This window comes from Candidatus Polarisedimenticolia bacterium (assembly GCA_036001465.1).
Classification (GTDB): domain Bacteria; phylum Acidobacteriota; class Polarisedimenticolia; order Gp22-AA2; family Gp22-AA2; genus Gp22-AA3.
Genome location: DASYUH010000013.1, coordinates 173,015 through 219,906 on the forward strand (window position 1 = coordinate 173,015; position 46,892 = coordinate 219,906).

The following is a 46,892-nucleotide window of genomic DNA, read 5'->3' on the forward strand; positions in this document are numbered from 1 at the left end:
GATCCCGGTGGTGATCAGCGCGATGATCCCGTAGCCCGCCCCGATCGTCATGCCGACGGCCGAGACCACCCAGATCATGGCCGCCGAGGTCAGGCCGATGATTCGCCCGCGCGACTGGATGATCGTCCCGGCGCCGAGGAAACCGATCCCGGTCACGACCTGCGCCGCGATCCGGCCCGGGTCGCTCGGCCGGTCCGCCGCGATCACCATGGCGACTTTCGTCGACAGCCACATGAAGAGCATCGACCCCAGGCAGATGAGGATGTTGGTGCGGAACCCGGCGGGCTTGTCCTTGATCTCGCGCTCGACGCCGATGAGCCCGCCGCACACGATCGCCAGGAGCGCCTTGACGACGAAGTCGATCACCATGGGGCTCGTCAGATCCCAGGACTCGGGCACCATCGTCTCCGTCCTTCCGTTCCTCGAAACACCCCGAGGGTCGACGGTATAATTACATCCTTTCCCAGGGGGATGCAATGAACCGCGCGCTGGCGGATCGGGACGGGAGGAAGGGGGTGACCTCCGCCGGCCTGCTGCTCGCGGGGGCCTGTCTGGGCGCAGCCTTGCTCGCGCTGGTCTCGACGGCCCGCCGACACGGCCACCCGGAGATCGGGCGGGGCCAGTCCGCCGGAGGGGCGGAGGCCCCGGCCGAGGGTCCGCGCGGCCTCTCCCCCTCTCAGGCGCCGCACCTCGACGCAGGCTCGACGTCCCGGACGTCCCAGGACGGCTACGCCGCCATCGCCCGCGCCGTCATGCCTGCGGTCGTGAACATCTCCTCCTACAAGGTCATCCGCACCTACCAGTATTCGCCGTTCCTGGTCGATCCGTTCTTCCGCGATTTCTTCGGCGAGGAGTTCCCCGGCCTCGTGGTTCCCCGCGACCAGCGCGCCATGAGCCTCGGCTCCGGCGTCCTCGTGGACGACCAGGGGACCATCCTGACCAACTACCACGTGGTCGAGCAGGCCCAGGAGGTGAAGGCGGCGCTCGGGGACGGACGGGAGATGCGGGCCAGGATCGTCGGCGCCGATCAGCGCACCGACCTCGCGGTGCTGCGCGTCGAGCGGGACTCCCTGCCCCACGCGGTCATGGGGGACTCGGAGAGGCTCGAGGTGGGGGACATCGTGCTGGCGATCGGCAACCCGTTCGGGCTGGGCGAGACCGTCACCATGGGGATCGTCAGCGCCATCGGGCGCGGCAGCCTCGGCCTGGCCGACTACGAGGACTTCATCCAGACCGACGCGGCGATCAACCCGGGCAACTCGGGCGGGGCGCTGGTGAACACCCGCGGCGAGGTGGTCGGCATCAGCACCGCGATCTACTCGCGCTCCGGCGGGTACCAGGGGATCGGCTTCGCCATTCCCTCCAACATGGCGCGCGACGTGCTCGACAGCATTCTGAAGAACGGCCGCGTCGTGCGCGGCTACGCCGGGATCGCCGTCCAGAACCTCACGCCCGAGATGGCCCGCGCCTTCGATCTCGGCGAGCTTCGCGGCGCCATCGTCGCGTCGCTCGATCCGGACGGCCCGGCCGCCGCGGCGGGCCTTCATCGCGGCGACGTCATCGTCTCGTTCCGCGGCCGGACGGTCGTCACGGACAACGATCTGCGCACGCAGCTGTCGCGCCTCAGGCCGGGCGACCGGGCGGCCCTGGAGTTCGTCCGGGACGGGCGCCGGCGCGAGGCGACGATCGTCCTGTCGGAGCCGCCCGCGGGGCAGCGGGGCCCGGCGCGCCGCCGCTGACCGGCCTCGGCGCTCCGCCGTCGATCGGCCGCGGCGCCACCCGGTCCAGCCAGGCCGCCTCCTCGACCGTCATCGCCACCGCCCCGAACTCCTCTTCGATCGTCCCCTTCAGGACGAACGGCCGCGCCGCCGTGAGCATGCCGCAGAAGCGCTCGTAGGCGCGCGGGAAGAACGTGGTCTCGTAGATCGCCGTGGTGTCCTCGAAGGAGATGAACTCCATCGGCTCGTCCTCCTTCGTGGTCACCACCTTCCCGGTGACGAGCCAGCCGATCGTCGCCACCCTCCTCCCCACGTGCTCCTTGAGCGCCGCGGCCCGCACCGGCCGGATCCCGGCCTGCCGCAAGGCCAGGAGGTGCCCGCGATACAGCGTCAGCGGGTGCCGGCTCACCAGGAAGCCGAGGGCGTCGGCCTCGTCCCTGAGCAGGCGCGCCTCGTCGTACGGCCGCGGATCCGGCAGCGGCCCCAGGTCGGGAGGAAACAGGGAGCGCGCCGCCGAGCGCCGCCCCTCCGTCTTCGCCTCCCACTCCGCCAGCCGCCAGTGCAGCCGCGGCCGGACCGCCAGATCGGGGCCGGCCGCCGCGCCGGACCCGGTCGCGCCTGTCGCCGGCCGCGCGGCCGCGGCACGCTCGGCCCCGAACCCGATGCCGTCGAACGCGCCGGCGCGGATGAGGAGGCGCGCGTCCGACGGATCGATCGGCACGCGCCCGAGGAATTCGTCGAACGAGGCGAACGGTCCGCCCTCCTTGCGCTCGGCGAGGATCGCCTCGAGCGCCTCGTCGCGCAGCCCCTTGATCTGCATCAGGCCGACGCGCACAGTACCCCGCTCCTCCCGGTCCGGCGCCCGCTGCCCCGGCGGCGCGCCCTGCTCCGCCCGCGCGCTCCCGCCGGTGTACGCCCTGGCGCTCTCGTTGATGTCCGGCAGAAGCACCTCGAGCCCCATCCGGCGGCACTCGGAGACGTACGCGAAGGTCGAGTAGTAGCCGCCCCCGTTGCTGATGACCGCCGCCATGAACTCGGCCGGGTGGTGCGCCTTGAGGTAGCACGCCTTGAACGACACGAGGGCGTACGAGGCCGAGTGCGGCTTGCAGAAGGAGTAGCCGGCGAACGACAGGATCATCCGCCAGACCTCTCCGACGACTTCGGGAGGGATGCCGCGCTCCCCCGCCCCCCGGGTGAACTGCTGCCGGTAGTCCTCGACCTTCTTCCCGGCCCACTTCTTCGACAGCACCTTGCGCAGGCCGTCCGCCTCGGCGTCGCTGAAGCCGGCCATGCGGATGGCGGTGCGCGCCACGTCCTCCTGGTAGCACATGATCCCGTAGGTCTCGTGCAGCACCTCGTCGAGGATCGGGTGGAGCGACGTCCAGGCGCCGCCGCGCAGGCGGCGGACGTACTCGCGGATGTAGTCGTTGGCGGCCGGCCGGATGATCGACGAGTGGATGACCAGGTGCTCGAAGTCGCCGCGGCGCGTCTTCTGCTGCAGCTGCCGCATGGCCGGCGACTCGACGTAGAACACCCCCATCGTGTCGCCGTCCCGGATCTTCTCCTGCGTGCGCGGGTCGTCGATCGGGTCGAACGAGCCGGACGGCAGGTCCGGACCGCCGTGCTCCCGGACGGCGGCGCAGGCGTCGCGGATGACCGACAGCGAACGGTTCCCCAGGAGATCGATCTTGACCAGGCCGGCCTCCTCGGCCTGGTCCTTCTCCCACTGGATGACCCGCACCCCCTTCGCCGCCCGCTCCACCGGCACGTGGCGCGACACCCCGTCGGGGGCGATCACGACCCCGCCGCAGTGCACCGACAGGTGGCGCGGGAAGCCCTCGAGCCGCGCCGCCGCCTCCAGGATCTCCGGCCACGGCGGCCGCGCCAGCACCCCTCCCTGTCGCGGGTCGAACTCCGCGCCGCGGAAGAGCGGCGAACGTCGCGTCGCCTCGAGCGCCGTCTCCGCCCCCCAGTAGCGCGACAGGCCCGAGGCGACCCGGGCGATCTCCGCGTCCGGCAGGCCGTAGACCTTCGCCACCTCGCGCACCGCGGCCCGGGCCCGGAAGGTGACGTGGTTGGCGATCATCGCCGTGCGCTCCTCGCCGAGCGTCCTGAACACCCAGTCGAGCAGGTCGTCCCGCTCGTCCCAGCAGAAGTCGACGTCGATGTCGGGCGGGTCGACCCGGCCGCGGTTCAGGAAGCGCTCGAAGTACAGGTCGTGCCGGATCGGCTCGACGTGCGTGATGCCGAGCACGTACGAGACGATCGACGCCGCCGCCGACCCCCTTCCACATGTACGAGGAGAGCGCCTCACGATCTCCTGCACCACCAGGAAGTAGTCGGCGAAATTCTTCTCGCGGATGATCGCCAGCTCGTGATCGAGCCGGGCGCGCACCTGCGGCGTGACCGCGCCGTACCGCCAGCGCGCCCCCTCCTCGCAGCGCGCCTCGAGCAGGGCGAGCGAGTCGCCGGACGCGCCGTCGATCTTCAGGTCCGCGAAGCGCGGGAAGACGAGCGCCCCCCAGGGGGGCGCGTCGAGGACGCACTCCTCCGCGATGCGCGCCGTCGCCGCCACCGCCTCGGGGCAGTGCGGGTAGGCGCGCTCCATCTCGAGGGGCGGCTTGAGCCAGGCCTGCGGCGACGCCAGATCCTCCGGCGGGACGCGGTCGAGCGTGGTGTTGAGGGAGATGGCGCGCAGCAGCCGGTGCAGGTCGAAGCCCCCCGCGTCCACGAAGTGCACGTCGTTGACCGCGACCGGCCCGATGCCGAGCCGCCGCGCGGCGCGCAGCCGGTGGAACGTCCCCTCCGCCGCCGACGGCGCCGACGACGACCCGAGCGCCAGATGCAGATCGCGCGCCCCGCGAGCCTCGAGCGCCGCCTGCAGCAGGGCCAAAGACGGCGACAGGACGACCAGCCCGCGGGTGTCTCCCTTGAGCGCGTCCAGGACCGAGAAGCCGGGGTCGAGATGCCGCCGCGTCAGGATGCGGCAGAGGTTGGCGTACCCCTCCGCCGTCTTCACCAGAAGCGTCGCCCTCTCCCCCGCCTCGCGGCGCCGCGCGTCGGGGGCCGTCACCTCCGCCCCGAGGACGGGCGAGAGCCCGCAGTCGAGGGCGATCTCCCGGAAGCGCACCGCCCCGTACAGCCCGTCCACGTCGGTGCAGGCGATCGCCCGCATGCCGCGCTCCGCCGCGGCGGCGCACAGCGCCTCGAGGCTCGCGGCGCCGCGCATCAGGCTGTAGTGCGAGCGGACTTGAAGATGGACGAAGGCGGGAGGATCGCTCATCGGGGCGGCACCGGCGACCGTGCGCCGCCCTCCGCGGGTGAAACGGCCCGCCCCGCGAACATCCTCCCGGAAAGGATCGCCCGGCCGCCGAAGCGCCCGCGGATCCGATCCATCGCCTCCGCCAGCGGGCCGGCGGCGCCGCCGTCCCGGGCCCTTGCGTCGAACGCCGCCGGGCGGAACAGCTCCAGCTGCCTGGGGGCGCGGGCGATCTCCAGGCAGCGCAGCTCGATCCAGCGCACCCGCACCCGCCGCGCCCGGGCCCGCTCGCAGATCCCCCGCGCCTGCGCGAACAGCGGAAGGTCCGCGGCGACCGGCAGGGGCAGCCGCTCCTCGCGGCGCGCCAGGACGTCGTCGCTGTGGCGCAGCGTGACCCGCAGCCGGCCGGCCCGCGCCTGAAGCCGCCGCAGCCGCGCCCCCGCCCGCTCGCACAGGCCGAAGAGCGCCCGCAGCAGCACCGCCTCGTGGTTCGAGTCCTCGGCGAGCGTCTCCTCCTCCACCACCGCCACCGCCTCCTCGGGCGGGCGCACCGGCGAGGCGTCGATCCCGAGCGCCTGGCCGCGCAGCCGCCCGCCTTGCCGCCCGAACGCGACCAGAAGCTGCGCCGGCGAGAAGCGCAGCAGATCGGCCACCCGTGCGACGTTGAGGTCGGAAAGCCGCTCGCGCGTCTCGCCGTGCGCCGCCGGCAGGAGCCCGACCGGCAAGGGGGCCAGGAACGGCGCCTCCGATCCCGGGAAGACGTCGCACAGCCCGTCCGGCCGGATCACCCGCGCGGCCACGCGGCTCACCAGCTTGCTCGTCGCCAGCCCGACCGTCGGCTTGAGCCGCAGCCGCGCTTCGATCTCGCGGCGGATGCGCACCGCCGCGTCCTGCGCCGCGCCGAACAGGCGCCCCGTGCCGGTGAGATCCAGAAACGTCTGCCCCAACGCAGCCGGCTCGATCAGGGGGGAGAACCCGCCGAGCAGCGAGAGGAGCGCCCCCGTGGCCCGCCGGTAGAGCGCCTCGTTCGGATGCAGGACCGCCACCCCCGGGCAGCGCCGCAGCGCCACGGGCAAGGGCATCCCGGTCCGCACCCCTTCCCGCGCCGCCTCCTGCGACACCACCCAGACCGGCGCTCGCGCCGACCCGGGCGGCGCCACCAGCACCGGCCGCCCGCGCAGATGGGGCTCGATCACCCTCTCGACGGCGATCGGGAAGGCGGCGATGTCGACGTGAAGGACGCTGCGGAGCATGGAGTGGATGCCATGAGACGGCGACGTTACCGGTCGAACTTCCGGATCAGCCCCACCACGATCCCCTGCAGCTGGAGATCATCTTCGCTCACCACCAGCGACGACATGCGCGGGTTGGCGGGGCGCAGCTCGATGCGGGCGCCGCGGCGGTAGTACTGCTTGATGGTCGCCTCGTCGCCGATCAGGGCGACCACGGTCTGGCCGTTCTTGGCATCGCGCTGGCTCTTGACGATGACGATGTCGCCGTCGCGGATCCCCTCGTCCACCATGCTGTCGCCGACCACGCGCAGGGCGAAGTTGTCCTCGCCGCGCAGGAGCATCTCGGGGACCTCGACGGTGTCGGGGTTCTGGATCGCCTCGATCGGGCGGCCGGCGGCCACCCGCCCGAGAAGGGTCAGGATGGTCGTGGCCGGGCCGGGCTCGACCAGCATGAGGGCCCGCTTCTGGTTCCCCCAGGGAGTCTTCAAGAAACCCTTCGTGACCAGGCTCTTGAGGTGCTTCTGGACGGAGTTGTAGGAGCCGAAGCCGAAGTTCCGGCGGATCTCCTCGTAGGACGGGGAGACGCCGTGCGCCTGGATGTATCCCTTGATGAACTCGAAGACGATCTGCTGCCGCTTCGTGAGGGTGCCTGTCTGCACTGCCTGCGCGCGCGCCATCTTCGGACTCCCGGCGGGCGTGGACGCCCGCAATCAAGATGAAGGTCGCGGCCGGGGTCCCTGCCTGGGCGCGCTCCCCCCGGAGACGGTCCCGAAAGAGCGGTCCCCCGGCCGACAAGCAGATTAGGTGTAAATCAGGTGAATGTCAAGAGGGTGGGGGGGCGAAGGCCGGCGGCCCGGGGGGCGGCGCCCCCGGCGCGAAGGCGTCGGGCGGCGGCACCGCCTGGCCGTTCTCGTCCTTCCAGAGCGTGAACGTGTAGAACAGGATCTTGTCGGGATCGAGGCGGGCGTCGGCGATCTGGGTGGCGTCCCCGAGCGGGTAGCGCATGATCAGGTAGCGCATCGCCTCGGCGAACGGGCGGGCGAACTCGATGACGAAGGTCGCGCTCCTCGGCGACTTGATGACGCCGTCGAAGTCGACGGTGGAGGGATCGCTGATCAGATAGACGCCGGGGCGGTCGCCGATCAGGTATCGCAGGGTGTCGACGCGCAGGGTGTGCAGCACGTACACCAGCCGGTCGGGCGGCAGGGCGCGGACGAACATCCCCATGATCGTCTGCGTGGCGCCGAAGTTCTGCATCGCCTGCTCCGACTTCCCGGCGCGCAGGAAATAGTTCGAGAACCCCTGCGCGCCGCTCCAGGCGACCAGGGGCACGATCAAGAGGCCGGCGGCCCAGGCGGTGAGCGGCGGCCGGATGGCGGCCAGATCGAAGACCATCCGGGAGACGAAGAGCGCCGCGACCAGGCACAGCCAGGGGTCGTTCACGAGCAGGCGCGTCAGGCTGGGGCCGGCGACGCCGACGGTCGCGACGAGCGCCAGGACGCAGAGGACGAGAAGCCCGCACGCGGCGTCCCGGCGGCGCAGGGCGCGCCAGGCGGCGTAGACCAGGCCGAGCGCCGACAGCGCCGCCACGACCGTGGTCTCCGGCGCCAGGCCAATCAGGCCGTAGGTCGTGCTCATGCCGTCGCTGATGAAGGCGGCGCTCTGGATGACGGCGTAGCGCCCCGGGACGAAATGGGCCAGCCCGAGCGAGCAGAGGACATTGAGCGGGAAATTCGCCTGGGGCGTGACCAGGGTAGCGTAGGCGCCGCGCGTCAGGAACCCCAGAACGCCGACCGGCGACGAGAGCATCTGCACGACGAGGAGGCCGGCCGCGATGCCGATCGCGGCATACGCCGCCCGCCGCGCCCTCGGATCGCCGGAGCCTCCCGGGGCCCAGCCGAGCGGGCGTCGCAGGAGGGCGAAGGCCACCATGGCCATCGGGATGGCGCGAAACGACGTGTAGCTCCAGAAGCCGAGCCCCAGGGCGAGGCCCCACGCCACGTGGTCGCGCATCCGGCCCGACTCGAAGGCCTTCAGGAAGAAGCCGACCGTGGCGATGGCGAACAGGGGCGCCAGGACGGCCCGCTCCCCCACCCGGCTGTAGAGGATGTGCCAGGGAGAGAACGCGAGAAACGCCGTCGCCAGGAGGGCGACGAACCAGCCGAACCGGTCGCGGGCGAACAGGTAGAGCGCCAGAAGCGTCAGCGCTCCGGCGGCGATGGCGACCGCCCGCAGCGGGATCACCAGATCCATCAGCGGGTCCTGGATCAGCCGCGGCGACAGCCCGAACACCGCCGGCATCGCCCTCAGGAGGTTGAGCTCGATTCCCGCGATCCGGAACGAGAACGCGCCGAGGTAGTGGAACATCGTCTCCCGGCTGAGCCCGCGCGTCGTCAGGCTCCGGGCTCCGAGGACGGCGTCCATGCCGCTTCGGGCGGAGACGTCCTTCACTTCCAGGGCGTTGATCGCCTCGTCGTTGTTCAGTCCCCAGGGGACGAGATCGATGCGGTAGAGGCGCACGTAGAGGCCGGCGAGAAGGATCAGGGCGACCAGGATCCACTCGACGTTCGCCGGCAGGCGGCGGAGAGCGGGGCCCCCCATTTCCGAGGATGGATCGGCCGGAGGGCCCGCGTCGTGACGCCTCCGCGCCAGGGCGACGATCAGGAGCAGGATCGCCAGGCCGAGCAGCGCCGCTCCGGGGGCGAGGCTCCGGTAGAGACCGCGGTTGAGGGAGATGACGTACTGGCCGCCCAGGGCGAGAGCGGCGGCGAGCGGCGCTGCGGCCACTTGCAGCGCCGCGTCGAGTCGCGACGTGAACGACCCGACTCCTGCCTGCGGTGCAGCCATTCTCCGCTCCTCCTTCAGTTGATGTAGCCGAGGGATCTTAGTCGCTCCCGGATTTCATCGTCCAGGACAATCGCCTGGTCGGGGGCGGCCGGCGGGAGGCGCCAGAGAAAAAAGCCGAGGTCGCGGCCGTCGGCCCGCGCCGGCTTCCGGAACGCCGCCTCCTGCGTCGGCTTCCCCTCCAGCTCGAACGGCATGACTTTCGGGTTCATCGCGTTCCCTCCCAGGAAGATGCGATCGAGGGCCGGCCGCCCGTCGATCAACAGATAGAACTCGACCGGCGAATCGTCCGGGGCGACGGTGAACGCCAGGCCGCTGGCTCCGGACTGCCCGGCGTCCGAGAAGTTCAGCGTGTGGTCCGACTCGAGGACGTACTTGCCGCGATCGCGGAACAGCGGCACGATGGTCCGGAAGACGCCGCGCGTCTTGAGCTGCCCCTGGAAGTTGCGCCTGCGGCCGTCGCTGCTCCAGCGCACGTTCCATCCGCCGGACAGGAAATCGACCTGCGAGAAGAGCGCCTGCGCCAGGGCGCGCCTCTCCTCCGGCCGCGCCGTAGCGAGGTCGCGGCGTTCGAGCGGATCCGCCGCGAGGTCGTAGAGCTCGGCGCGGTTCTCGTCCATCGACTGGATGAGCTTCAGCGTCTCGCGGCGCACCGCCTTCAGGTGGGCGTTGAGGCGGATGGTCTCCGAGACCAGCGGGCGATCGGGCGCCGGCCCGGAGCCTCCCGGCCCATCTGGCCGGGCGGGCAAAGGGGGGACCAGGCTCGCGCCCTGCAGCCCCGCGGGGGCCGGCACGCCGGCGAGCTCCGCGATCGTGGGGAAGAGATCGATGCCGCCGACCGGCACCGACACCCGTCGCGCGCCGGCGGGCGGCGCGTCCTCCACCCGGGCGGAATCGGTCCCCCCTCCGGCCGGTGGCGCCGGGCGGCCGATGATCAGCGGCACGTGCACCGCCTCCTCGTAGAGCCTCCGGCCGTGCCCCATCGAGCCGTGGTCCTTGAATTCCTCCCCGTGATCCGCCGTCACGATCACCCAGGAGCGCGGCGCGCGGCCGGCGGCGGCGAGGCCGTCGAGCAGACGGCCGATCTGATCGTCCACGAAGCGGATCTCCCCGTCGTACCGGTCGATCAGGAAGGACCGGTAGTCCTCCGGGATCGTCACCAGCGGATCGAGGTACCTGGAGATCGAATCGTAGCCGGCGTCGTGGGGACCGGCGTAGGCGTTCGGGAAGAGGGCGCGATAGCGCTCGGGAGGATCGTACGGCCAGTGCGGATCGAAATAATGCACGAGGAGCAGCACCGGCCTCCTGCCCTGCCGCTCGAGCCAGGCGAGCGCGGCATCGGTCACCCTGTCCGCGGTCGGCTCCATGCCGGCCTCGAGGCGATAGCCGGGACGCGACAGCCCGAAGTCGTCGAACACCTCGAAGCCCCGCCCGAAGCCGAAGGTCGACGACACGTACACGTGCGCGACGAACCCCCCGGTGGCGTAGCCGGCGCGCTTCAAGGTCTCGGCCAGGATCGGCACGTCCGACGCCAGCCTCATCCCGTCGTTCTCGACCCTGTGGCTGGAGGGGTAGCGCGACGTCATGATCGACATGACCGACGGAAGGGTCCAGGGCGCGGCCGACCAGGCGGCGTCGAAGACCGTCGCCTGCCGCGCCAGGGCGTCCAGGCGGGGCGAGGTGGCGCGCGAATACCCGTAGACCCCCAGGTGGTCGGCGCGCAGCGTGTCGACGACGACGAGGACGATGTCCTCATGCGCGGGATCGAACGGCTTGCCGCAGGCGACGAGGACGACAGGCAGGCACGCCACCGCCAGACGCGCCGCCCTCGTCATGCCCGTCAGCGGGTCGCGGCGGAGAGGTGCTCGTGGACGAGGCGTCCGCCGACGATGGTGGCGACCGGCCAGCCGCGCAGCGTCCAGCCGTGGAAGGGCGTGTTGCGGGATTTCGAGAGGAGCCGGGTGACGTCCACCGTGCGCTCCGCGTCCGGGTCGATGATCGTCACGTCCGCATCGGCTCCGATCGCCAGCGTCCCCTTGCGGAGCCCGAGGATGCGCGCCGGGTTGAGGGACATGAGCTCGACGAAGCGCGCCGGTGCGACGACGCCCGGGCGCACGAAGCGGTCCATGACGAGCGCGACCGAGGTCTCGAGCCCGGCGATCCCGAAGGGGGCTTCGTCGAACTCCACGAGCTTCTCGTCCTGGTGGTGCGGCGCGTGGTCGGAGGCGATGGCGTCGATCGTGCCGTCCCTGAGCCCTTCGATCAGCGCCTGACGGTCCTCCTCGCCGCGCAGCGGGGGGTTCATCTTGGTGTTCGCGTCGAAATCCGAGTCGGCCACCGCCTGGTCGGTCAGGACGAGGTGGTGCGGCGTCACCTCGCAGGTCACCTGGAGGCCGTCGCGCCGGGCCTGCCGCACCTTGTCGAGGCTGCCCCGCGTGCTCAGGTGCGCGATGTGCAGCCGTCCTCCGGTGAGGCCGGCGACGGCGAGATCGGTGCCGACCGCGACCTCCTCGGCCGCCTTCGGAATCCCCTTCAGGCCCAGGACCGTCGAGTAGTACCCTTCGTTCATGACTCCCGAAGCGCTCAGCATCGAGTCTTCGCAGTGGTCGATGAGCGGAATGCCGAAGATCTTCGTGTACTCCATCGCCATGCGCAGCAGGTAGCTGTTCCCCACCGGGCGGCCGTCGTCCGACACGGCCACGGCCCCCGAGCGCACCATGTCGCCGATCTCCGCCAGCTCCTCGCCGCGCCCTCCCTTGCTGACGCAGCCGATGGGATAGACGTTCACCACCCCCCGCCGACGCGCCTCCGCCACGATGTACTCGGTCACCGACAGGGAGTCGTTCCATGGGTCGGTGTTCGGCATGCAGGCGATCGACGTGAAGCCGCCGGCGGCCGCCGCCTTCGTCCCGGTCTCGATCGTCTCCTTGTGCTCTCCGCCCGGCTCTCTGAGGTGCACGTGCATGTCGACGAGGCCGGGGCAGACCCAGCGGGAGCGGGCGTCCACGATCGTCGTTCCGGCCGGCACGCCGCCCTTGGCGTGGCCGGAAGGCCGCCGTTCCGCGACGCGGCCGTCGACCAGGAGCAGGTCCATGATCGCGTCGGTCTGCGTGGCCGGGTCGATCACCCGGCCGCCTTTAACCAGCAATCCCGCCAAGGGTCCCTCCCGCCAGCAGATAGAGGACGGCCATCCGCACGGCCACGCCGTTCGTGACCTGCTCGAGGATGACCGAGTAGGGCCCGTCGGCGACGGCGCTGTCGATCTCGACGCCACGGTTCATCGGGCCCGGATGCATGATGATCACGTCCGGCCGGGCGCGCCGGGCGCGCTCGGCCGTCAGCCCGTAGAGGTTGTAGTACTCGCGCGCCGTGGGGAACGCCCCGCCCTGCTGGCGCTCCCTCTGGATGCGCAGCATCATGATCACGTCGGCTCCCTCGAGCGCCTCGTCGATCCGGAAGGTCACCCGGGCCCCCAGGCGCGACAGCTCGACCGGGGTGAGCGTCGGCGGAGCGCAGACGACGACGTCGGCGCCCATGGTCTTCAAGAGGAAGAGATTGCTCCGCAGGACGCGGCTGTGCATCAGATCGCCGACGATCGCCACGCGCAGCCCCTTGAGCCGCCCCTTCTTCTCCCGGATCGTGAAGGCGTCGAGGAGCGCCTGGGTGGGGTGCTCGTGCCACCCGTCCCCCGCGTTGATGATGTTCGAGCGGCAGTGCCGCGCCAGGAAATGCGGCGCCCCGGAGGCCTGGTGCCGGATGACGATCATGTCCGGGGCCATCGCCTCGAGGTTGCGCGCCGTGTCGAGCAGGGTCTCCCCCTTCGCGAGGCTCGAGCCGGACAGCGAGAAGTTGAGCGTGTCGGCCGACAACCGCTTCTCGGCGATCTCGAACGACGAGCGGGTGCGGGTCGACGGCTCCATGAAGAAGTTGACGACGGTCTTCCCGCGCAGCGTCGGGACCTTCTTCACCGTGCGGGTCGAGACCTCGGCGAAGGAGCGCGCCGTGTCCAGGATGAGCGTGATCTCGTCCGACGTCAGTCCCAGGATGCCCAGCAGGTGGCGGTGCTCGAGGGCGAGAAGCGGCCGATCGGACTCGCGACGGGCGGCCTTCGCCTCGACCCGGGCGGCGGGCGCCCTGTCGGGAGCGTCCGGCCTGGGTGGAACCGGCCGGCGCGCCGCCGGCCGCGTGCCCGAGCCGGCGCGCGCCCCCGGTGCCGCGCCTTTCCGTCCCGTCGCGTGCAGCCTCGGCTCCTCCTGCATGCCGCTCATCGCGCCGCCCGCGCGGGCACCTTGACCGCGGTCCTGCGGCTCTCCTTCTTCTCGGGCCGTTTCACGATCAGGACCTCGTCCCGTCCATCCTCCTCCTTGAGCAGGACCTGGACCATCTCCTCCAGGCTGGTCGGGACGTTCTTGCCGACATAGTCCGCGCGGATCGGCAGCTCGCGATGCCCCCGGTCGACCAGGACCGCCAGCTCGATGCTCTTCGGCCGGCCGAAGTCCATGAGGCCGTCGAGCGCCGCGCGAATCGTCCTCCCGGTGAACAGCACGTCGTCCGCCAGGATGACCCGCCGATCGTCGATCGGGAAATGGATGATGGTCTCCTTGAGGATGGCGGAGGGTCCCACCGAGGTGATGTCGTCGCGATACAGGTTGATGTCGAGGATGCCGAGGGGCAGCTCCTTCCCCTCGATGGCGGCGATCTTCCTCTGCAGCCTCTGGGAGAGAGGGACGCCGCGCGTGCGGATGCCGACCAGGACGAGCCGCCCGACGTCGCGATGGCGCTCGACGATTTCGTGCGCGATCCGGGTCAGGGACCGGTCGATCTTTTCCGCGTCCATGACCCTCTGGCTCTTCGGATCAGTCATGGAGGCATGGGCAAAAAAAATCCCGCGGTTCCGCGGGGTGTCTGGTTTCGCTGACCTGCGCCGCCACTGCCGTCACCTTTCCGGCCTCTCGGGACCGGATTAAAAGCGCCTCGTGTCGATCGGCCCTGAAAGAATAGCCGAGACCACGCGAGGAGTCAACTCAGCGGGCCTTGCCGTAGCTGCCGACCACCGTCACCGGATGGGAAGCGGTGTACGCCTCGCTGAACAGGCCGGTCAGGATGGTGCCGTCGGAGTCCCTCGCCACCGGCAGGCCGAGGGCGTACAGGGCGCTTGGCACGACGTCGGCGAGCGAGCCCTTCCCGAACTGCTGGCCGCGCCGGACGTTCGGCCCGAGCGCGAACAGGAACCCCGAGGGACCGCGATCGTGGACCCCGGACCAGGGACCGCCGCGCGTCATCTCCTTGAGGAACCGCGCGCCCAGTGTCATCGGCTCGATCCCGTGCGTCGAGGTGACGAGAACCAGGGTGTCGCCGGGGCCCTGCGCCAGGGATTCTCCGACGATGGCGTCGATTCTCTGGTAATAGCGCTCGAGGACCGGGCCGAACAGGTCGATGTCCCGTTCGGAGACGTTGCCGAATTCGGCGGGCCGGGCGTAGCGCAGGAAGACGTGCGCCACCCGGTCGAGCCCGGGGAACGAGAACGCGGCGATCCGCCGATCGTCCCCTTCGCGGGCCCGGCGCATCGCGCCAATCACCTCCTCGTCGGCGGCGGCCGCCCGGGCGACCTCGGCCACGAGGGCCCTCGACTCCGCTTCCTGGAGACGCAGGGCCTCCGGGTCGAGGAGATCGGCGAACCACTTCGGGCCGGTCCCCGGCACCGCCCGGGACGCCGTATCGAGGTCGGTGTCCCAGCCGTCGCTGGCCATGGCGAACCCCATGCGACCGCCGATCTCCCACAGCGCCGGCGTGGTCCGGTCGGAGACTCCCAGAAATCGGCGGGCCAGGACCGGGGCCAGGAGGACCTCGAATCCGATCCCGGGCGGGGTCACTTCCAGCCACGGATCGCGGCGCAGGACGCTCACGGCCCGGCTGGAGCGCACGCCATGCCGGTACGGCAGCATGCCGGTGGCCAGAGACGCGCGCGTGACCGGTGCCACGCAGGGCCGGAGCGACACGAGTCGCCCGCTGGCGCCCTCCCGAATGATATGGGAGAAGGCCGGGAGCCTCCCCTGCGCATGCATCGTCAGAATGCTGTCGAGATCGGCCCCATCGAAATTCAACAGGAGGAGCCGGTGTGCGGCGGCATCGCGCCGCGGGGCCGGGGCCGCACCGCCTGGTCCTTGCGAACGGAGCTCGGAGGATGCGCGCGGGATCGGGCCCATGCCCTCCGGGGGCGGGCCGGCGCCCGGCGCGCCGCCGGGCGGCGGCGACAGCGATCCGGTCACGAGCGCCTCCGCGGCGGGCGCCGGGATTCCGCCGGAGGCGGCCATGACCAGGGCAACCACGGCGGTGGCGCCGGCGGCCGCCTGCATCCAGGCGCGGCGCCTGAGACGCGGCACGATCGTGATCGCGGCGGCGACGAGCCAGGCCAGGCTGAGCCACAGGCACGCGCTCGCCAGCCTCTCGGCATCCCGGGGTCCGAGGGCCGCCCGGTTGTCCGAAAGCATGACCCAGCCCGCCGTCAGGATCGCGGCCGTGTTGACGGCGTGAAATCCCACGATGTACCTGAGGCTCAGCCACGGAAGGCGCAGCGGATGGCGGGCGAAAAAGCGCAGCCCGGCGTAGAGAAGCGGCCAGAAGAGACCGGTCGCGATCGCGAACCCGGCGATCACGACGAGGAGGCTGACGCCGGCGCCGCCCCGCAAGGCGGCTCCGGGGTTGCCGAGCGCGAGCAGAAGGGCCACGACGAGACCGCCGTACAGCCCGGCCACGGACGCGTGGACGACCAGCTTCGGGAAGGTCACGCCGGTCGATGGTAGCACAGGCACGCGGGTCCATTCCTCGCGTGGCGCGCGTTGTCCGGCCCGGGGCGTTCTGATATAGTCCGCCCTCGGCATGCCGTCCGATTCCCCGGCCCCGGTGGTCCGCCACGAAGCCCTGAACCGGGATCATTTCCTCCTGACTCTCGAATCGGCCCGAATCGCGCGCGAGGCCCGCGCCGGCCAGTTCGTGATGATCCAGACGCGTGCGGGATCGGATCCCCTCCTGCGCCGCCCGATGAGCATCTACCGCGTTCTCCCCGGGCGCCGCGGGCTGATCCAGATCCTCTACAAGGTCGTGGGGACGGGGACGCGCTACCTGTCGCAGCAGCCGAGAGGGGCCCTCCTCGGGACCCTGGGCCCGCTCGGCAACGGGTTCCGCCTGCCGGAGCCCGGGACCCGCCCGGTCCTGGTGGCCGGAGGGATCGGGATCGCCATCTTCCCTTTTCTGGCGGAGGCGCTCCGGAAGGGGCGCGGCCCGTCGCCGGTGCTCCTGTACGGGGGGCGGTCGAAGCGGGACCTGGTGGCGCTGGACTTCTTCCGCTCGCGGCGGATCCCGGTGCGGCTGGCGACCGAGGACGGGAGCACCGGGACCCGGGGGTTCGTCACCCGGCTCCTCGAGACTCTGCTCGCCGCAAGGAAGGCCGCGGATCACCTGGAGCTGTTCGTCTGCGGCCCGACGCCGATGTTGAAGGCGGTCGGGGCCGTGGCGACCGGGGCGGGGGTCGCCTGCCAGCTCGCCCTCGAGTCCCAGATGCCGTGCGGCATCGGCGTCTGCCTCGGCTGCGTCGTCCCCTGCCCGGGGGATGCACGGGGACCGCTGTTCCGCCGCGTGTGCACCGAGGGGCCCATCTTCCGCGCCTCCGAGGTGGCGCTGTGACCCCGGCGCGCCGATCCGACGGCGCGACCGACCTGCGGGTGCAGCTCGGGCCGCTGCGCCTGAAGAACCCGGTGGTGGCGGCGAGCGGCACCTTCGGCTACGGCGCGGAGTTCCGGCCGTACCTCGATCTGAACGATCTCGGCGGCTTCGTCACCAAGGGGCTCTCCCTTCTGCCGCGCCGCGGCAACGCGCCGCCGCGCACCTGCGAGACCGCGTCCGGCATGCTGAACGCCATCGGCCTGGCCAATGTCGGGGTCGAGGCGTTCCTGGCGGAGAAGCTCCCCGCGCTGCGCGGCTGCGGCACGGCGGTGATCGCCAACGTGTTCGGCGAAACGCAGGACGAGTACGTCGCCGTGGCGCGGCGGCTCAACGGCGCCCCCGGACTCGACGCCATCGAGCTCAATCTCTCCTGCCCCAACACCGAAAAGGGCGGCCTCGCCTTCGGTGTGTCGCCGCCGGTCATCCGCGAGGTCGTCGGGGCGGTGCGCCGCGCCGCGCCCGATCTTCCGCTGATCGTGAAGCTGACCCCCAACATCACCGACGTGGCGGTCGCGGCGACGGCCGCGAAGGAGGGGGGCGCGGACATCCTGTCGCTGGTGAACACCTTCCTCGGCATGGCCATCGATCTGAAGACACGGCGGCCGGTGCTCGACAACGTCGTCGGAGGACTGTCCGGACCCGCCATCAAGCCCCTGGCCCTTTACATGGTGCAGCGCGTGCGCTCCGCGGTCGACCTGCCGATCATGGGCATGGGGGGCATCGCGAACTGCCGGGATGCCCTGGAGTTCATCGTGGCGGGAAGCGCGGCCGTGCAGGTGGGCACTCTGAACTTCGTCGATCCGGGTGCGACGACGCGACTGGTGCGGGAGATCGACGCCTGGTGCCGCGGCGAAGGGGTGCGCGCCGTGCGGGACCTGACCGGGACCCTGAGGCTTCCGGCAGGGACCACGCCCGGACCGGCCGCGGTCTGAGCGATCCGGTCACATCGATGTGGCCGCGGGCTTCTCGGTGGCGCGGCCGACGTCCAGCGCGGCGTCGCCGTAGAGGGTGTTCAGCTCGTCGAAGACCTTCTCACCGTCGGCCAGCCTGTTCCCGGCCTTGTCGAACAGCACCAGAAACGGCAGCTCCTCGATGCCGTGCTGCTCCGCCACCGGCATCGTCCAATCGACGATGTCGACCTTGCGGATCGCGAGCGTCCCCGGGTTCCTCGCCGCCAGCTTCTCGAGCGCCGGGCTGAGCGCGCGGCACGGCGGGCACCACACCGCGTAGAAGTCGAAGACGGTGTACTTCCCCGGGACGGTGTGCCGCTCGAGGTCGACCCGTTCACCGTGGGCGATGATCCGCACATCGGCCTCGCCCGTCGGGGCCCGGTGGAGCGCGTACGCTCCGAGCACCGCCACGACGAGCACCGCCCCGCCGGCCAGGAGCATCACGTTCCGCGCGCCCGCATTCATGCTTCTGGATTATCGGCCTGCCGCCGCGTCGGGTCAAGATCGCGGCGCCGCGCGCGGAGACCTCCCCGGCTCCGAGCGGCGGGCCGGGCGGGCTGCGGCCCGCCACCCGTGACTGGAGAGGCCCCGGGCCCCGCCGACCTTGCAAAGCGGAGCGAGTTCTGCAACCATTTCCGCGATGCCGGCCGCTGACCGACTCATCGTCGCCCTGGATGTGAATTCTCGCGAGAACGCCCTGTCTCTGGTCGCGGCGCTCCGCCCCAAGGTGCAGAGATTCAAGATTGGCGTCGAGCTCTTCACCGCCTGCGGCCCCCCGCTGGTCCGCGAGATCCTGGAGAAGGGCGGCCAGATTTTTCTCGACCTCAAGTTCCACGACATACCGAACACGGTGGCGCGCGCAGCCGTCGCCGCGGCACGGCTGGGGGTCGGCATGTTCACCATCCATCTCTCCGGCGGCGCGATGATGGCGCGGCGCTCGGTGGATGAGCTGGAGGCGCACTGCCAGGTGTACCGCGTGCCGCGCCCCAAGGTGCTGGGGGTCACCGTTCTCACCAGCCTCTCCGCGGAGGACATGGAGCAGCTCGGCATCGGCCGATCCATCGAGGATCAGGTGGTGACTCTGGCCGGCCTCGGCAAGGCCGCCGGGCTCGATGGCATCGTCTGCTCGCCGCGCGAGGCGAGGATCATCCGCGAGTCCTGCGGCCGCGACTTCCTGATCGTCACCCCGGGCATCAGGCTCGAGGGGGGGGACACGGACGACCAGTCGCGCACGCTCACTCCCCGGGCGGCCATCGAGGCCGGCGCCGATTACCTCGTGGTCGGCCGCCCGATCGTCAAATCGGACGATCCCCTCGAGGCGGCGGAGTCGATTCTCCTGCAGATGGACGGGGCATGAGGGCGCGGGGCACCCGGCGAGCGACCGGGGATCCCGGCCCGGCGCGGAGCCTCGCCCCCCCGATCGTCCTCCTGTTCCTCGCCGCGCTCGCGGCCTCGTGGCCGCAGCGCGCGGCCGCTTCCGCCCGCGCGGCGCGCCTGACCAACGAGGACGTGGTCCGGATGCTCATGACTCGCACCCCGGAGAGCGAGGTCCTGGCGACGATCGAGGCGCGCCAGGTCGATTTCGATCTGTCGACCGAGATGATCCAGGAGCTGCGGACGGCGGGCGTCCCCGACCGCGTCCTCGAGGCCATGCGGCGGCGACAGGCGTCGATGCCGCGCGCCGAGCCGGCCCCGCTGCCGCGGCCGGCGTCGGAGCGGACGGGAACCCTGCGCATCGAGTTTGCCGCCGGCGACGAAGGGGACAAGCCCTCGGAGGTGTCGGCGATCGCCCTCAGAAAGCTCCCGAAGGGCCTGGAGCGGCGGGGAGGCGAGGAAGTGGGCGAGATGAGCGACATGGCCCTGGCCATCCTGTGCACGACGGCCGACCACGTCCCGGACCACTGGGACACGCGGAGCCCGCTCCAGGGGGCGCCGCGCCACGAGCTGCTGCAGTTCATCCCCGGCAGCGCCACCGAGAAGGTCAAGGGCCACGAGATCCTGTACCTCGATCGCAAGGCGGCCTACGACGTGGAGCTGGGTGCGGGCAGCCACAACATCGTGGTGGCGGCCGCCGGCAAGCAGTCGGGATCGGGGACCTGGCGCCTGCTCGAATCCGATGGGGCGCGTGTCACGGTGCTCCCCGGCCGCCAGACGCGGATCGTCCTCAGGGCGCGCAGCCGCATCAAGGGCAGCTTCATGATGGGATTCTCCGTCGACAGCGAGTGGCGCATCGTCTCGGTCGACGTCCCCGACGCGGCCGCCGGCCCGGAGGCGCGCCCATGAGCGGCGCGGAACGTCGCGCCGCGCTCAGCCTGGTGCTCGCCGGGGGCGGCATCACGGGCGCCATGTACGAGTTCGGGGCCCTGCAGGCCCTCGACCATTTCTTCTCCGGCTCGTTCTCCGTCAACGACTTCGACATTTTCGTCGGCACGAGCGGCGGAGCCGTGGTCGCGGCGCTGATGGCCAACCGCGTGCCTCCCGGCGACGTCGGCCGGGCGATCATCCACAACACCGAGTCGCCCCTGAACTTCAAGCAGGACGACATCATCGAGATCGACTGGAAGGAGATGAAATCGTCCGTCATGAAGGCGCTCCGGGTCGTGCCGGCGCTCTTCCGCTTCTACCGCCGCAATCCGAAGCTCTTCTCCGTGGCCCGGGCGCTGTACGCCCTGGAAGAGAACATGCCTCCCGGCCTGTACAGCCTCGCCAAGTACCAGGCGTATCTCAGGCGCCTGCTGTCGCGTCCGGAGTGCGTCAACTCCTTCGAGCAGCTGACGCGCGAGCTCTACATCCCGGCGATCCACCTCGACACCGGGGACAAGGTCCTGTTCGGAACGCCCGGGTGGCGCGACGTGCCGATCTCCGACGCCATCGCGGCGTCCTCCGCCCTGCCCCTCTACTTCCAGCCGGTGAGCCTCAAGGGGCTGGATTTCGTGGACGGCGGCGTGGCCGGCGTGGCGCACGTGGACATGCCGATCGAGCGCGGGTCGCGCTTCCTGGTCCTGGTCAATCCCATCATTCCCCTGCACAACGACCCGGAACGGGTGGCGATACCGACCTTCTCCGGCCACTGCTCGCGCATCCGGGACAAGGGGATCACCTTCGTGGTGGACCAGACGCAGCGGATCTCGGCGCGCGAGAAGCTGGCCCTGGGGCTCGAGCGATTCCGCGCCCACCACCCGGAATCCCGCATCTTCCTGATCGAGCCGCCTCCCACCGACTCGTTCATGTTCATGGAGAACATCCTGAACTACGGCTCGCGCGTCGCCATGCTCAACTACGGCTACCGCTCGACCGCCCGCCACCTCCGGGCGCATTTCGACACCTACCGGCAGGCGTTCGCGGCCTACGGCATCGACGTCTCGCTCGAAGGCCTGCAGGAGGACAATCCCTGGGAGCCGGCCCCCTCCCTCCTGGTGCCGCCCGAGGCCCCCGCGGGAGAGGCGATACCGGAGGTGGCCCGGGCGGCCGCGGGCGCCGGGGAGAATTCCGCCGCATGAGCGCGCGCCTGAGCCGGAGAGGGTTCGTCAAGCGGGCGTCGCTCCTTGGCGGCGCCGCGCTGGCCGCGGGCGCGGGCGCGTGCGGCCCGGCGGCGCCCGAGCGGCAGGCGGCCGAATCTTCCGGCGGGTCGGGAGCTCCCGGCGGCCCGGCGACCGGCGTCCCCTCTCCCGGGAATCGGCCCGCGGCCGCGCCGGCCAAGGGGAAGGCGATCCTGATCGGCAGCGAGAATTCACTGGCCGGCATGGAACAGGCCATTCCGCTGCTCAAGCAGGGCTCCGACCCTCTGGGAGCGGTGCTCGCCGCCATCCACGTGGTGGAGGACGATCCGAACGACGTCTCGGTCGGCTATGGGGGCATCCCGAACGAGGACGGCGTCGTCGAGCTCGATGCCTCGGTGATGGAGGGCGCGACGCTCCGGTCCGGATCGGTCGGGGCGCTGCAGTGCATCCGGCATCCCTCGAGCGTCGCCCGGCTGGTGATGGAGCGGAGCGACAGGGTCTTCCTCGTCGGTGAGGGGGCACGGCGCTTCGCGCGCGCCCACGGCATGGTCGAGGAAAACCTGTTGACCGAGCGATCGCGCAAGATCTGGCTCTACTGGAAGGAACGGCTCAGCGGCCACGACGACTGGGTCGACGCCGCCTCCGAGGCCGACGACCCGGACATCCGCTGGTACATCGACAAGTACGGCGACGAGGACTTCCGGCCGCAGGGGACCGTGCACATCAGCGCCCTGGCGCCGCAGGGGACGCTGGTCTCGTGCACCAGCACCTGCGGCCTGTTCTTCAAGATTCCCGGCCGACTGGGGGATACGCCCGTCGTGGGCGCCGGCATCTACACCGACGACCGCGCCGGGTCATGCGGCGCGACCGGCCGGGGCGAGGCGACCATCGCCACGTGCGGCTCGCACACGGTCGTCGAGTTCATGCGCCAGGGCCTGTCGCCGGTGGAGAGCGGCCTGCGTGCCCTGAAGCGGATCGCCGAGGCCGAGAAGAACCCCCGCCACCTGTTCCCCGACGGCCGGCCGCGGTTCCAGGTCAAGTTCTTCTGCATGAATCCGCGCGGCGAGACCGCGGGGATCGCCATGTGGGCCGGCCCCCGCTATGCCGTCTGCAACGGGGCCCGCGCCGCCCTCAGGGACTGCGTCTCCCTGTTCGGCAAGCCCCCCCAGCCGCTGTAGGCCCCGGCCCGCCCGCGGGGACCGTCTGACCGTGCGCCGGCCCCCGGCTTGCCCGCCGAGGGCCGGGACATTAGATTTTCGAGCGGCCTCGAGGCCTGTCGTGCGGAGGGTGCCCCTGGAAAACATCGGAGATCTGGAGCTGCTCATCGCTTCGCACAACTCGATCGTGGCGATCGAGAGCGCCGAAGAGGAGCGCGTGCGCACCCTGGTCGCGGAGGCGGCGGTGCGCCAGGAGCTGCCGTTCTTCGAGTGGAAGGTGACCACCGGCCTCCTGCGGATGGGTACGGCGGATCCGATCGATGAGACGGAGAAGCCGGCCCTGGCGCTGAAGGCGGCGGCCGGGATGCGGACCGAGGCGGTCTACCTCTTCTACGATCTGCACAAGTACTTCGAGGACCCGGCGATCCTGCGGGCCCTCCGAGACATCGGCGAGGCCTTCGCGGCCGACCGGCGAACCCTCGTCCTGTGCGCCCCGGCCCTCGACATCCCGGACGACCTGAAGGCCTGCTCCGCGCGGATCCGCCTCGAGTTGCCGGACGTGGAGGCGCTCCGCGAGCTGACCGTGCGCACGCTGCGCGGGCTGGGAGCGCCGCAGCGGATCAAGATCGACCTGTCCCTCCCCGAGATCGGCCAGTTGATCGACTCGCTGCGCGGTCTGACCCTCCAGGAGGCGCAGCGGGTCCTGATGGCCGCGGCGCTGGACGACCTGCGCCTCGACAAGAAGGATTTCAGGCACATCCTGGAGCGCAAGAAGAGCCTGATCGCCGGCGACGGAGTGCTCGATCTCGAGGCCCAGGACGCCACCCTGCTTCAGATAGGCGGCCTCGATCATCTCAAAGCCTGGCTGAAGAGGCGCGCCGCCGGGTTCTCACCCGAAGCGCAGAAGCACGGCCTCGAGGCGCCCAAGGGGATCCTCCTGATCGGCGTCCAGGGGTGCGGCAAGAGCCTCTGCGCCAGGGCGGTGGCCAGCGAGTGGGGACTGCCTCTGCTGCGGCTCGAGGCGGGGGCTCTCTACGACAAGTTCGTCGGCGAGTCCGAAAGAAAGCTCCGTGCCGCCCTGGCGACGGCCGAGGCGATGGCGCCGTGCGTCCTCTGGATCGACGAGATCGAGAAGGGCTTCTCCGGACGGACCGGCGCGGAGTCCGACGGCGGCCTGTCGCGACGGATCTTCGGCACGTTCGTCTCGTGGCTGCAGGACCGCAGGCGACCGGTGTGCGTGACCGCCACCGCCAATGACATTCAGGCGCTCCCGCCCGAGCTGCTGCGCAAGGGGCGCTTCGACGAGATCTTCTTCGTCGACCTGCCGGGCGATGCAGCCCGCCGCTCCATCGTCGCGGTGCACCTGGCCAAGCGGAGCCTGGAACCGAAGGAGTTCGGCCTGGCGGAGCTGGCCGCCGCCAGCGAGGGGTTCAGCGGCGCGGAGATCGAAGCCGCGATCGTCTCGGCCCTGTACTCCGCCTTCAGCGACCGGCAATCCGTGTCGACGGCCCACGTCCTCGCGGAGATCCGCAAGGCGGTCCCCCTGTCCCGCACCTGCCGCGAGGCGATCGACGCGTTGCGCGAGTGGGCCAGGGGGCGCACCGTTCCGGCCGCGAGCGACCCGGTCCGGCCCGCGACCAGCGCCGCCTGATCCCCGCCGTCAGCCCGAGCCCCGGCTCCCCGCCAGGCGTGCCAGCCAGGTGAGAACGGACAGCCCCAGCCCGCCCCAGACGCAGGCGGCCATGAGCCGTTGCTTGATGCCGCCTGCGAGGTCGCGCCCCGCCACCGCCTCGGTCCCCGTCCAGGCGGCGGCCACCGCGAGGCCGGACAGCACAAGCCACCCGGCGGCATGCATCGCCAGGCTCTCCCTCCAGAGGCCACGGGCAAACAGGCATGTGGCGCGGGTGAGGCCGCAGGTCAGGCACGGCAGGCCGGTGACGCGGTGCCAGAGGCAGAGGTCGATGGGCAGCGGTCGATCCGGAGGCAGCACGAACGTGCCGGCGAGGCACGCACCGGCGGCCAGCGCGACGACGAGGCGATCGCTCCGCAGCGGCGGCACGACTACGCCGGCGCCTGGGACGCCTGTCTCTTCTTCGCCTGCAGGAACCGGTAGGCCAGGCCGAGGGCGGTCATGTTGACGGCCAGGGCGACGAACACCCCGACGCAGAAGACCAGAAGGCCCAGCAGGCACACCAGCAGGCAGGCGAGGGCCAGGAGGAAGAGGCGCCAGCGGTACCCCTCCGTCAGCCGGGAGCTCTCCCGCATCGCCTCCCAGAAGCCGAGCGGCGTCTCGCCGATCACCGGGAGGGTGAACATCCACATGATCGCCAGGATGATCCCTGGAACGACGAGACACACGATACCCAGCACGATCAGGATCGAGGAGACGAGATGCGCCAGGAAGGCGTCGCCGAAGCGATCGAATCCCTGAAACATTCTTCCCACGTCTGGCTTGCGGCCGTCGATCGTCCCGAGGACCTCCCGCCAGATGCCGACCATGAGGGCCCCGCCGATGATGAACTGTGCGCAGGCGCCGAGGTACGGCACCAGGCCGCAAATGGCCCAATAGATCAAGAACATGGCGGACAGCGGCAGCCAGTGCGGCTTGACGACGTCCCAGCCCCTGCCGATGAACTCCCACACGCGGAATTCCGCCGGCAGGGGCACGACGACCGACGGCGGGCCCTGGGCGGGCTGGCCCGGCGGCCCGGCGGCGCCGGTGTCGCGCGGCGGGAAGACATCGGCGAGCTCGGGCATCTTGCCGGCGTAGATCGTGCCGCCGCTCGACTTGCGGATGTGCGTGGCATGGACGACGCGCCCCTCCTTCGCCCATTGCCTGAGGGTCTCGAGATCGGCGGGGCCGTACTCCTTCCCGTCGGCCGCGACGACCCAGTACTGGTCCTGGCCGCTCACTCGAAGCGCAGCGGCAATATCTTGGAGACGCCCGGCTCTTCCATGGTGACTCCGTAAAGGAGGTCTGCCGCCTCCATGCTCTTGCGGTTGTGGGTGATCAGGATGAACTGCGTGTCGGTCCGTAATTCTTGAAGCAGCCTGGTGAACCGCTCGACGTTCGCCTCGTCGAGGGGGGCATCCACTTCGTCGAGGATGCAGAACGGCGACGGCCGGTAGCGGAAGAGCGAGACCAGAAGGGCGACCGCGGTCAGGGCCTTCTCGCCGCCCGACAGAAGGGCGATCTTCTGCAGCCTCTTGCCCGGGGGCTGCGCCACGACCTCGACCCCCGCCTCGAGAACGTCCTCTTCGTCCTCCGACAGGCGCAGCTCGGCCTTGCCGCCGCCGAACAGGGTCGTGAAGCAGACCTGGAAGTGCCCCTGGATCGCCTCGAAGGCGTCCTTGAACCGATCGCGCGCCTCGCGGTTGATGGTCCTGATGGTCTCGCGCAGGGAGGCGATCGCCTGCTCCAGGTCGGCCTTCTGCGCCGTGAGAAAGGCGAACCGCTCCTCGAGGTCCGTCTGCTGCTCGACGGCCATCAGGTTGACCGGGCCGCTCGTTTCGATCTCGGTCCGGATGCGCTGCACCTCGGCCTCGCGCTCTTCGAGCGGCACGCCGTCGTCCTGAGGCGGCGGCGCCAGGCGGAGCGCTTCGACCGTCGTCGCCAGCTCGTCGCGGCAGGAGCGCTCGAGGTGCTCGCGATCGGCGTCGATCCGCGCCAGGTGCAGCTCGCGCTCCTGCTGCCTCTCGCGCACGGTCCCGTGCGCGGCGCGCCCCTCCTTGACCGCCTGCTCGCGGGCGTGCACGAGGCTCCGCTCGTACGCCAGCCCGGCGTGCGCCGACTCGTCGCGCGCCGTCGCCCCCGCCCGGGCGGTCAGGGCGGCCTGGCACTGCGTCTCGAGGGCCCCCTCCTGCTCCCGGATCTGCGCGGAACGGAGGCGCCACTCGTCGCGCTCCGCCGCGCGCCGCGCGAGCGTCGCCTGCAGGTCGCGCAGGCTCTCCTCCAGGCCCTCTCTCTCGCGCAGGCCGGCGCCGAGCCTGGCCTCGCCGGCCAGATGAGCCGCGCGCGCCTCGGCCGATTCCCGGCGCGCCCGATCGAGGTCGGCGCGGGACGCCGCCAGCGTGGCGGCGGCCGCCTGGATGGCCTCTTCCGTGGCCCGGCGGGTGGCCTCCGAAGCCTCGAGGACGGCGGCGAGGCGTTCCGCCTCCGAGCCGCCGGACTGCAGCTCGCGCTCCAGGCGGGCCTGCTCCCCCAGCAGCAACGGCAGCGTCCGGTCGATGCGGTCGAGCTCGGCGCGCGCCTGCTGCATTCTCAGGTCGTTCTCGAAGGCGGCCCTCGAGCCCTCCTGCACGCAGGCGGCCGCGGCCTCCAGACGGAGCGCCGCGCCGGCACGTTCCTCCCTCAGGCCGATGAGGTCGGCCTCGGCCGTCGCGCGTGCCGCCTCCACCCCGGAGATCTGGCGGGCGATGTCCTCCCGTTCGGCCCGTCGCGCCAGGAGCCAGTGCTGCAGCGCCCGTCCGTCTCCACCCGTGATCGCCCCGTCCAGCCGGACGATGTCCCCCTGGGGCGTCACGTAGGCGAACGCCGGGTGGGACCGCCTCAAGTCGAGCGCCCTGTCCAGGTCTTCGACCAGGAGCGTCCGGGAGAGGATGCGGGCGATCGGCCCGGGCGGGGCGCCCGCGATGCGGTCGGCGAGGCGGCCGATCACTCCGGGCTGGCGCGCGGCCTCCCCGGGTCCGCCCGTCTCCTCCGCGGAGGACGGCCCCACCTCCTCCGCCACGAACGAGACGCGCCCGCGGGCGCTGGTCCTCAGGTATCCGATGCCGCGCGCCGCCGCGTCGTCGCCGTCGACCACCACCCCCTCGAGCAGATCTCCGAGCGTCGCCTCGATGGCCTTCTCGAGCCCGCGAGGCACGTCGAGGCGATCCCCCACGACGCCGCGCGCCGCGACGCCGCCCGCTCCGCCCAGGAGGTCGCCGACGCCCTCCGAGAATCCGGCGCGCTGCCTTTCGAGCTCGTCCAGGGCGGCCAGGCGCTCCGCCATGACGGCGGCGCGTCCCTTCAGCTCCTCCGCCCGTCCCTCGGCCGCGGCGAGCCGTGCGGCCGCCTCGCGATCGGTCCCCAGGCTCGCGTCATGCGCCGAGGCGGCGGCGCGAGCCCGATCGGAGCCCGCCTCGCTCTCGCGCTCGAGCGTCGCGACCTGGGCGTCCAGCCGCTGGCGGGCGGCGCGCAGGTCGCCGGTCTCGCGTCCGGCCTTTTCGAGGGAGGCGCGCGCCAGGCGCGCCTGCTCCTCGAGCATCGCCCGGCGGCGCGTGGCGGCGGCCATGGTTTCGATCTCTCCGAGGAGGCGCGCCCGCGCAGCCTCCAGCCCCGCCTCGAGCGACACGATGTGTCTGGCGCGCTCGCCGTCATCCGCGTCGTCCGCCTGGTTCGCCGCCGTGCCCTGCCTCTGCGACGACTCCAGGGCGGCCAGCTCGGCCACGACCGCGGCGAGCCTCGCCTCCCTCTCGGACAGCCTGGTCGCAAGGGACGTCAGCTCCCCTTCGACTTCGGCGAGCCGCGCTTCGAGTTCCCGCCCCTGCTCCCTCCCCGATCGGACGCGCTCCTGGATGCGGTCGATCTCCAGGTCGAAGGCGTGGATCTCCTCGCGCCGACGGCGGGCCGAGGCCTCCCCCTCCTCCAGCTGCAGCCGCAGGCGCTCGAGATCGGCTTCGCCGGCGGCCAGCCCCGAGGCCACCGCCGCCTCTTCGGCGCGCAGCGCCTCGATCGCCGCCGCGGTGGCGTCCCGATCCGCGTCGAGCGCGACCAGGCGGCGCTGAGCCAGGTCCAGGCGTTTCGCGCGCAGGCTCTCGACCAGTCGTTGATAGCGCCGGGCCTTTCCCGCCTGCCGGCGCAGGGTCTGGATCTGCTTCTCGACCTCCACGACGATGTCGTTGATCCGCAGCAGGTTCGCGTGGGCCGCCTCCAGCTTCACCTCCGCCTGACGCCGCTTTCCCTTGTACCCCAGGATTCCCGCGGCCTCCTCGAACATGGCGCGCCGGTCCTTCGGCCGCGCCGCCAGGACCTGGTCGATCTTCCCCTGCTCGATGGTCGAGTACAGCCGCGAGCCGATGTCGGTCTTGGCGAGCAGGTCCATGATGTCCTTCAGCCGGCAGCGGGCTCCGTTCAGGATGTACTCGCTCTCCCCCGAGCGGTAGATGCGGCGCGTGACCACCACGTCTTCCGGAATCTCTTCGATGCCGGTGACCAGGAGCCCGGCCGGCCCGCCCTCCCCTTTGGTCGCAACCGGGATCGGGACCTGGAAGTCGGCGGCGGCCGGCGGGGCCGCCGCGGGCCCCGACGCAGCCACGGGCTCCGGAACCGGAATGGAATCCGGCGCCCGCACGGGATCGGCGTCGTGCCCATTGCCGGCCGCGTGACCGTTGCCACCGCCTCGCCCGTTGGTGCGCCCGTTTCCGTTGCCGCGCGAGCGGTCGTTTCCTGCCAGGAGGATGTTCTTGAAATGGAGGGAGACCTCCGCCATGCCGAGAGGCCGGCGCCCCTCGCTGCCGTTGAAGATCACGTCCTCCATCCGGTCGCTGCGCAGGGAGCTGGCGCGCTGCTCTCCGAGCACCCAGGAGATCGCGTCGCCGATATTGCTCTTGCCGCAACCGTTTGGCCCGACCACGGCGGTGATGCCGTCCGGGAAGTCGAACCGCGTGCGGCCGTAGAACGATTTGAAGCCGAGGATTTCCATCCGGTCGAGCTTGAGGATCCGGGCCATCAGTCTCCTGCTGCGGACTGGCGAGGAGGAGCCAGCAAGGTGGGAATCTTAGCACAGGGGCCTGGGCGGAGCCCGGAAATCTCCCAGATGTTGGGGCTCATTCGTCCGCACGCACAGGATATGGGGAGCGGGAAGCTTGCAACCGGGGGGCCCCGGGCTTCAGTACTCCCTGACCAGCACGAAATCGGGCAGGGCCATCAGGGCATCGCGCGCCGCGCAGGGGGGGAACGGTTTCAGGGCGGCCTGGGCCCTCCGGGCATAGGAGGTCGCGAGATCGCGCGTCATCTCGAGCGTGCGGCCCCGGTGCAGGAGATCGATGACGTCGTCGCGCGACACCGTCCGGAAGTCGCGCTCCTCGAGGACCGTGTGCACCATCGCCCGGACCGCCGGCTCCCCTTTCTGCAGCAGGTAGATGAGCGGCAGCGTGAGCTTCCCCTCCCGCAGGTCGGAGGCGACCGGCTTTCCCAGCACGCTCTCCTTCGCGGTGAAATCGAGCAGGTCGTCGACGATCTGGAAGGCCATTCCTAGGTTCATGCCGTAGTCCGCCAGCGCCTGGACGTGCTCCGCGGGCGCCCCGGAGAGGACTCCGGCCACGCGTCCGCAGCCGGAAAACAGGCAGGCGGTCTTGCGGCGGATGATCTCCAGGTGCTCGTCCTCGGTCACGTTGATGTCCGAGCGGCGCCGATCGGCGATCAGCTCCCCCTCGATCATCTTCAGAGTGATCTCCGCCAGGATCTTGATGATCCGGAGGTCGTCCGCCGCCAGCGCCATGTTCATCGACTTGATGTAGAGGTAGTCGCCCAGGAGCACCGTCAGCCCGTTGCCCCAGCGGGCGTTGAGCGAGCCCCGCCCGCGCCGCAGCTCCGCCTCGTCGATGACGTCGTCGTGCACGAGCGTGGCGGTGTGGATGAACTCGAACACCGAGGCGAACATCACGTCCCGATCCCCCTTGTAGCCGCAGAGCTGCGAGGACAGGAGAAGGAGGATCGGCCGCACGCGCTTCCCCCCGCCATCGGCGATGTAGCGGCCGAGTTCGTCGATGACGCCGACCTCGGAGCGCAGGTGCCGGCGGCACTCCTGCTCGACCTCCGCCAGCTTGTCTCCGACGAGGAGCAGGATCTCGGGCAGCCCGTGCGGCAGCGGACGCGCGGCGCCGTGCGGGATCGCTGCGGACGGCGCCGGGACGCCGCGCGGGAGGCCGGGGCGCGCCGTCTTCAATCCCGAGGCGAGATCGGTCACGGCTCCTCCACCCGGACCGCCGGCGACGGCTCGTCCTTGCCGGGAGCGTCCTCGGCGTTGCGCGGCCCCCCGGGAAGCGTCCGCGTCTCGATCACCCGGCCCCCCTCGACGAGATAGGCCACGCCGGCCTGGTCGTAGCGCCACAGCTCGCGGCCCGGGCCTTCCGGAGCGCGACTCTTGGGGAGACCGAGCGAGCGGAGGACCTGCCCGACCTGGCTGCCGGGAGTGTACGCATCGATCAGGGCCTTCACCTGCGGCCAGTCGGGCTGGGACCTCAGACCGACGGAGACCTCGACCGGGCGTCCCAGGCGCACGCGCTTCGTGATCTCACGGTCCTCCGGGAGACGGTACTGCACGGAGTCGAAGGTCTTCGGATCGTAGAAGCGCAGGTAGTAGTAGGGGAACGTCGCGTCGACCGGACACTCGAACTCGAAGAATCCCAGCGAGTCGGTCACGGCGCGTTTCTCCTCGACGCTCTGGTCGAGGGATCGCAGTCCCCCGAGCTTCACGAAGGTGCGCGATTTCAGGAGGCGCACGGTCTGGCCCGGGACCCCTTCGCCATTCTCGCCCGTGATCCGGCCGCGCACCGCGACCTTCGAGGGGTCCGGCGCCGCAGCCGCGAAGGCCCCTCCGACGGCAAGACACGCGATCGCCGCGGCCGCCACGACGTGCGGCGCGGTGCGGCGGCCGATTCTCCACGCTGATCTGCCCACGATCCTCCCTCAGCGGTAGTTGGTGAACTGCATGTCGAAATCCAGGGCGCTGTCGCGCAGGAGCTTGATCGCCAGCTGCAAGTCATCCTTGTTCTTCCCCTTCACCCGGACCTGGTCCGACTGGATCGACGCCTGGACCTTGAGCCCGCTCGTCTTGAGGATCTTGACGATCTCCTTGGCCTGCTCCTGGGGAATCCCCTGCTGGAGCGCCACCTGCTGCCTCAGGCTCCCGCCGGTCGCCTGCTCCGGGGTCTTGAAGGTCAATCCCTTCCCCGGCACGCGGCGCGCCGCCAGCTTCTGCACCAGGATCTCGGTCACCGCGCCCAGCTTGTACTCATCGTCCGCCGTGAGATGGACGATCTCCTTCTCGCGGCGGATATCGGAGATGCTCCCCTTGAAGTCGTAACGCTGGCGGATCTCCTTGAGCGCCTGCTGGACGGCGTTGTCGACCTCCTGCAGATCGATCTTGGATACGATGTCGAAGGAGCTCTCGGACGCCATCGAAACGTCCTCCGGGGGGCGAAAAAGGGGGCGATCTTAGCACCCCGATCCGACGCTTTGCAAGGATGCGGCGCGGGGCGTCAGGACGGCCCGACCTCCTGCACCTCGATCCCCGCGGGGGGCGTGAACTCGAACAGGTCGTCCGGGAGCGTGTCGACCCGGCGGATGCGCTCCAGCCTGTAGGTGACGCGGCTCCCGAGGGGCTCCACGATGGTCAGGCTCTTCACCAGACGATCCGGCCCCGTGGTGAGGAGAAGGAACTCGTACTCCGGCCGCGGGGCGCGCGGCGACAGCATGAGGGGATGCGGCCCGCGCTCGGGCCCCGGCCCCCAGCCGATGGAGAAGTTGGCCACCAGGTCGATGCGATTGAGGAGAATGGAGACGCCGGAGCCCGGAGACCGCGGATCCAGAGGCGCCACCACGACCTGCCTTTCTTCGGGGAGATAGAGGTACGTCCTGCGGCCGTCGGCGATGGCGAGCTTGCCCTTCGGGACGTCGTACTCGAAGCGCATCCGTCCCGGACGAAGCAGGTAGACCGTCCCCTTTTCGACCTGCGGCCGCGGCAGACCGGGGGACTCGACCGTCTGGGTGAACGACGCGACCAGCCCCGTGACGCCGTTGAGAGCGGCCTCCACACGGCGCGCCTCCTCGACCGCGTCGGCCTGCGCGGTCGTGGCCGCGGGCGAGCCCGCCTCGCTCCGCGTGGCCGCCGGGCCGAGGAACGCGGAGACGATTGCCACGAGACCGAGCCACCGGGAATCACGGCGCATCGAACCATCTTACACGACCCGCGCCCCCGCGCGTTGACTGCGGACCGGGCGTAGGTTAGACTCCCGCCTCGCTCAAGCGCCGCGCGGGCCGCGGCATTGCGACGCGGGGTGCCACATGCTCGTCAAGCGCCGGGGACTCTGGATCGCCGTCGTGATCGTCGCGCTCGTCCTGGGCACGATGACCTTCGTGCCGGCAGGCCGGTTCGCCGTGCGCGAGGCGCAGGGAGGCGCGGCGGTGCCGCTCGATCCGGGCCTGCACCTGCGCCTGCCGCTCTATCACCGGGTGTACGTGTACGATACCGCTCCGGTGACCCTCGACGGGACGGTCGACATCATCACCCGCGACCACGCATCCTTCAAGCTGCCGGTGCGCCTCACCGGCCATGCCTCCCCCGCCGACATCCTGACCTTTCACCAGGGGAGGTCAGGTCGTGAGCCGAGGCTGTACATCGAGGAGCGGATGCGCGACGCGGTGGTGACGGCTGCCAAGGGGTTCAATGCCGACGAGCTCCTCGCCCCGGACGTCGCCCGGCGGCTCGCCCCGCGGGTGTCCGCCGACCTGATCACACGCGGCATCTCCGACGACGGGCTGTCCGTCCAAAGCGCGTCCTCCCAGGTGATCTTCAATGCCGTGGTCGATTACCTGAAGCGCAAGTTCCCGGCCGCGGCGCGCACCCTCGCCGAGCGCTCGCTCCAGGCGAGCCCCAAGGACGCCCTGGTCCACGCGGCGATGGGAGTGGTGCTCGAGAGCGAAGGGAAGCGGGCGGAGGCGGAGCAGGAATACCTCGAAGCGGTCTACCTTGATCCCATGGCGCTCGAGCCGATGAGCCGGCTCTACGTCATGTACCAGTCGACGAGGGAACCGGCGAAGATCGCGAAACTCGAGCGGCTGCTGGTGGCGAGTCTCGACAAGAAGAAGGACTCCGCCATCCATCACGACTGGCTGGGGCAGGTCTACATGCGCGAAGGGCAGTACGAGAAGGCGAAGATGTCCTTCACCACCGCCATCGGTTTGAAGCCGCAGGAGCCCGAGTTCCAGGTCAACCTGGGGAGCCTCCTGGCGAAGCAGGGGAAGATGGACGAGGGGATCGCCGCCTTCCAGAAGGCCCTCGAGCTGCGCCCCGAACATCCCCTGGCGCTGTTCAACCTGGGATCCACGTACGCCATGCAGGGGCAGTACGACCGGGCCCTGGAGTTCTTCCACCGGGCGGAGCGCGTCAGCCCTCCGAACCACACGCTGTTCAACTCGCTCGCGCAGGCTTACGAGGCCAAGGGGCAGCACGACCGGGCCGCCGAATACCTCAAGCGCTCGCTGGCGATCAAGCCGGATCAGGCCGACCGCCGTGACGAGCTGAAGAGGATCGAGGCACGGCTCAGGAAGAAGGCGTGACCAGTGGGGCGCGCCGGCGCCGCGCCCGCACGACCGACAGGATCGCATAGATCGCCAGAAACCCGGCGATCCCCCAGACATACCGCCGGAAGACGACCCGCACCTCCTCCCAGGTCGATCCCAGGCTCGTCCCGCCCCACGCGAGGAGTGCGACCCAGAGCACGTTGCCGGCGGTCGAATAGAGCAGGGACTTTCGGAAGCCGATCCGCCCGATCCCCGCGGCATACAGGAAGAACCCCCGGATCCCCGGCAGGAACCGGTTGACCACGAGGAGCCACGCTCCGGCGCGCGCGAACCATCCCTCGATCCGCAGAAGCTCCCTGCGGGCCCACTCCGAGCGCAGGAGGAAATAGCCGCGCCCCGCGCGTGCGCCGATGGCGTAGGCCGTCATGGCGCCCGCGACGCTCCCCGCCAGCGCGACGGTCACGACCGCCGCGAGCGGCAGGGCGCCCCGTCCCGCCAGGAAGAAGGCGAACAGCATGGTCGAATCGCCGGGGACGGGCGGGACGACGTATTCGAGCCATGCCAGCAGGGCGACGAGAAGCAGTCCCGGAAGCACGTGCGCGGCGATGGCGCCCTGGATCGCCTCGGTCATCCGCGGCTCAAATCTTCTCCACCAGGTCGCCCAGGAAGGGGATGGCCCAGCGCTCGCCGCGGATCGCCTTGATGACGCAGACGATGGCCACCGCCAGGTAGAGCAGGAAGAGGTTGATCAACGCGAAGGCGAACACCCAGGCGAAGATGCGCGACAGGGTGGCGAGGATGGCGCCGACGAAGATGACTCCGAGGAACACCAGGCAGGCGACGCCGCACAGGATCAGCCCCTGCTTGGCGTGCCAGCGCACGTACTCGCGCCGCGTCGCCATGAAGGGGACGAGCGCCAGGACCCAGAGGTAGGAGAAGATCAGCATGACCTTGTCCTCCTCGTTCAGGTCCTCGGGCGAGACCTGGGCCTCCTCGGCGGCAATCGGGTCGAGACTCATCGGCTGGATTCCCTCGAAGCACGCGGCCAGCGGGTGACGCTGCTTTATAATGGCCGGCCTCTCCCTTGTCAAGGAGCGCCGTGGACACGCTCACCCCGATGCTGCGCCAGTACCGGGCCATCAAGGCCCAGCACCCGGACGCCATCCTCATGTTCCGGCTCGGCGACTTCTACGAGATGTTCTACGACGATGCGCTTCTGGCGTCGCGGGCGCTGTCGTTGACTCTGACCGCCCGCGGTCGCGGCACCTCGAACGAGGCGCCGATGTGCGGCGTGCCGTACCATGCCGCAGACGGTTACGTGGCGCGGCTCATCCAGAAAGGCCATCGCGTCGCCATCTGCGATCAGGTGGAGGACGCGCGCGCCGCCAAGGGGATCGTCAGGCGGGCCGTCACCCGCGTCGTCTCCCCCGGCACGGTCACCGACCCGGCACAGCTCCGGGCGGCCGAGCCCAACTACATCGCCGCCATCCAGGTCTCCCGCGACGCGGCGTCAGGGGCGCGCGGCGGCGCGGCCTTCGGCTGCGCCTTCCTCGATCTCTCGACCGGGGATTTCCGCCTGTCGGAGCACGGCGGTCCGGGGGCCGCCGAGGCCCTGGCCACCCAGGTCGCCCTGTTCCGGCCGCGCGAGATCCTCCACCCGGAAGGGACGGCGCTCGACGGCCTCCTCCCGAAGGACGGTCTCGAGGGGGTCCTGGGACATGAGGTCCCGGGCTGGACGCTGGCTGCCGACACGGCGGCGCGGGCCCTCAACGAGACTCTGGGAGTCGCCACCCTCGCCGGCTTCGGCGTCGAGGAGCGCCACCTGGCGGTCGGCGCCGCCGGGGCGCTGCTCCATTACCTGCAGGAGGCCCACAAGGCCGACCTGAAGCACGTCACCCGCATCACCTGGTGCGAGCCGGCCGACTCCATGGTCCTCGACGAGACGACCCGGCGGACGCTGGAAGTGGCCGAGAACGCGCGCGACGGGGGGCGCGACGGCACGCTCCTGGACGTCCTCGACCGCACCCGGACCGCCATGGGGGGGCGCCTGCTGCGCGACTGGGTCCTGCGCCCGCTTCTCTCCGTCCGGGTGATCGAGGATCGTCTCGACGGAGTCGCGTTCCTGGTCGAGCGCGCCGCCGAGCGCGCCGCCCTGCGGGCGCACCTGTCCCGGGTGCACGATCTGGAGAGGCTCCTGGCGCACTGCTCGATGGGGACCGCCAACGCGCGCGATCTGGTCGCGCTCCGGGATTCGCTCGCGGTCCTGCCGGAGATTGCCGCGGGGGCGATCGCCCTGACCGCTCCGCCCCTGGCGCGGCTGATGCAGGCCCTCGACGTCCTCGACGATCTGCGCCAGCGCCTGGACGAGGCGCTGGCCGACGATCCTCCGGCGACCGTGCGCGAGGGGGGGCTGATCCGCGACGGCTTCTACCGCGAGCTGGACGACCTGCGCGCCATCCGCCGCGACGGCCGGGCCTTTCTAGCCTCGATCGAGACCCGCGAGCGCGAGCGCACCGGGATCGCCTCGCTGAAGGTCCGGTACAACAAGGTCTTCGGCTACTACCTCGAAGTCAGCAACGCGCACAGGAAGGCGGTCCCGACGGACTACGAGCGCAAGCAGACCCTGGTCGGCGCCGAGCGCTACGTCACCCCCGAGCTGAAGGAGTACGAGGCGAAGGTGCTGACCTCTCAGGAGCGGATCGAGGCGCTGGAGTACGAGCTGTTCGTCGCCTTGCGCGGGCAGGTGGTGGCCGCGGCGCCCCGCCTGCGCGCGACCGCCGCGGCCCTGGCGGCCCTCGATGCGCTCGCCGCCTTCGCCGAGGCGGCGGCGCTTCAAGGCTATCAGCGGCCGAAGGTGGACGACTCCCTTCGCCTGCGCATCGTCGAGGGACGCCATCCGGTCGTCGAGCGGCTTCTCGAGAAGGAGCGCTTCGTCCCGAACGACTGCCTCATGGACGCGGACAGCCGGCAGATTCTCATCCTGACCGGCCCCAACATGGGCGGCAAGTCGACCTACCTGCGGCAGGTGGCGCTCATCGTCCTGATGGCGCAGGCCGGGTCGTTCGTCCCGGCGGCCGAAGCCGAGATCGGCATGGTGGACCGCATCTTCAGCCGCGTCGGCGCCTCCGACAACCTGGCGCGCGGCCAGAGCACCTTCCTGGTCGAGATGATCGAGACCGCCAACATCCTCAACAACGCCACGGTGCGGTCGATCATCCTGCTCGACGAAGTCGGGCGCGGGACGTCCACGTTCGACGGGCTGTCGATCGCCTGGTCGGTGGCCGAATACCTGCACGACACGCCGGCCGTCGCGGCGCGCACCCTGTTCGCCACCCACTACCACGAGATGATCGAGCTGGCGATCCTGAAGCCGCGCGTAGCCAATCTGACGATGGCGGTCCGGGAGTGGAACGACACCATCGTGTTCCTGCGGAGGGTCCTGGAGGGGGCGGCCGATCGATCCTACGGGATCCACGTGGCCCGGCTGGCGGGGCTGCCGCGGCAGGTCATCGACAGGGCGCGCGAGGTCCTGGCGAACCTGGAGCGCGAGGAGCTGTCCCGGGACGGCCGGCCGAAGCTGGCCGGCGCCTCCGGCCCGCCCCCGAAGGTAGCGACGCCCACGCCGGCCCAGCTCGGGCTCTTCGCCCCGGAGGACGACCCGGTGCTCGTGGCCCTGCGCGAGGTCGAGCTCGACGGCATGACGCCGCTCGAGGCGCTGAATCTCCTCGCCGATCTGAAGAAGCGCCTGGGATCCTGACGGGCGCGCGCTCCGTCCCGGGCGGCGCCCGGCGCGCCCCGTTCAGATGTCGATCGCGCCGTTCAGCCTCGAGAAGGTCGGGATCGTCATCTCGAGCCCGGCCATGTGGTAGTAGCCGCCCGCCCGGCCCGGCTGCACGACGAAGCGCATGTCGACCCCCCGGGCGCGTGCCTTGTGGTAGGCCTCCGTCGCGGCACCGGCCACGCTGTCATCCGACAGGAGCGACTCGCTCAGGTCGACGACCACGCGCTGCGCTCCGGACCGCAGCAGGTCGTCGACCGATTCCTGGAATTTCTTCTCCGGCTCTCCCGCAGAGAATTTCCCCCGCACGTGCAGGACCTGCCATTCGGCCATGGAGCGGGTCTCGATGTGATACGGCCCGCGGCGTCTCAACCAGGACAGTCCGGTCATGGGGTGTCCCTCCAAACTTTCAGGGGAAGGAGCTCGACACCGCCTCGAGGAGAGCGGATGAGAGGGCAAGGACGGGTCGCGGTGTCGCGGCTTCCCCGGCTTGGGGCCATTCATACTCCCGCCGGGGACGCGCCGTCAAGTCGGGCGGGGCTTGATCGGCGCTAGAAGCTCGCCAGCGCCTCGCGCTCGTCGCGGTAGATGTCGAAGATTTCCTGCAGCTTCGTCAGGATAAGCAGGTCCTGCACCTTGCCGTTCGGGTTGAGCAGCTTCAGGGCGGCTTCCTTCTCGCGGGCGCGCTTGAAGCACGCCACCAGCTCGCCGATGCCGGCGCTGTCCATGTAGGACACCCCGCCCAGGTTGAGGATGATGTTCTTGCGCCCCTCGTCCAAAAGCGCGTTCACCGCCTGGCGCAGCTTGATGTCTCCCTCCCCGATGGTGATCTTGCCGGAGAGATCGACTACGGTGACCTTCCCATGGTGCCTGGCGTTCGCCTTCATCCCTTCCTCCTCTTCATGCTCTTTACGGCTTCGCCGCCCTTGCCGGCCCGGCCGGCCTGTTCGAACCGCTTCTCCAGGATCACCTCGGTCCCCTTCCCCTGGCGGTGCTGGAAGGCGACCCGGTCCACGAAGTGCTTCATGAAGAAGATGCCCCGGCCGCTGGTGCGGTAGATGTTCTCCCGATCGAGCGGGTTGGCCGTCTGGGTCCAGTCGAACCCCGGCCCCCGATCCCGCACGCGCACCCGGAACAGATCGTCCCGCTCTTCGAAACTCACCTCGATCGGCTTCTTCACATCCATGCCGTTGCCGTGCTTGATGGCGTTGATCGCCGCCTCGCGCACGGCCAGCCCGATGTTCAGCGCCGACGACTTCGAGAAGCCGGCCCTGCGGGCCAGCCCCTCGGCCAGCTCGTGAACCAGGTCCACGTAGCCGATGCGACTTTCAAGCCTGAGCTTGATCTGTCGTCCCACGCCGAGTCGTATCTCCGGGCGACGCGGACCGGGAGCCCCGAAGACGGCGCTCCTCCCTGCCCCGGCCGCTTGTGGCCAGTGGTTCCTGACTCTCGTTCGCTCGCTGAAGATGGCCGGGGAATGGTAGCCAAAGGCGGCGCGAGGTGTCAAACGGCGCCCCGGCGAACCCGGACCCGGCCGGGATTCGTTCCACCTCATCCCTCCGCGAGGACCGGAGATCGGTCGAGGCAACGATACTGGATCGCCTCGGCCACGTGCGGTCCTTCGATCGACGCGCTCCCCTCGAGGTGCGCGATCGTGCGCGCCACGCGCAGGACGGCATCGTGGGCGCGGGCCGAGAGGCCGAGGCCGCGGATCGCCCGGTGCAGGATGGTCCGGGCGGCGTCGGTCGGGGGCGGCTCGCCGCCACGCTCGCGCTGCCGCCTCGCCGCGGTGACGCGCCCCGCGACGTCTGCCGACAGCTCTCCGGGAGAGGCCCGCGCCAGGTCCTTGAGCGGCACCGGCGGGACCTCCACCTGGATCTCGAACCGGTCCAGGAGCGGCCCCGAGACGCGCGAGCGGTACTGGGCGACCTGGGCGGGCGTGCAGGCGCACGGCCGGTCGGACCGCCCCAGATTTCCGCAGACGCAGGGGTTCATCGCCCCCACGAGGACAAACCGGCACGGCATGCGGGTGGCCTGTCCCACGCGCGTGATCACCACGAGACCGTCCTCCAGCGGCTGGCGCAAAACGTCGAGGGTGCCGCGGCCGAACTCGGCCATCTCGTCCAGGAACAGCACTCCGCGGTGCGCCAGCGTGATCTCGCCGGCGCGCGGCCCGCGACCGCCCCCCACCAGCCCGACGCCGCTGATGGTGTGGTGCGGGGCGCGAAATGGCCGGTGCCGCAGGAGGCCGGGCTCGCGCAGGAGGCCGGCGGCGCTGTAGACGCACGTGACTTCGACCGATTCGTCCAGCGTCAGCGGAGGGAGGATTCCGGGGAGGCGCCGCGCCAGCATGGTCTTGCCGCAACCGGGCGGGCCGACCATCAGAAGATGGTGACCGCCGGCGGCGGCCACCTCCAGAGCGCGGCGGGCGTGCGCCTGGCCTTTGACGTCCGCGAGATCCGGTCCCCCCGCGCGCGGCGCCGCCTGAAACGTGGCGGCCGTGGCCCGCTCGGCCCGGTGTTCGCCCCGCAGGACCGCGATGGCGTCCAGGAGGCGCTCGACGCCGTGCACTCCCGGCCCGGGGACCGCCAGCGCCTCTTCGCGGTTCGAGCGCGGGACCACGATCTCGTCGATCCGGCTTGCCCGCGCCAGGAGCGCCGCCGGCAGGCATCCCGGCACGTGGCGGACCGCTCCGTCGAGGGCAAGCTCGCCGATCACCAGGAGATCGGCCAGGCGTCCGGCCGGCACGGCGGTGCTCGCGACCAGGATCCCGAGGGCGATCGGCAGGTCGAGCCCCGCTCCCTGCTTGCGCAGGTCGGCGGGCGCGAGGCTGATGGTCACGCGGCGCGGCGGGACCGTGAACCCCGCGTTGCGGATGGCGGCGCGCACCCGGTCGGCGCTTTCGCGGACGGCGGCATCGGGGAGTCCGACCGTGTGGATGCCGGGCAGGCCCTGGCTGATGTCGCATTCGACGGTGAGTGGAATCGCTTCGACGCCTGAGAGAGTGGCGCTCCGGACGCGGGCGAGCATGGACGGCTCCGGCGGTGCGCTCTCGATGGAAGCCGCGACCGCGACCGCCGGCTCTCCGTCACGGGGTCTGGATGCGGGAATGGTAGAGGCGTCGCGAGCCCGGCGTCAAGCGCCGGGCCCTGCCATGCAGGGGATCGGGTGGGCCGTACGACGCGGTGCGGTCAGCGGCTCGCGGCGCCCGGTGCGGATTTCGACACGATGCCGCTCCCCTCGCGGATCACCAGGAACTGGTCGGCTGCGACCGGCCCGACCCTCTCGACGCGCTTGACCTTCGCGGGCCAGCGGATTTCGATGGACTCGACCCGCGTCGCCCCGCCGAGGCCGACGTGCAGGCGCATGTCGTTCTGCGACAGGTACGAGCTGGCGCTGCGCACCTCGTGCACCTGGGTCCGGCCCCCGGCGACGACGGTGACCCGCGCCCCGACGGCGTCCTTGTTCGAGCGCACCCCCTCGAGCCGCAGCGCGATCCAGTGGCCGGCGGCGCTCCCGCCGTCGTTGCGCAGGAGCGTGACCTTCCCATGACTCTGGGTGATGAGGATGTCCAGGTCCCCGTCGTTGTCGTAGTCGGCGGTGGCCAGGCCGCGCCCCGTGTCGAGGGTGCCGAAGTAGGCGCCCCGATCCCTGCCGACGTCGGTGAACTTCGCCTTGCCGTCGTTCTCGAACAGGAACGGCCGCTGGGCGTACGTGATGATGTCGCTGTCCATCGCGATGTCGTCCATGGGATGGCCGTTGGTCACGACGATGTCCAGGTCGCCGTCGTTGTCGTAGTCGAACAGGTCGGTCCCCCAGCCGGTCATGAGGAGACTGACCTCTCCGAGCCCGGCCGGGTAGGTGTCGGTGGCGAACGGCCCCTTGCCGCCCAGGTTCCGGTAGTATTCGTTGGTCTCGTTGCTCAGGTTGGTCACGAACAGGTCCTGCCAGCCGTCTCCGTCGAGGTCCCCGGCGTCGACCCCCATCCCGGACTCGGGCTTGCCGTCCTCGCTGCAGCAGACCCCCGCCAGCAGGGTCACGTCCGTGAACCGGCCGTTTCCGTCGTTGCGGTAGAGGGTGTTGATCGTCGCGTCGTTGACCACGTAGAGGTCCTGGTCGCCGTCCGCGTCGTAGTCGAGCCACACGACTCCGAGACCCTTGCCGTCGGGGTCCCAGAGGCCCGAAGCCCGCGCCACCTCCTTGAACGTGCCGTTCCCCTCGTTGTGATAGAGGACGTCCGGGATGCCGCCATAGGCGTCGGGATGGCAGTAGGAGCGCCGGTTCTGGGGGAGGTTGCCGCAGAACTTCTGGTCGTCCATGGTGAAGTCGACGTAGTTGGCGACGAACAGGTCGAGGCGCCCGTCGTTGTCGTAGTCGGCCCAGGCGGCGCTCGCGGCATAGAGCCCGTTCCTCACCCCGGCCCGTTCGGTGACGTCGGCGAACGTGCCGTCGCCGTTGTTGCGGTACAGGACCGACGCCCCGAAGTTGGTCACGTACAGGTCCGGGTCGCCGTCGTTGTCGTAGTCGCCGGCCGTGCAGCCGTTGCCGTACCCCGAGGCATTGGCCACCCCCGCCTTGTCCGTCACGTCGAGAAACGACCCGTTCCCCGTGTTCCGGAACAGCCGCGAGTGCGGCGTCCCGGGCGGCCGCGGCGTGCCCGGAAGCGGACCGCTCTGCACGAAGTAGGTGTCCTGCCATCCGTCGCGATCGAAGTCGAGCCAGCAGACGCCCGGTGGGACCGTCTCGATGTAGAACTTCCGCCCGGTCCCGCCGTGGACGTGGACGACGTTGTCGAACCCGGCCTGGGTCGTGGCCTCGGTGAAGGTCACCTGTTTCGCGGTCGCGGCGGCGAGAAGCGGCGCCGCGGCGCACAGGACGGCGTAGCGGACCATCCGGAGCCTGCGCGACGATCCCATCAGTATCCTGACTTCCCTTCGGGAATGGTTTCGAGCGCCGCGAAGAGCTCGAGCTCCCGGTCGGCCGCCTGCGCCTCCCCCCGCTCCCGGTACAGCCCGGCGAGCAGGTAGTGGGGATCGCTCAGCTTCGGATCCAGCTCGACCGCCTTGCGGAGCGACGCGAACGCCTCGTCCCGCCTGCCGAGGCGGATCTGCAGCTGCCCGATCTCGCTCCGGAGAGGCGCGTAGTCGGGATAGCTCTCCGCCAGCTTCTGGTACTCGGCCAGGGCCTCGGGATACTTCTTGTCGAGCAGGAACTGGATGGCCTTGACGCTGCTCGTCTTGATCTGGGTTTCCTTCTCCTGCTGGGCCTTGCTCCGGCCGCTGATCTCGGCGTAGATCGCCTGCTGCTTCTCCGCCTCCTTCAACCTGCCGACGCGCGCGCAGGCGTTCGCCAGGTTGAAGCGCGCCCCCACGTGCCTCGGGTCGATGGCGACCGCCCGCTCCAGGGAGGCGATCGCCTCCGGATATCTTCGCAGCGCCATGTACGTCAACCCGAGCGTGTAGTGCCCGTCCGGAAGGTCCGGCTTCAGCTCGACGGCCCGCTTCAGGTGCGCCTCGGCTTCCTCGTAGAGGCGGCTGCGGTAGGCGACGAACCCGAGGTTGTAGTGGGCCATGACGAAATCGGGGTGGGTCTTCAGGACCTGGCGCAGGACCTCGGCCGCCGGTCCCAGCTCCCCCTGACGCACGCGGGCCCGGGCGAGGACCATGAGCGCGGCCGGATCGTCCGGGTGGCCGGCCAGGTAGCCGAGCAACAGATCCTGCGCCTTCTTCACCCCCCGGGCCTTCAGGTAGCAGGTGGCGAGATTGACGGTGGCCCGCGGGTGACCGGGGGAGATCAGGAGGACCTGCTCGTAGGCCTTGCGCGCCTCGCCATAGTCCCCGTCGCCGAACGAGGTGTCGGCGTGCTGCAGGGTCGTCTGCAGCGACTCGACCGGGGGGGGCCCCGCCGGCGAGGCGGACCCGGGGACCGCCTGGCGCTCGTCTCCACCGCAGGCGCAGGTCGCCGCCAGGACAATCCCGAGAGCCGCCCGGCGGCCGCGCGTGCAGGAGTCGGCAGTCATGGAGTGGTGAATCTTAACAGACGCGCGAGGGCCGGACTACAGGCGGGAGACTAGCGGCCGCGGATGGTGAGGACCTGGCCGGCATAGATGCGTGAGCCCTCCAGCCGGTTCCAGGAGCGCACCTGCTGGATGCTGACGCTGTAGAGGCGGGCGATCCGGTGCAGGGTCTCGCCGCGCTTGACGCGGTGGCGGATCAACCCCTCCCGGCCGGTCGCTCCCTGGCCGTCGCCGCCCTTGCGGCCGGCCGGCCCGCAGGTCACGCACGGAGGCTCCTGAGCCTCGCCGACCACCACCCGATCGCCCGGGCGCAGCACGGAATCCGGGGCCAGGTTGTTCCAGCGGCACAGGTCGTCGGCCGCCACGCCGAACTTCACCGCGATCGATCCCAGGGTGTCCCCGTTCTGCACTTTGTACTGCAGGCGTCCGCCGCTGACGGACACGGCGGAGTTGGGCGCTTCGAGGGGGGCCGGCCCGTTCCCCTTCTCACCGTAATAGGCCACCAGGCGCTGCCCCGGCCTGATGAGGGTCCCGTTCAGGTTGTTCCAGCGTTTCAGATTGGGGATGGTGGTCCGATAGTGGGTCGAGATCGCCTGAAGGGTCTCTCCGCGGCGCACGCGGTGCACGATGCGCTCTCCCTGGTCGTACGTCGGGTTCTCGCTGGCGCGCGCCAGCGCAACTTGAGGCGTGCTCTTCGAGATCGGGATGTTGAGGACCACTCCGCGGCGCAGGCGCTTGCCGATGTAGCGGGGGTTGGCGTCGAGCAGGGCGCGCACCGGAATGCCGTGACGGCGGGCGATGAACGAGAAGGTCTCGCCCGGCCGCACCTCGTGCAGCGTCCAGGAGACGCGCTGATCATCGGGCAGCGTCTCGAGCTTGGCCACGACGTCGTTCTTCGATCCATCGGGAACGCGCACCGAGTAGGTGCTGGCGTTCGGCGGCGTCACCAGGCCCCGCAGCTCGGGGTTGAGCGCGCGGATCGCCTCCAGGGACGTCCCGGACGCCTCCGCGATGACCTGCAGGTCCGTCGCCTTGTCGACCGTCACCATCTCCCACTCCAGCTCGGGGTCGGTGTCCACGAAGAAGCCGTAGTCTTCGGGCGACTTGTCGATCAGGATCGACGCCAGGATGGCCGGCACGTACCACTTGGTCTCGGTCCGGATGTACCGGGTCTTGAGGAGCGACCAGTAGTCCCGGGCGTGGGCCCGGGCCAGGGCGCGGTCGATCTTCCCCTCGCCGGCGTTGTAGGCCGCCATCGCCAGGTGCCAGTCGCCGTAGCGGGCGTGGAGATCCTTGAGGTACGCGGCGGCGGCGTGAGTCGCCTTCTCGAAATCGCCGCGCTCGTCCACCCACAGGTCGATCTTCAGCCCGTACTTGCGCCCGGTGAACGACATGAACTGCCACATCCCCTTGGCGCGGGCGCGCGAGTAGGCGTTCACCTTGAACGCCGACTCCTGGTGCGCCATGTAGGCCAGGTCCTCCGGCAGGCCCTCCTCGCGGAAGATCTTCTTGATCATCGTCAGGTAGGCGCCCGAGCGTTTCAGGCCGGCCTCGAACTCCCGCCGCAGGCGGGTCTGGAACGCCTCGATGTACGCCAGGACCCTCGGGTTCAGCGTGACCGGGATGTCGTAGGAGATCCGACCGACCACCTGCTGGATCTTCTGGCGCTCCTTCTCGGCCTCCTCGGGCGAGAGGTAGGTGGTGATGTCCTTCAGCTCGTCGAGCGGCGAGCGGTTCTCCGGCGACTCCGTCTCGTTCTCCTTGGTGTACAGGTCGGCGTCCATGTCCGCGATGTTGCGCACCATCTCGTCGAACGCCTTCTTCAGGGCCGGCTGGCCCGAGAGATCGACGTCGCTCGACAGGACGAGGTCGACGGCATGGTCGAAGTGCTCCTTGGCCTCGTCGAAGCGCCCCGCCTGATAGGCCTCGAGACCCGCCTGGTAGGCCTCGTCCATCTGCTCGCGGATTTCGCGCACGTGGGTCGGGACCGATTCGCGCCGGGTGCGATCGGGTGTGGACTCCCGCGCCGCCGCCGGGACGGCCGGGTCGCCCGATTCCGCCGCCACCGGCACGTCCCGCGCGGGGGTGGGCGAGGCGGCCGGGTTCCCGGCGGCCGTGACCGGCACGGCGTGCGCCGGCGCGCCCTGGGCGGAGGGCGTCGTGGACGGCGCACTGCCGCCGGCGCTGACGCACGCCAAGGTCAGGAACGGGGCGAGTCCGAAAATCAGGCTTGAACCAGGCACCCTTCGAGGTGGCATCGCTTCAGCGGCTCCCATAATGAAAAATGATCGGCCGACTCCACCCCGCCGATCGCATCAATCAATATAAAGGGAGGCCTGCGGCCAGTCAAGAAAAACCTCAGGAGGACGCGAAGTCCGGAGCGGTGTCGAACCCGTGACAGGGCGCACGCGGGCGGACGTCAATCACCCGACACGGCCGCCGGCGGACGCCTCGAGCCCGCGTGGCCGCTCCCGCAAGCGCCGACGATTCGCAACCCGGTGCCACAAAACCCTCTCCTGGCAAGGACTTCGGCCGAATGTTCCGCGCGGGCCGCGGGCTGGCGCGCCGCTTGCGTCTTGATGCCCCCCTGCCGCGATCGCCCGGCGGCGCGCGTTGACAGCCCCGGAGGATTATCCTAAGATGGCCGCGCTCACCCCGGAGACCCCGAAGGCACGTCTACCAAAGGACACAGAGCCCATGATCATGGACCCCAAGGAGAAGGGCCGCACGGTCGACCTCGCGATCGCCCAGATCGAGAAGCAGTTCGGCAGGGGGTCGATCATGAAGCTGGGAGCCAAGGACTTCCAGCAGGAGATCCCGGTCATTTCGACGACCTCCCTGTCGATCGACACGGCGCTCGGCATCGGCGGCGTGCCGCGCGGGCGCGTGATCGAGATCTTCGGGCCCGAATCGTCGGGCAAGACCACGCTTGCGCTCCAGGTGATCGCGCAGGCGCAGAAGCTTGGCGGCATGGCCGCGTTCGTCGACGCCGAGCACGCGCTCGACGCGATCTACGCCGGCAAGCTGGGCGTCAATCTCGACAACCTGCTGGTCTCGCAGCCGGACAACGGTGAACAGGCGCTGGAAATCGTCGAAGTCCTCGTGCGCTCCGGCAGCGTCGACGTCGTCGTGGTCGACTCGGTGGCGGCGCTCGTCCCGAAGGCGGAAATCGAAGGCGAGATGGGCGAAGCACAAATGGGGCTGCAGGCGCGGCTCATGTCCCAGGCGCTTCGCAAGCTCACCGGCGTCGTGTCGAAGTCGAAGACGTGCCTCATTTTCATCAACCAGCTGCGCGAGAAGATTGGCGTCATGTTCGGCAATCCCGAAACGACGACCGGGGGCCGCGCGCTCAAGTTCTATTCGTCGGTGCGAATGGACATTCGCCGCATCGCAAGCATCAAGGACGGCGACGTCGTGGTCGACTCG

Annotated in this window: 38 protein-coding genes (1 of these 38 cut by a window edge); 11 read left to right on the forward strand and 27 right to left on the reverse strand. The window is 70.6% G+C overall.

The window, feature by feature from the left end; all coding sequences use genetic code 11:
- Positions 1 to 399, reverse strand: partial view of an MgtC/SapB family protein gene (locus VGV60_02975; protein ID HEV8700215.1) — the 5' portion only. The gene continues 288 nt to the left of window position 1, outside the view; only the first 399 of its 687 coding nucleotides appear in the window; the start codon lies at positions 397 to 399; the stop codon falls past the left edge of the window.
- Between the two features lie 77 nt (positions 400 to 476).
- On the opposite strand from VGV60_02975, the gene VGV60_02980 reads away from it, so the two are divergent.
- Positions 477 to 1,739: a Do family serine endopeptidase gene (locus tag VGV60_02980; protein ID HEV8700216.1), complete on the forward strand. Its 1,263-nt coding sequence runs from the start codon at positions 477 to 479 to the stop codon at positions 1,737 to 1,739.
- On the opposite strand, the gene VGV60_02985 is transcribed toward VGV60_02980, so the two are convergent.
- From VGV60_02985 to VGV60_03025, 9 genes are all read right to left on the reverse strand, one after another.
- Positions 1,624 to 5,001 carry a DNA polymerase III subunit alpha gene (locus VGV60_02985; protein ID HEV8700217.1) on the reverse strand — a complete coding sequence of 1,126 codons (3,378 nt, stop codon included), beginning with the start codon at positions 4,999 to 5,001 and terminating at the stop codon, positions 1,624 to 1,626. The genes VGV60_02980 and VGV60_02985 overlap by 116 nt on opposite strands.
- Positions 4,998 to 6,230 (reverse strand): DNA polymerase IV, encoded by a 1,233-nt coding sequence (locus VGV60_02990; GenBank protein HEV8700218.1) that lies wholly within the window; start codon positions 6,228 to 6,230, stop codon positions 4,998 to 5,000. The genes VGV60_02985 and VGV60_02990 overlap by 4 nt, the downstream gene beginning before the upstream one ends.
- 26 nt (positions 6,231 to 6,256) lie before the next feature.
- On the reverse strand, positions 6,257 to 6,886 hold the full coding sequence (gene lexA, locus VGV60_02995) for a transcriptional repressor LexA (GenBank protein ID HEV8700219.1): 630 nt from the start codon (positions 6,884 to 6,886) through the stop codon (positions 6,257 to 6,259).
- Between the two features lie 145 nt (positions 6,887 to 7,031).
- The gene (locus VGV60_03000) at positions 7,032 to 9,056 is read right to left on the reverse strand and encodes a glycosyltransferase family 39 protein (GenBank protein HEV8700220.1); all 2,025 of its coding nucleotides are present in this window, start codon (positions 9,054 to 9,056) and stop codon (positions 7,032 to 7,034) included.
- 14 nt (positions 9,057 to 9,070) lie between these two features.
- Positions 9,071 to 10,888 carry a sulfatase gene (locus VGV60_03005; GenBank protein HEV8700221.1) on the reverse strand — a complete coding sequence of 606 codons (1,818 nt, stop codon included), beginning with the start codon at positions 10,886 to 10,888 and terminating at the stop codon, positions 9,071 to 9,073.
- Between the two features lie 5 nt (positions 10,889 to 10,893).
- Positions 10,894 to 12,201: a dihydroorotase gene (locus VGV60_03010; GenBank protein ID HEV8700222.1), complete on the reverse strand. Its 1,308-nt coding sequence runs from the start codon at positions 12,199 to 12,201 to the stop codon at positions 10,894 to 10,896.
- Positions 12,191 to 13,321, reverse strand: coding sequence for an aspartate carbamoyltransferase catalytic subunit (locus VGV60_03015; protein ID HEV8700223.1), 1,131 nt, complete (start codon positions 13,319 to 13,321; stop codon positions 12,191 to 12,193). The genes VGV60_03010 and VGV60_03015 overlap by 11 nt, the downstream gene beginning before the upstream one ends.
- On the reverse strand, positions 13,318 to 13,917 hold the full coding sequence (gene pyrR, locus VGV60_03020) for a bifunctional pyr operon transcriptional regulator/uracil phosphoribosyltransferase PyrR (protein HEV8700224.1): 600 nt from the start codon (positions 13,915 to 13,917) through the stop codon (positions 13,318 to 13,320). Before pyrR ends, VGV60_03015 begins: the two co-directional genes overlap by 4 nt.
- Before the next feature lie 160 nt (positions 13,918 to 14,077).
- On the reverse strand, positions 14,078 to 15,865 hold the full coding sequence (locus tag VGV60_03025; GenBank protein ID HEV8700225.1) for an alkaline phosphatase family protein: 1,788 nt from the start codon (positions 15,863 to 15,865) through the stop codon (positions 14,078 to 14,080).
- A 67-nt stretch (positions 15,866 to 15,932) separates the two neighbouring features.
- Between VGV60_03025 and VGV60_03030 the strand changes: the two genes are divergently transcribed.
- Both VGV60_03030 and VGV60_03035 read left to right on the forward strand, forming a co-directional pair.
- Positions 15,933 to 16,736: a dihydroorotate dehydrogenase electron transfer subunit gene (locus VGV60_03030; protein HEV8700226.1), complete on the forward strand. Its 804-nt coding sequence runs from the start codon at positions 15,933 to 15,935 to the stop codon at positions 16,734 to 16,736.
- Entirely contained in the window at positions 16,733 to 17,707 is a 975-nt protein-coding gene (locus VGV60_03035) for a dihydroorotate dehydrogenase (protein HEV8700227.1), read from the forward strand. The genes VGV60_03030 and VGV60_03035 overlap by 4 nt, the downstream gene beginning before the upstream one ends.
- Positions 17,708 to 17,716: 9 nt before the next feature.
- Here VGV60_03035 and VGV60_03040 read toward each other — a convergent pair whose 3' ends face one another.
- Positions 17,717 to 18,190, reverse strand: a complete 474-nt coding sequence (locus tag VGV60_03040) for a thioredoxin family protein (GenBank protein ID HEV8700228.1) — start codon at positions 18,188 to 18,190, stop codon at positions 17,717 to 17,719.
- Between the two features lie 175 nt (positions 18,191 to 18,365).
- Here VGV60_03040 and pyrF point away from each other — a divergent pair, with 175 nt between their 5' ends.
- The 5 genes from pyrF to VGV60_03065 all read left to right on the forward strand — a co-directional run bounded on the left by pyrF (position 18,366) and on the right by VGV60_03065 (position 24,033).
- The gene (pyrF, locus tag VGV60_03045) at positions 18,366 to 19,082 is read left to right on the forward strand and encodes an orotidine-5'-phosphate decarboxylase (protein ID HEV8700229.1); all 717 of its coding nucleotides are present in this window, start codon (positions 18,366 to 18,368) and stop codon (positions 19,080 to 19,082) included.
- Entirely contained in the window at positions 19,079 to 20,008 is a 930-nt protein-coding gene (locus VGV60_03050) for a hypothetical protein (protein HEV8700230.1), read from the forward strand. The genes pyrF and VGV60_03050 overlap by 4 nt, the downstream gene beginning before the upstream one ends.
- Positions 20,005 to 21,225, forward strand: a complete 1,221-nt coding sequence (locus tag VGV60_03055) for a patatin-like phospholipase family protein (protein HEV8700231.1) — start codon at positions 20,005 to 20,007, stop codon at positions 21,223 to 21,225. Before VGV60_03050 ends, VGV60_03055 begins: the two co-directional genes overlap by 4 nt.
- A complete protein-coding gene (locus VGV60_03060) occupies positions 21,222 to 22,403 on the forward strand; it encodes a N(4)-(beta-N-acetylglucosaminyl)-L-asparaginase (GenBank protein HEV8700232.1) in 1,182 nt (393 codons plus the stop codon). Before VGV60_03055 ends, VGV60_03060 begins: the two co-directional genes overlap by 4 nt.
- A 100-nt stretch (positions 22,404 to 22,503) precedes the next feature.
- Positions 22,504 to 24,033 (forward strand): AAA family ATPase, encoded by a 1,530-nt coding sequence (locus VGV60_03065; GenBank protein HEV8700233.1) that lies wholly within the window; start codon positions 22,504 to 22,506, stop codon positions 24,031 to 24,033.
- A gap of 9 nt (positions 24,034 to 24,042) precedes the next feature.
- Here VGV60_03065 and VGV60_03070 read toward each other — a convergent pair whose 3' ends face one another.
- The 7 genes from VGV60_03070 to VGV60_03100 form a co-directional block, all read right to left on the reverse strand.
- Entirely contained in the window at positions 24,043 to 24,441 is a 399-nt protein-coding gene (locus VGV60_03070) for a DUF2752 domain-containing protein (GenBank protein ID HEV8700234.1), read from the reverse strand.
- A 2-nt stretch (positions 24,442 to 24,443) separates the two neighbouring features.
- On the reverse strand, positions 24,444 to 25,295 hold the full coding sequence (locus VGV60_03075; GenBank protein ID HEV8700235.1) for a glycerophosphoryl diester phosphodiesterase membrane domain-containing protein: 852 nt from the start codon (positions 25,293 to 25,295) through the stop codon (positions 24,444 to 24,446).
- The gene (gene smc / locus VGV60_03080) at positions 25,292 to 29,095 is read right to left on the reverse strand and encodes a chromosome segregation protein SMC (GenBank protein ID HEV8700236.1); all 3,804 of its coding nucleotides are present in this window, start codon (positions 29,093 to 29,095) and stop codon (positions 25,292 to 25,294) included. Before smc ends, VGV60_03075 begins: the two co-directional genes overlap by 4 nt.
- A 159-nt stretch (positions 29,096 to 29,254) precedes the next feature.
- The gene (locus VGV60_03085; protein ID HEV8700237.1) at positions 29,255 to 30,334 is read right to left on the reverse strand and encodes a polyprenyl synthetase family protein; all 1,080 of its coding nucleotides are present in this window, start codon (positions 30,332 to 30,334) and stop codon (positions 29,255 to 29,257) included.
- Complete coding sequence (locus VGV60_03090) at positions 30,331 to 31,047, reverse strand: hypothetical protein (GenBank protein ID HEV8700238.1); 717 nt, start codon at positions 31,045 to 31,047, stop codon at positions 30,331 to 30,333. Before VGV60_03090 ends, VGV60_03085 begins: the two co-directional genes overlap by 4 nt.
- Positions 31,048 to 31,056: 9 nt before the next feature.
- The gene (locus VGV60_03095) at positions 31,057 to 31,548 is read right to left on the reverse strand and encodes a YajQ family cyclic di-GMP-binding protein (GenBank protein HEV8700239.1); all 492 of its coding nucleotides are present in this window, start codon (positions 31,546 to 31,548) and stop codon (positions 31,057 to 31,059) included.
- 80 nt (positions 31,549 to 31,628) lie between these two features.
- A complete protein-coding gene (locus VGV60_03100) occupies positions 31,629 to 32,318 on the reverse strand; it encodes an outer membrane lipoprotein carrier protein LolA (GenBank protein HEV8700240.1) in 690 nt (229 codons plus the stop codon).
- Between the two features lie 115 nt (positions 32,319 to 32,433).
- Here VGV60_03100 and VGV60_03105 point away from each other — a divergent pair, with 115 nt between their 5' ends.
- Positions 32,434 to 33,708 (forward strand): tetratricopeptide repeat protein, encoded by a 1,275-nt coding sequence (locus VGV60_03105; protein HEV8700241.1) that lies wholly within the window; start codon positions 32,434 to 32,436, stop codon positions 33,706 to 33,708.
- Here the strand turns inward: VGV60_03105 and VGV60_03110 are convergent.
- Together VGV60_03110 and VGV60_03115 are read right to left on the reverse strand one after the other, a co-directional pair.
- Positions 33,692 to 34,303, reverse strand: a complete 612-nt coding sequence (locus tag VGV60_03110) for a DedA family protein (GenBank protein HEV8700242.1) — start codon at positions 34,301 to 34,303, stop codon at positions 33,692 to 33,694. The two genes, VGV60_03105 and VGV60_03110, sit on opposite strands and share 17 nt — an antisense overlap.
- A 7-nt stretch (positions 34,304 to 34,310) precedes the next feature.
- On the reverse strand, positions 34,311 to 34,691 hold the full coding sequence (locus VGV60_03115; GenBank protein HEV8700243.1) for a hypothetical protein: 381 nt from the start codon (positions 34,689 to 34,691) through the stop codon (positions 34,311 to 34,313).
- An 80-nt stretch (positions 34,692 to 34,771) separates the two neighbouring features.
- On the opposite strand from VGV60_03115, the gene mutS reads away from it, so the two are divergent.
- Positions 34,772 to 37,429, forward strand: coding sequence for a DNA mismatch repair protein MutS (gene mutS, locus VGV60_03120; GenBank protein HEV8700244.1), 2,658 nt, complete (start codon positions 34,772 to 34,774; stop codon positions 37,427 to 37,429).
- A gap of 42 nt (positions 37,430 to 37,471) precedes the next feature.
- Here the strand turns inward: mutS and VGV60_03125 are convergent, their stop codons facing one another.
- From VGV60_03125 to VGV60_03155, 7 genes are all read right to left on the reverse strand, one after another.
- Positions 37,472 to 37,840 carry an STAS domain-containing protein gene (locus tag VGV60_03125; protein ID HEV8700245.1) on the reverse strand — a complete coding sequence of 123 codons (369 nt, stop codon included), beginning with the start codon at positions 37,838 to 37,840 and terminating at the stop codon, positions 37,472 to 37,474.
- Between the two features lie 161 nt (positions 37,841 to 38,001).
- A complete protein-coding gene (locus tag VGV60_03130; protein ID HEV8700246.1) occupies positions 38,002 to 38,337 on the reverse strand; it encodes an STAS domain-containing protein in 336 nt (111 codons plus the stop codon).
- A complete protein-coding gene (locus VGV60_03135; GenBank protein HEV8700247.1) occupies positions 38,334 to 38,807 on the reverse strand; it encodes an ATP-binding protein in 474 nt (157 codons plus the stop codon). The genes VGV60_03130 and VGV60_03135 overlap by 4 nt, the downstream gene beginning before the upstream one ends.
- A gap of 194 nt (positions 38,808 to 39,001) precedes the next feature.
- Positions 39,002 to 40,480, reverse strand: coding sequence for a YifB family Mg chelatase-like AAA ATPase (locus VGV60_03140; GenBank protein ID HEV8700248.1), 1,479 nt, complete (start codon positions 40,478 to 40,480; stop codon positions 39,002 to 39,004).
- A 161-nt stretch (positions 40,481 to 40,641) separates the two neighbouring features.
- On the reverse strand, positions 40,642 to 42,366 hold the full coding sequence (locus tag VGV60_03145; GenBank protein ID HEV8700249.1) for a CRTAC1 family protein: 1,725 nt from the start codon (positions 42,364 to 42,366) through the stop codon (positions 40,642 to 40,644).
- Entirely contained in the window at positions 42,366 to 43,469 is a 1,104-nt protein-coding gene (locus VGV60_03150; GenBank protein HEV8700250.1) for a tetratricopeptide repeat protein, read from the reverse strand. Before VGV60_03150 ends, VGV60_03145 begins: the two co-directional genes overlap by 1 nt.
- 50 nt (positions 43,470 to 43,519) lie before the next feature.
- Complete coding sequence (locus VGV60_03155) at positions 43,520 to 45,709, reverse strand: LysM peptidoglycan-binding domain-containing protein (protein HEV8700251.1); 2,190 nt, start codon at positions 45,707 to 45,709, stop codon at positions 43,520 to 43,522.
- A 460-nt stretch (positions 45,710 to 46,169) separates the two neighbouring features.
- Between VGV60_03155 and recA the strand changes: the two genes are divergently transcribed.
- On the forward strand, positions 46,170 to 46,892 hold a 723-nt coding region (gene recA / locus VGV60_03160; protein ID HEV8700252.1), incomplete at its 3' end, for a recombinase RecA.

Excerpts from the sequence above, each read along its gene's own strand:
- VGV60_02980 (HEV8700216.1), top strand. The coding sequence starts at position 477 with ATGAACCGCGCGCTGGCGGATCGGGACGGGAGGAAGGGGGTGACCTCC.
- VGV60_02985 (HEV8700217.1), bottom strand. The coding sequence starts at position 5,001 with ATGAGCGATCCTCCCGCCTTCGTCCATCTTCAAGTCCGCTCGCACTAC.
- VGV60_02990 (HEV8700218.1), bottom strand. The coding sequence starts at position 6,230 with ATGCTCCGCAGCGTCCTTCACGTCGACATCGCCGCCTTCCCGATCGCC.
- lexA (HEV8700219.1), bottom strand. The coding sequence starts at position 6,886 with ATGGCGCGCGCGCAGGCAGTGCAGACAGGCACCCTCACGAAGCGGCAG.
- VGV60_03000 (HEV8700220.1), bottom strand. The coding sequence starts at position 9,056 with ATGGCTGCACCGCAGGCAGGAGTCGGGTCGTTCACGTCGCGACTCGAC.
- VGV60_03005 (HEV8700221.1), bottom strand. The coding sequence starts at position 10,888 with ATGACGAGGGCGGCGCGTCTGGCGGTGGCGTGCCTGCCTGTCGTCCTC.
- VGV60_03015 (HEV8700223.1), bottom strand. The coding sequence starts at position 13,321 with ATGAGCGGCATGCAGGAGGAGCCGAGGCTGCACGCGACGGGACGGAAA.
- pyrR (HEV8700224.1), bottom strand. The coding sequence starts at position 13,917 with ATGACTGATCCGAAGAGCCAGAGGGTCATGGACGCGGAAAAGATCGAC.
- VGV60_03030 (HEV8700226.1), top strand. The coding sequence starts at position 15,933 with ATGCCGTCCGATTCCCCGGCCCCGGTGGTCCGCCACGAAGCCCTGAAC.
- VGV60_03040 (HEV8700228.1), bottom strand. The coding sequence starts at position 18,190 with ATGAATGCGGGCGCGCGGAACGTGATGCTCCTGGCCGGCGGGGCGGTG.
- pyrF (HEV8700229.1), top strand. The coding sequence starts at position 18,366 with ATGCCGGCCGCTGACCGACTCATCGTCGCCCTGGATGTGAATTCTCGC.
- VGV60_03050 (HEV8700230.1), top strand. The coding sequence starts at position 19,079 with ATGAGGGCGCGGGGCACCCGGCGAGCGACCGGGGATCCCGGCCCGGCG.
- VGV60_03055 (HEV8700231.1), top strand. The coding sequence starts at position 20,005 with ATGAGCGGCGCGGAACGTCGCGCCGCGCTCAGCCTGGTGCTCGCCGGG.
- VGV60_03060 (HEV8700232.1), top strand. The coding sequence starts at position 21,222 with ATGAGCGCGCGCCTGAGCCGGAGAGGGTTCGTCAAGCGGGCGTCGCTC.
- smc (HEV8700236.1), bottom strand. The coding sequence starts at position 29,095 with ATGGCCCGGATCCTCAAGCTCGACCGGATGGAAATCCTCGGCTTCAAA.
- VGV60_03095 (HEV8700239.1), bottom strand. The coding sequence starts at position 31,548 with ATGGCGTCCGAGAGCTCCTTCGACATCGTATCCAAGATCGATCTGCAG.
- VGV60_03100 (HEV8700240.1), bottom strand. The coding sequence starts at position 32,318 with ATGCGCCGTGATTCCCGGTGGCTCGGTCTCGTGGCAATCGTCTCCGCG.
- VGV60_03105 (HEV8700241.1), top strand. The coding sequence starts at position 32,434 with ATGCTCGTCAAGCGCCGGGGACTCTGGATCGCCGTCGTGATCGTCGCG.
- VGV60_03110 (HEV8700242.1), bottom strand. The coding sequence starts at position 34,303 with ATGACCGAGGCGATCCAGGGCGCCATCGCCGCGCACGTGCTTCCGGGA.
- VGV60_03115 (HEV8700243.1), bottom strand. The coding sequence starts at position 34,691 with ATGAGTCTCGACCCGATTGCCGCCGAGGAGGCCCAGGTCTCGCCCGAG.
- VGV60_03125 (HEV8700245.1), bottom strand. The coding sequence starts at position 37,840 with ATGACCGGACTGTCCTGGTTGAGACGCCGCGGGCCGTATCACATCGAG.
- VGV60_03130 (HEV8700246.1), bottom strand. The coding sequence starts at position 38,337 with ATGAAGGCGAACGCCAGGCACCATGGGAAGGTCACCGTAGTCGATCTC.
- VGV60_03140 (HEV8700248.1), bottom strand. The coding sequence starts at position 40,480 with ATGCTCGCCCGCGTCCGGAGCGCCACTCTCTCAGGCGTCGAAGCGATT.
- VGV60_03145 (HEV8700249.1), bottom strand. The coding sequence starts at position 42,366 with ATGGGATCGTCGCGCAGGCTCCGGATGGTCCGCTACGCCGTCCTGTGC.
- VGV60_03150 (HEV8700250.1), bottom strand. The coding sequence starts at position 43,469 with ATGACTGCCGACTCCTGCACGCGCGGCCGCCGGGCGGCTCTCGGGATT.